The organism is Candidatus Methylomirabilota bacterium (genome assembly GCA_027293415.1).
Taxonomy (GTDB): Bacteria; Methylomirabilota; Methylomirabilia; order Methylomirabilales; family CSP1-5; genus CSP1-5.
In genome coordinates this window covers 55,466-113,136 of the sequence record JAPUFX010000066.1, presented here as the reverse complement: position 1 = coordinate 113,136, position 57,671 = coordinate 55,466, and the positions used below count along the sequence as shown (strand labels likewise).

Sequence of the window (57,671 nt, the reverse complement as noted above, 5' to 3'; positions counted from 1 at the left end):
CGCCCATTGCGCAAGATTCCCCACTGCTGCCTCCCGTAGGAGTCTGGGCCGTATCTCAGTCCCAGTGTGGCCGATCACCCTCTCAGGCCGGCTACCGATCGTCGCCTTGGTGAGCCGTTACCTCACCAACTAGCTAATCGGACGCAAGTTTCTCCTCCAGCGAGAGCCCCTTGCGGGCGCCCCCTTTGCTCTTCATGGGATGCCCCAAGAAGACATCATCCGGTATTAGCCCACCTTTCGGAAGGTTATCCCAGACTAGAGGGTGGATTACTCACGCGTTACTCACCCGTTCGCCGCTTTACTCATCCCGTTGCCGGGACTTTCTCGCTCGACTTGCATGTGTTAGGCACGCCGCCAGCGTTCGCTCTGAGCCAGGATCAAACTCTCAAGAAAGAACGGCTTTGCCCTTACGGGCAAACTCGATCGGTCCGATATGCGGACCACCCGCCCGTAAGTCAGTAACGCGATATTCTGTTGTCAAAGAGCAAAGGGAAAGAAAAATGTACCAAGCCAGGGGTGTTCGTGGCTTGGATGAAATACTCCAAAATATAATATGGGAAGCCTGGTGTCCCTTGTCAAGGGGGGTCCCTGGTGGGATTTCCCGCCCGGATAGACTTTATACCAACCCCTTCCTGCCTTGTCAAGCCCTTTTTTCCATCATTTATACCCTATTTTCTTAAAGCGCCGCTTCCCCACCCGGACCTTATACTTCCGGTCAGGCTCAGGCTTGAGCGCTTGGTTCACGTCGAGGACCCTTTCGTCATCCACCTCGACCGCTCCCTGCTGGATCAGGCGCCGCGCCTCGGAGTTCGAACTGGTCAGACCAGCCGCCGTGAGGACTTGGGGAAGCAGGAAGATCCCGCTTGCAGAGGGAATCTCGAAAGTCTCAATCTCCTCCGGGTCCTGGCGGTCCCGAAAGACCCGATCAAACTCCTGCGCGGCCACCTCCGCCGCCTCTGGCGAGTGGTAGAGACTTACCAACATCCTGCCCAGGTTCGCTTTCGCATCCCGCGGGTGGAGAGTCCCTTGCTCGAGACCCTCTCGGATCTCGCCAATCTCGTCAGAGGACAGGCGAGTGGTCAGCTCGTAGTACCGAAGGAGCAGGCTATCCGGGATCGACATCACCTGGCCGAACATCTCCTTGGGGGGGTCTTCCAGGCCGATTGAGTTCCCTAAGCTTTTGGACATCTTCTGGACCCCGTCCAATCCTTCCAGGATCGGCAGCGTCATAATGACCTGGGGCTCCTGGCCAAAGTCCCTCTGGAGCTCCCGGCCGACCAGCAGATTAAATTTCTGATCGGTTCCACCCAACTCCACGTCCGCCTCGAGCACTACCGAGTCGTACCCTTGGATCAGAGGGTACAGAAATTCATGGATGCTGATGGGAAGCCCCTCGCGATACCGTTTCTGGAAGTCATCCCGTTCGAGCATGCGAGCGACCGTGTACCTCGACGCGAGACTTATCAACGCCTCACCTGACATCGCTCCCAGCCACTTGCTATTGAACTCGATCCGCGTCTTCACCGGGTCCAGGATCTTGAAGATCTGGCTCTTGTAGGTTTCGGCATTGCGCGCAACCTCCTCAGCCGTTAAAGGCTTGCGCGTGTCGGAGCGGCCCGATGGATCCCCGATCATTCCGGTAAAGTCACCGATCAAGAAAATAATCTCGTGGCCCAGCTCCTGGAACTGGCGAAGCTTGTGAAGGACCACGCTGTGGCCTAAGTGCAGATCTGGAGCCGTCGGATCCATCCCCAGTTTTACCCGCAGGGGACGTCCACGCTTCTCTAGCTTTCGGAGCAGCTCCTCCCGGCTGATCACTTCCACGGTACGGGAGGTGAGGATGGCCTGTTGCTCCCCCGGTGTCGCCTTGGCTATCATGACCCGCTCCTCATGGCTTTCCTCTCCCCCCAGGCCCTCGCGCTCTGTTATAATACCTTCGAATCTCCTCCTTTCCAAGGGTGACGATGGCATTGACACGCCGAGGTATGCTGAAAGGGTCCCTGTGGGCAGTTCTCCTGTTCTTCGTCATGGGAGCGGGAGTTGCCGGAGGGGTCGTGGCTGCCTACGTCCGAGACCTCCCACCCCTTGACATCCTCGAGGAGTACCAACCGAGCCTCGTCACCACCCTTTACGACGATCAGGGAAAGCCTTTCGCCTCCTTTTACGAACAGAGGCGCATCCTCGTCACTTTGGACAAGATTCCCCGCTTCCTCCGCGAGGCCATTATTGCGGTGGAAGATAGTCGATTCTATCAGCACTACGGACTCGATCCCGTCGGGATCACCCGGGCGCTCTGGTCCAATCTCAACTGCCTCTGCCTGGCCGAGGGGGGAAGTACAATTACGCAACAACTGGCCAAGGTCCTCTTCTTCACCCCTAAGAAGAGCCTCGGCCGGAAGTTTAAAGAGGCCCTGCTCGTCACGAGGATCGAGCGCGATCTCCCGAAGGACAGAATCTTGGAACTCTATTTCAACCAGATCTATTTCGGGCATGGGGCCTACGGAATAGAGGCAGCGGCGCAAACCCATTTCAATAAGTTGGTCGGTGAATTGAACCTTGCCGAAGCCGCCATGCTGGCCGGCCTCCCCAGGGCACCGAACTCCTACTCCCCCATCCTCCATCCCGAACGGGCTCGGAGGCGGCGCCACCACGTCTTGCAGCGCATGGTCCAAGAAAGATTCATCACGGCCGAGCAGGCCGAGGCCGCCACGAAATTCCCCTTCACCACTGCAACCTTCGCCAAGGGCAACAATCTCGCTCCCTATTTTGTCGAATACGTTCGTCAACATCTCGAGGACAAATTCGGAACCTACGCGGTGTACCACAGTGGGCTCCAGGTCTACACGACCATCAAGTTGAAGACGCAAGAGGCTGCGGCGCTGGCGTTGAGGAACGGACTCCAAAAGCTCCGAAAGCGGAAGCGTGTTCGACTGCAGACCTGGCTCTCCTTCGAAGAAGCACCCACCGAACCGCCGAAGGTGGGAGAAACCTTGCAGGTCACCGTGACGGGTGTGACAGATGTTCTTCTCGAGTTGCAAGTCGGCGATTATCGAGGAGCGATCCTCTTCGAGGAATTCACCAGAACGGGCCTGCCCGCGTATCACACCAGGCTCCAACCGGGAGATCAGATTCCCGTCCGGGTGGTGAAGCGGGAAGAGAATCGGATCGAGGTGGCCCTCGAACTCGATCCTGAAATCGAAGGGGCCTTCCTCGTTCTTGATCCCCGTGATGGAGCGATCAAGGCCATGGTGGGGGGGTACGACTTCCAGCGAAGCAAGTTCAATCGGGCGATCCAGGCCCGGCGGCAGCCCGGCTCAGCCTTTAAGCCCTTTGTCTATGCAACCGCCTTCGACATGGGCCTGACACCGGCCAGCATCTTCGAGGATAGCCCGGTCAGCTACCCCATGGTCATCGAGGATGAGATATTCGAATGGGCCCCCGAAAATTACGATCGGAAATTCCGAGGGCCCGTGACCCTACGTCAGGGCTTGGAGAAATCGATCAACATCGTAGCCGTCAAGCTGATCGAACAGATCGGGGTAGAACCAGTCATCCAGACGGCCAGGCGTCTCGGGATCAAAAGTCACCTCCGCCCAGAGTTCGGCTTAGCGCTGGGCGCCTCTGAAGTGAGTCTTCTTGAGATGGTCTCGGCCTATGGGGTCTTCGCTACCGGTGGCCATCGGGCTGAACCCTATGCTATCAAGAAGGTTCTGGATAGTAAGGGCGTAATATTGGAGGAATGGTTCGCGGAACCTCAGTTGGTTCTCAGGCCGGAGGTTGCTTTTGTCCTAACCCACGTCTTACAGGGGGTTGTGGAACGGGGGACGGGGAAGCGAGTGAAGGCACTGGAGAGGCCAATCGCCGCCAAAACAGGGACGACCGACAAGGCGAGTGATGTCTGGTTCATCGGCTACACCCCGAGTCTGGTGGCAGGGGTGTGGATTGGCTATGACATTAAGCGCTCCCTGGGGCCGTACGCGACCAGCTCCCAGCTGGCCGTTCCTATTTGGATAGACTTCGCGCAGGCAACCCTGCAAGGGGCACCCCTCGAATATTTTCAGGTCCCGGAGGGGGTCGTCCCTACACTCGCAAATTACCGGACAGGAGATCCCACCACTCTTAACGATCCCGATGCGATCCAGGAGTACTTCATCCAAGGGACCGAACCACAGCCCATCCCGATCCCCGTATACCAACCTCTGGAGTTCGAAACTCGGCGCGACAAGCCCTCGCGCCCCACCAAAATTGCCCGGCCCACGAAGCCCTCACGAGAAATGCCATCCCGCACAACGCCCCAGCCTACGACGATCCACCGGTCCCAATAATCCTTCACTGCCGGAACGACAAGAGAAAAATCATCCGGGGGGGATGTCTCGATGATCGGGCTCCGCCTCCAGGATTTCCCTTGCCTGTTCCAGATCGCCCGCCCTTACAAAGATTTGATGTTTCGCGAGCGGTCCAATGGTATACCGTGCATTGACGGCGCACGGGTTCTCACGCTTGACCAGATACAGAATCCCGTAGGCCTCGAGCAGAGAGACGATAAAGTCAGCCTCGATGAAGCCTTCCGCATCGGCCAACAGGGCGAGGTCTTCGGTCACTCTATCACCTTCTGGAGATTACCGGTCTTGACATCGTAAATGAGACCGTGGACGGCAATATCTTGCGGGATGAAGGGTGATTCCCTGATCTTCTGGACCTGACGTTTGACGTTGCTCTCGAGGTCCCGAAAGCCAAAAAACTCCAGACCAACCGTGTCTTTTCCGGTCTCCATGGCGAGCTCCTTGCGGAGCTGGTCATCGTACAGACCTAAGAGACCACACCCCGTGTGGTTGATCACGAAAATCTCCCGTGTACCAAGGAAGCGGCACGAAAGGATCAGCGACCGGATCACGTCGTCAGTGACAATCCCTCCCGCGTTCCGGAGTATGTGCGCATCCCCCGCCTTCAGCCCGAGGATTTCCTTGACGTAGATGCGACAATCCATGCAGGTCACGACGACTAAGTGCTTCGCCGGATGCTTGTCCAGCTGAGGCCGCTCCCCGAAGGTCCCTGCAACCTCTTGATTGGCCCGCATGCAGTCTTCTAAGAGGCCCATTCCCTCTCCACGGTTCACTTCTTTGGGGCATTCCTCGCCTTATAGGCCATCAGGGTGCTCTTGAGAAGCATGGCGACGGTGAGGGGTCCGACGCCGCCGGGGACCGGGGTGATGACAGACGCCTTGGGAGAGACCGAGGCAAAGTCCACATCTCCCACGAGCCTCCCCTCGACCCGGTTGATTCCCACATCAATCACCACGGCTCCTTCCTTGACCATGTCTCCCTTCACGAGGCCAGCCTTCCCCGCGGCCACGACCAGGATATCAGCCTGCCGCGTATGGTGGTCAAGGTTCCGGGTCCATTCTTGGCAGACGGTAACGGTCGCCCGGCGCTCAAGAAGGAGGAAGGCGGTCGGCTTGCCTACGATTGTACTCCAGCCAACGATAACCGCGTGCTTCCCTTCGATGGCGACTCGGAACCGGTCCAGGACCTCTATGATGCCGAGCGGCGTGGACGCGACGAAGAGGGGATTCCCGGTGAGGAGACCACCCAGGTTGGAGGGGTGGAAGCCATCCACATCCTTGGCGGGGTCCACGGCCTCCAAGACTGACCGCTCCCCGATGTGGGCGGGGAGGGGGAGCTGAACCAGGATCCCATCGATCGTTTCATCCTTATTCAAGCCATAAAGGATGTCGAGAAGTTCTTCGCGAGAGACGGTGGCGGGACGTCTGATCTGCACCGATCTGATCCCGACCTCTTCGCACGCCTTCCCCTTGTTCCGCACATAGGTTACCGAGGCCGGATCCTCTCCCACCAGGATTACGGCCAAGCCTGGTCGCCGCCCCCTTTTCGCGGCAAGGGCTTGCGTCTCCGCCTGTACCTCACGGCGGATCGCTCCAGCGATTGCTTTTCCATCCACCACCTGGGCGGCCATCCGTCCCCCTACACCAAGCCGCCACCTTCTTCACGAAGCTGGAGACGGGTGATGGCTTTCGCTCTGCCGCTCTCCTCTTCCAGATCTAGGACAACAGCCGAGAGGACTGGGGTCCCCTTTGCCACCCGGAACTTCGCGGGGATCTGGGTCAGGAAGCGACCGATGACGTCAGAATACTCCATCCCGATAACAGAATCGCTAGGCCCGGTCATCCCCACATCGGAGATAAAGGCGGTTCCACCGGGGAGGATCTGCTCGTCCGCGGTCTGGACGTGAGTGTGGGTTCCAATCACGGCTGAGACCCGACCGTCGACGAAGCGGGCAAAGGCCTGTTTCTCAGACGTGGCCTCGGCGTGAAAATCGATGAGGATCAGGTCAGTGGCCTGCTTGAGAAGGTCAATCTCGTGCTCTGCAACCTTAAAGGGGCAATCAATGGTCGGCATGAAGACCCGGCCCTGCACATTGATTACGCCGACTCGGGTCCCTTCTCGCTCCCAGAGTGTCACTCCAGAACCCGGGGCGTCCCCCGGATAGTTGGCGGGACGCAGGAGTCGCCGTTCGGTGGCGATGTAGTGCTCGGCCTCTTTCTTATCCCAAATATGGTTACCCGAGGTCAAAAGATCGACACCGATCCGAAAGAGCTCCTCCGCCACCGAAGGGGTGATGCCGAAGCCGCCTGCCGCATTTTCGGCATTCGCAATGGTTAGGAAAGTCCCGTACTTCCTCTGAAGGCCCGGCAGGAGGGCGGTCACGACCTGCCGCCCCGGCTTTCCGACGATGTCGCCAATGAACAGGATGCGCATGGAGGCTCCGAGCGCGGAGTGCGGAAGGCTTTCTCTTCCCGCGGTAGTCGTCACCCCACGCTACTTGGCGTACTCGACGGCCCGGGTTTCTCGCATTACCGTGACCTTGATGTGGCCAGGGTAGTCCAACTCCTCCTCGATCCGCTTGGCGATGTCCCGGGCCATCTGCTGGGCATCGGTATCGGAGACCTGGCCGCTTTCCACGATGATGCGAATCTCTCGTCCAGCCTGGATCGCGTAAGATTTGGAGACTCCCTGAAAGGAATCAGCAATCTTCTCCAGCTTTTCCAGCCGCTTCACGTAGGACTCCAGGATCTCCCGGCGGGCCCCAGGTCGGGCAGCGGAAAGGGAATCCGCCGCCTGAAGGATGATGGCTTCGAGGCAGTTTGGCTCTTCATCCTCATGATGGGCGGCGATGGCATTGACGACATGGGCATGTTCGCCGTGCTTTCTTGCGAGCCCCGCGGCGATCTCGGTATGCGTCCCTTCATGGTAGCCATCCACCGACTTGCCGACGTCATGGAGCAGCGCGGCCCGCTTGACCAGCGTAGGATCCACTCCCATCTCGGTGGCGATCATGGCTGACAGCTGAGCCACCTCCTTCGTGTGTTGCAGCTGGTTTTGGGAGTAGCTCGTCCGGAACTGGAGGCGTCCGACCAGTCGGACCAGATCCGGATGAAGCCCCGTCACCCCCAGCTCCAAGGTAGCTTGCTCGCCCGCTTCCCGAATTTTCTCGTCGACTTCCTTTTTCACCTTTTCCACCACTTCTTCAATCCGGGCCGGGTGGATACGGCCATCGATAATGAGTCGCTCCATGGCGACTCGGGCTACTTCTCGACGGACCGAATCGAAACCTGAAAGGATGACCGCCTCCGGCGTATCGTCGACGATCACATCAATTCCGGTGACCTTCTCGAATGCCCGAATGTTTCGTCCCTCCCGGCCGATGATCCTCCCCTTCATGTCATCGCTCGGCAGATCCACCACCGAGACGGTAGCCTCAGCGACAAAGTCGGAAGCACACCGATCGATGGCGATGGCCAAGATCTCTTTCGCCTTTCGGTCTGCCGTCTCCTTCGCATCATCCTCGATGCGCCTGACGGAGACCATCGCTTCCAGTCGGGCCTCGCTCTCCATATGCCGTATTAGAACCCGCTTGGCCTCTTCTGCGGTCATCCCCGAAATGCGTTCGAGGTTCTGTCGCTCTTCCGCCAACAGCGCCTGGTACTTGTTTTCACTTTCCCGCAGCAATTGATCACGAAGACCCAGTTCCGACTCCTTTGAATTGATCTGCTGCTCCCGACGATCCAAGAGCTCGATTTTCCGCTCCTGTGACTCCTCCCGTTGAAGGATACGGCGTTCCAATACCTGCAGTTCGTTACGGCGTTGCCGGGCCTCCTCGTCTAGGTCCGCCTTGGCCCGAAAGATCATATCCTTCGCCTCGAATTCTGCCTCTTTCCGCCTCCGCTCCGCCTCTCTCACCGCATCCGTCACGCTCGCTCGCGCTCGCTCCTCGGCCTGCGCGATCCGGTGGCGTGCCAGGATGTTCCGGGCAACAAAGCCCACGGCGAAGGAGAGGATGGCGACACCGATCAGAACCAGCCAGATTGCTTCCGGTATCTCCACGGTTCTTTCACCTCCTCGGGGGTCCGGCCCTCGGACCCTCTTGGTTTTCCACTCGTATCATCCGGATATCGGTCAGCACCAGATCGATCTGGCCTCTGTGGGAAGAGGTTCGATCCCACGCTCAACCAAGGGGAACGTCTCCCCTTGGCGTCGCAAAAGAGGCCATGGTCCACGGTCAAAGGCTTCAGAGTTCAAGGGCTGCCGTGGAATCCGACGACTTCACTCCTGTCGACCGAGAGAGGCAAGCCCTTGCCTCCGCGCGTTCATCTCTGTCCGCACAGCAACTTTTGAAGTGAGAGGTCGGGCCCTAGCCCGATAGGTGGGTAGAGAGGAGAAAGGGAACGGAACCGGAGACGGCTGCGGGCAAAGGGAATAATAAAAACCCCCCACCTCGGTGCCGTGTGATGGTTTCCTCGTGAACCTGCCCTTGCAGGTGGGGGCCCTGCATGCGCTTTAGGCTTCCCTTCGACGGGCTCAGGGTATACCCCTTTGCCAGGCTCGGGGCGTGCACACCACGCAAGTATAAGGGCTCCCGTTCATTCTCTGTTGGTTCAAGGAAACCAACCCCATCACGGACACGGCAGGGGGTTTCGTATGTCACTGCTCAGCCCTTCCTGTTGAGGGCTTCCGCTCGATCACGCTATCCAGTTCCGTTTCCAGTGCTTGGATCTTCGCCGCCGCCGCGGTCTTCTCCTTTTTCACCCACTCCTCCAACTTCAACAAGGCGTCCGCAATATTTAGGGAGGCAAGGACCGCTACCTGGACCGAAAGGGTGACTGTCCCGCCTGCCACTTCGTGGATCTGTTGATCGACAAAATGGGCGACCCGTTTGGTATACGCCGCGTCTTCCCCGCCGAGCCCCCGCAAGGTGTACCGCTCGCCAAAAATCTCTACCTGTGTAAGATCGCCCTTATCGGTCATCGCCGTTCTTGCAGCGCGGCCTCCACCCGCGAGACCTCTCCGAGCAGCTCATCCACCCGAGTCAGAACCTCCTGCCGTTCGGCTTCGAGCCGCTCCACAGCCTTTTTCAACGTGGTCTTCTCGTCGTGCGCCCGTCTGAGTTCCTCTTCCATACTGCTCACTTGCTTGCCCAAGGTTTCCTTCTCCGATTCGCACTGACGGAGCAAAGAGACCACTTCCCGAAGTTTCTTTTCCAGGTCTTGAAGTTTTTCCAGGATCATCGCAAGATGGCTCCCATTTCCTTCTCTAACGCCTGCAGGATCTCTCCGTGAATCGTCGCCACTTCCTCATCGGTCAGGGTCCGATCCGGCGACCGGTACTGGATCGAAAATGCCAAGCTCTTTTTTCCTTCAGGGACCGGATCCCCCTGATACACATCAAAGAGGCGCACCGCCTCGACGAGGACCTTCCCAGTCCGGCGAATGATGGCCTCCACCTCTCCGGCCGGCATACTTTCCGGCACAAGCACCGCCAAGTCCCGCAAGACCGCGGGATACTTCGGCAGGAGATGGAAGGTTGGGGCCGGCCCCCGGTGCCGATCTATGAGATCCAGATTGATCTCCATTCCGACGACACCCGTGCCGAGACCGAAGCTTCGGAGCACCTCTGGATGCAGCTCGCCGATCCAGCCCAACACCTGTCGGTCCAGCTGAATCTCTGCCTGCCGGCCGGGGTGCAAGAAGGGGATTCTCTTTTCTGCCTTGAGATCAACGGAAAGCCCGAAGAGCCGCCCGATGGCCTCGAGGATCCCCTTTAGATCGTAGAAATCAACTCCACCCCACTCGGTACCCCACCACACGGGGAGCCGCTCACCAGCTGCAACAATCCCTGCTACCCGACCTTCGACGGGTTGCACTGCTCCAGGCTGGTCACGAAAGATCCGAGCGATTTCAAAGAGCCTGACCTCCCGAATCCCCCTGCTTTCGTTCAAAACCAGGTTCTCAAGGAGAGAGGGAAGGAGAAAACTCCGCAAGACTGCCTCCCCTCCCAAGGGATTTCGAATGCGCACGACAAGGCGCCGGAGGTCCGTATCAGGCAAACGCAACTTATCAAAAACCTCTTCGTGTGTAAAGCTAAAATTGACCGCTTCCTGGAAACCCCAAGCAGATAGAATCCGCCGCATCCGCGCCTCAATCCCCAGAAACGCGCTCGCCGCCGCCGATCGGACCTGGCCCAGAGGCAGCGTCGAAGGGATCTGATCGAAACCTCTCAGGCGCGCCACCTCCTCGACCAGGTCAATTTCACGGCTCAGATCCAGCCGGTGACTCGGAGGCGAGACGGAGAGCCCCTTTGCCTTGCGTCGCGTCACCCCACATTGGACTCGCCGAAGTATCTTCGTGACCTCCGCCTGAGAGATGGAGATACCCAAAATCTGACGCATTCGCTCGGCTCGGAGCACGACAGGTGCAGGTCTCGGCCGCTCGAATCGCAGGTCGAAACGACCCCGGGCCACGCGGCCTCCAGCGACCTCCGCAATGAGCCCGGCCACCCGGTCGAGCGCACGGACGATCCCCTCCGGATCTACTCCCCGCTCAAAGCGATAGGAGGAGTCGGTGGCAAGCCCCAATGTCTTTGCGGTCCGACGGACGCTCAATGGCTGAAAGAGGGCACTCTCCAGCAGGAGGTCCCGGGTGTTTTCTGTCACCTCTGTGGCAGCACCTCCCATCACCCCTGCAATGGCGACCGGTCTTACCGCATCGGCAATGACCAGCATCTCCGTGTCGAGGCGGCGCTCCACGCCGTCCAGCGTCACGATCCGCTCGCCTGCCTTCGCCTTTCGTACGACGATCCTTCCCTCTTCAAGCCTCGCATAATCGAAGGCATGAAGGGGCTGGCCCATCTCCAACAGGACATAGTTCGTGGCATCGACCACGTTGTTGATCGGCCTGAGTCCCGAAAGTGCGATCCGTCGCCTTATCCAGAACGGAGAGGGACCGATAGTGACTCCCTGGATCACGCGGGCGGCATATCGGGGGCAAAGATCGCTATCATCCACGGCGACCGAGGTGAGCTCTTGGATCGGTGCTCCGCCTTCTCGCGGCCTCGCCGCTTTGAGACGAAGAGTCGCCCCGGTCACGGCAGCCACTTCCCTCGCGATCCCCCAGTGAGACAGACAGTCTCCTCGATTGGGAGTGACGCCTACCTCGAGGATGTGGTCTCGCAGTTTCAAGGCCTGCGTGAGATTGACCCCAGGAGTTGTCCCGTCGTCCAGAATGAGAACACCGGTCCTATCCTCCCCGAGGCCTAACTCCATTTCCGAGCTGAGCATTCCAACCGATCGCTCGCCATGAATGGTCGCTTCTTGGACATGCCGGCCGTCGGCAAGCCGGGCCCCCGGAAGGGCGACCGGGACCAGATTACCGACAGAGATGTTTTGGGCACCGCACACGATGGGGACGATCGGTCCTCCCAGATCGATCTGACACAGGCTGAGTCCATCCTTCTGCGGGTGAGGACGGATGTCCGCGATGCGGCCGACCACCACCTTTTCAGATTCAAAGGGGGGTTGAATCTCTTCAACCCCTTCGACCTCAAGGCCAGCCATGGTGAGGCGCTCGGCCAGCTCGCGCGGGCCCAAGTCGATCTTTACAAGATCCTGCAGCCAATTGAAGCTTACTTTCACCGCGTCAGACCTCCGTACGGTGCAGAAAATGGCATGTGGCAAGCCACCGTGTCAAGTTGATAGTACCTCATTCATGCTTGCACTTTTGACAAACTTCTCTTATGTTCAAAACGCTCACGAAGTACCTGGGTCAAAAAGTGAAGGGGTGGGTCGACTGGAATCCGGCACGCGAACGCCATGGACCTCGAGGGGAAAAATGTGCCCAGTCCGCAAAGCATCGATACAATACCTTGCCTTGTCTGAGCAAGACACCGCCGGTCCATCCCCAGCGTTTTCCCAGCTCTAACTGCTTGAAAATACTGGCTTTGATAAGCCAGCCACCCTTATCTGACGAGTCAAGGTACGCCCAACTCTAGCCAAGGCTCTGGACCGACTCTTGCAAACCGGGAGGGGGATGATCAGGGCACGGCAGACAAAGTCGCCCTGGGGATGCTCATTCAGACGGAGGTGTCACAGATGAGTGGAGCCAAATGCCGTAAGTGCGGGTTGATGCAGATGCCCCGGCCGACCTGCAAATCCTGCGGCACTCCCCTCAACAGCACCGTGCCGCACTACGCCGCCGCACCGGCTTCCACGGCGACCTCTGCCGCACCGTCCCGAACCGGCCCGATGTACCTGAGGGAGGAACCACCCCCTCCATCTGTGACCGGCGAAGCCCCTCCCCATATAACCCCGCTGGCCGCGGACCCCACCCCATCCATGGCACAGGAGGCCCCCCCATATATACCCCAGGCACCTCCACCATCGATGGCGCAGGAGGCAACCCTGTACCCGGCAGGAAGCGACGGTCACGTCCACGGACTCTTCTTCCATGGCACAGGAGGATCACTCTTCGGCATTCATATCGTCAATATGTTCCTGACCGTCATCACTCTCGGGACCTATTATTTTTGGGGCAAGACCAAGGTTCGGAACTATTTGTGGAGTCAAACGGATTTTGCGGGCGATCGGTTCGCGTACCACGGGACGGGAAAGGAGTTACTGATCGGTTTCCTTAAGGCGGTGGTCGTCTTCGGCGTCCCGTTCGTCGGGTTGATCATCTTACCGGAGTTTCTGGAGTTGGGGGAGGCAGGGAAAGGCGCGGCAACCCTCGTATTCTATTCCATGGTTCTGGTTGTGGTTCCTGTCGCCATGGTGGGCGCACGTCGCTACCGGTACAGCCGAACGTCGTGGCGAGGGATCTTCTTCTCATTCCGGGGCTCGATGAAGGAGTTCATCAAGATCTTTATCAGCGGCTCGCTGCTCAGCGTGATCACGTTTGGGCTGTACTACCCGTTCTTCGAAACCAAGAAACACGGCTTCATGGTGTCCCACTCCTACTTCGGCAATCAGAAATTTGAATTCGATGGACGCGGGCGCGACCTCTTCAGAAGCTATCTGCTGACCCTTCTCCTCATTCTCCCAACCCTGGGCTTTTACTGGTTCTGGTTCCAGGCCAAGATGCAACGCTATTTCTGGGCCAACACGACCATTGGCCGTGCCCGTTTCTGCTCAACGGTCACAGGTGGTGCCCTGCTCATGCTGACAATGGGGAATTTCCTGCTGATGGCTTTCACCTTGGGCCTCGGCCTGCCATGGGTGGCAGTGCGAAACGCGCGGTTTGCCTGCCGATATCTGAGCCTTGAAGGCCCACTGGATCTGACAGCCATCGAGCAAGAAGCCCAGGTCGCCACCGCCACCGGGGAAGGGCTCTCGAGCTTCCTCGACATGGACTCGGGCTTCGACTTCGGCTAGAGCCCCAGGCGTCTCCATGCTGACGCCTGCGTGGCGAGCAACCATTCGCTGTGCCCCAGCCTCCGATTCGGATGCATTCCTGAGAAAACCACACGGGGAAACGAGAGGATGAAGACCGACTGGGAAGGCTACTACCTAGACGGCCGGACCGCTGTGCGCCAGCGTGTAACGATCCGCCTGATGCGGACCGGCCTTGATATCACCACCGAGAGTGGCACGAGGCTCTGGTGGCCCTATGGAGAGGTCCGCCAAACTCAGGGTTTCTACGCCGGGGAAGAGGTGCGCCTCGAGAAGGGTGACGAGATTCCGGAGGCACTCCAGATTTCGGAGTCGGCATTCCTTACTGCACTCCATCGAATCACACCGGAGCTGGCACCCCGGTTCCACGATCCCGCCCGCCGCCGGGTCCGGGCCAAGCTCACCCTCATCGCGGCCATCGCCGTCATTGGAATTACGATCGGCCTTTATTTTTGGGGTATCCCCGCCATGGCGGGCCTCGTGGCGTCCCGCGTCCCTGTCACGTGGGAAGAACACCTCGGTGAGGCCGTGGTCGAACAGCTCGCCCCGCCCCCAAGGCGATGTACCGACCCGATCCGCACACGGACCATCGAAGAGATCATGACCGTCCTCACCCGCACGCTTCCAAATTCCCCCTACACGTTTCGCGTGATGGTGGTCAACAACCCCGCCGTGAACGCCTTCGCGGCTCCCGGAGGATACATCGTGGTGTTCCAAGGGTTACTCGAGCAAACCCAAGCTGCCGAAGAGCTGGCGGCCGTTCTTGCCCACGAGGTCCAGCACGTTGTGAAGCGCCATGCCACACGCATGCTGATTCAGCACGCCTCGACCGGGCTCCTGCTGGCTGCCCTGACTGGAGGCGCAAGCGATCCGTCGGCGTTCGGACTGGAAGCGGCGCGCACCCTTGGCGTACTGCGATATAGCCGTGGTCACGAGGAGGAGGCGGATGCGGAAGGTGTACGAATGCTCATTGCCGCCGGGATCGATGCCAACGGGATGATCACCTTCTTCGAGTCGCTCAGAGGTGAGGGAAAGGGCACACCGGAATTCCTCAAGTATGTGTCCACCCATCCGAGCCCCACGGACCGAATCAAGCGGCTGAAGTCACTGGTGGCACAGCAGGAAGGGAAGCCCGTCAAACTTCTGCCGGACTATGAATGGAAGGACATACATCAGATGTGCCAGGTCACCGACCTGAAAGGCCGCCCGCAACGCCCTTGACCCAATTCAGGTAACGTCAACAATCCGGCCCTGCGTGGCTTGTACGAGGTCATTCACTCGGAGGCGCAACATAACTTCGTTGCTCCCCCCGCCCGCATAGATCTCTTCGAGCGCCAGCACGGTTTGATCAATGAGGACCGGCAGCGGTCGTCGATGGCCGAACGGAGGTGTCCCACCCACAGGAAACCCGGTCATGTCCTCCACCTCCTCACGGGTCGCAATGCGGGCCTTCTTCCCGCCAACCCCATTGAGGAGCTTTTTTGTTTTCACACGAGTGGTCCCTCGGACAACCACCAGATAGGGATCCCCGTCGACGAGAAAGAGGAGCGATTTTACCACTTGTTCGGGCGTCACCCCCAGTGCGGTGGCAGCGGTCTCGACCGTCGGAGTGGGCTCACCCGGACGGATGAGCTCTCCAGCGATCCCTCGCTCGGCCATCCACAGGGCGACGCGCTCCGCGCCCTCGCCTTGGCTCATGGTTGAGGGTTCATGGTTCATGGGTTGACCTCACATGCGCTATTGATGCTTCAGCTCCGGCTCATTCTCTGAACCGTGACCATGAATTCTGAACGAGCTAGAGGACGTCTACCGCCGCCCCGCTCGGCTTGCGACTCCGTCCAATAGCGAGATTCACGATCACGCGAGCCACGGCCGCGGGCCTGAGAAGCTCCTCCCGGGAGGAAACACCGACCCCTTCCCGTGCCATCGGCGTGTCCACCAAGCCGGGACACACGGCCCAGACCCGAATGCCGCTGCCGGCTAACTCCTCAGCTAGCGCCTCGGTAAAGCCGACGAGGCCGAACTTGCTCGCGCAGTAGGCGACATACTCGGCCTCGCCGACCTTTCCCAGCTGCGAGGCCACGTTGATGATTGATCCCGATCGCTGCCGGCGCATGGCAGGAAGCACGGCCCTGGTGAGCAGGAGCGGCCCGCGAAGGTTCACCGCGAGCATGCGGTCTACATCACGGAGGGGCACGTCGGTGAGTGAGCCGACCTTGAGCACTCCTGCATTGTTCACGAGGCAGTCGATCCGTCCGAACCGGCGGAGCACGCTTCGCACCGTCCGACCGACTGACACGGGGTCGGCCACATCGGTGCGGAGGAAAAGGGCCCTGCCCCCTGTCCTTAAAAGCGCCCGCTCCGTACGCCGCCCCAGGGTTGAAGCAACCTCTGCCAGGACCACGGTGTAGCCTAAAGCCGCAAAAGCCTCGGCCGTCGCGCGCCCGATCCCGCGCCCGGCCCCGGTAATTAGCGCGATCGGTTCTCGCCTCCGTCGCCTTGAGTCAGCGCGAGCGCGCATCATCAGGTTGGTTCATGGTTGATGGTTCAGGGTTCATAGCTCGATGACCGATGACCGATCACCGATGACCGTCCTAAGCCAATCGTCTGCCGTTGGCCATTGTTCAGCACTACAGGGCGGGAAACTGCTGGAGGAACCGGAGGTCGTTTTCAAAGAAGAGACGGATATCGTCGATCCCGTACCGCAGCATGGCGATTCGCTCTACCCCCAAGCCAAAGGCGAATCCCGTGATCTCGGGATCATAGCCCACCATCCGGAACACCTCTGGGTCCACCATGCCGGCGCCGAGGATTTCCAGAAAGCCGGACCCTTTGCAGACGCGACACCCGGCACCCTTGCACATCACGCACGCAATATCCACCTCGGCGCTGGGCTCGGTGAAAGGGAAAAAGCTTGGCCGGAAACGGACGCGAGTCCCGGTCCCGAAAAATTGATCGACAAAGGCCTGGAGGGTTCCCTTGAGGTCGGCAAAGCTGACCCCATGATCGACCAGGAGCCCCTCCACCTGATGGAACATCGGGGAATGGGTCGGATCGGTGTCCCGCCGGTAGACCCGTCCGGGTGCCACGATTTTGACCGGCGGCGGCTGCGTTTCCATCACGCGGATCTGGACCGGGGAGGTGTGAGTCCGGAGGAGGACGTCATCAGTCACATAGAAGGTATCCTGCATGTCCCTCGCCGGATGGTCTTTGGGGATATTGAGGGCTTCGAAGTTATAATAATCGAGCTCCACCTCGGGTCCCTCTGCAACAGAGAAACCGAGATGCTGGAACACCTCAATAATTTCGTAGAGGGTCGCGGTCAGGGGATGGAGACTTCCTCGTGCAATCGGCCGCCCGGGTAAGGTGATATCGATCGCCTCGCGGAACGCCAGCCCTTCAAGGAGGGCCGACCGAAGCACCTGCTGCCGTTTCCCAAGTGCCGCTTCGATTCGGACTTTCAGCGCGTTCGCCTGCTGACCGACTTCGCGCCGAATCTCGGGCGGAAAAGCACCAAGCCCTCGCAGGATCTCGGTCAGGTCTCCCTTTCGTCCGAGGACCCGGATCCGGATCTGCTCTACCGCCTCGGGTTCCTCGGCCCCCTCGATCGCCAGCAGGACCCAGGCCTCGAGTGCCTGAAGCTGTTTCTCGACGCGTGCGGTCTCCTCCATTGCCTCCCCAGGGAAGACAAAGCCCCGACGGCGATCGGGGCTCTGGTCGCACATCCTGGCTGTGGGTTAGGCGCCGACCGCCTCCTTGGCCACGGCCGCCAACCGGCCGAAGGCAGCATCATCAGTCACTGCCAAATCGGCAAGGATCTTTCGGTCGAGCACGACCCCGCCCTTCCGAAGTCCCCCCATCAACTGGCTGTACGAGAGCCCGTGCGTACGCGCCGCAGCACCGATGCGGGTCACCCAGAGTCTTCGGAAATCCCGCTTTCGTGTCCGGCGGTCCCGATACGCATATCGCAGGGATCGGTCCACCGCCTCCTGGGCACTGCGGTAATTGGACTTTCGCTTTCCCCAGAACCCCTCAGCCTGCTTCAGCACGCGATTGCGCCGGCGCCGGGTGACGTATCCGCCTTTGACCCTCGCCATGTTTTCTTCTCCTTGTCTCCTCTCGCCGCCGTGCTTTCCTTACAGGTAAGGGACCAGCCGACGAGCCCGCTTGACATTAGTCGGATGGATCAGAGCTCCTTGGCGCAGCCGTCGGAGCCGACGCCTCCCCTTGCCGGTCAGCAGGTGGCTTTTGCCGGCCTTCCGCCGACGGATCTTCCCACTTCCGGTGACCTTGAGTCGCTTCGCCGCCCCTCGGTGGGTCTTGAGTTTCGGCATCCCTTACTCCTTCACGACTTCCTGGACCTGTTTTCCTGTTCCCGTCTTGACGTCCGGCCTCGGGGCGAGCACCATGGTCATGTTTCGCCCCTCGAGTTTCGGCGGCTGCTCCACCTGCCCGACCTCTTTCAGGGCATCGACGAGGCGGTCTAACAGGCGCTTGCCCAATTCCGTGTGCACCATCTCCCGGCCCCGGAACATCATCGTGACCTTCGCCTTATTCCCGGACCGAAGGAACCGCTCCACGTGTCGCGCCTTGAACTGAAAGTCGTGCTCGTCGGTCTTGGGACGCAGTTTAATTTCTTTGAGCTGAATGATCGTCTGTTTCTTTTTGGCCTCCCTGGCCTTCTTCGACTGCTCGTACCGGTACTTGCCGTAGTCCATGATGCGGCAGACCGGCGGCTTCGCCTGGGGGGCAACCTCCACGAGATCCAGATCCAAACTCCGGGCCTTTCCCAGCGCCTCCTCAGGCGACATAATCCCTAGCTGGGCCCCATCAGGGCCGATCACTCGGATCTCCCGGATCCTGATCCGTTCGTTAATACGCAGGCCCTTTTCGATCCCGCCTCACCTCCTCACAATACGGGCCCGGGGATGGGGGGGTAGAGTACCTCTGAAAGCTCACGGATGAGTTCTTCCAGCGGCATCGCCCCTCGTTCCCGGCAACCCCGTTCGCGGACAGAAATCAGTCCTTTTTCCACTTCTCGGTCCCCCACCACTCCGATGTAAGGGACCTTGGTCACCTCCGCATGCCGGATCCGATACCCCACCTTCTCGTTCCGGTCATCGATCTCGACCCGCACCCCGGCGGCATCCAGGCGGTCCGCCACCTCCTGCGCGTATGGCTCGTGACGTTCGGACACGGGAAGGACCGCCACCTGCACAGGCGCCAACCAGAAGGGAAACGCCCCACCGTGGTGCTCGATCAAGATGCCAAAGAATCGTTCCAGGGACCCCAGCAGTGCCCGGTGAATCATCAGGGGCCGATGAGACTTTCCGTCCTCTCCAATGTACCCCAGATCGAACCGCTCTGGCATGTTAAAGTCGACCTGGATGGTTCCGCATTGCCACTGACGACCCAGCACATCGACGAGCGAGACATCGATCTTGGGTCCGTAAAAGGCGGCTTCCCCCTTGACCCGATCGAACGTCATCCCGCTCTTCTCCAGGACCGTCTCGAGTGCCGACTCCGCCCGCTGCCACTGCTCCAGGCTTCCGGCATACTTTTCCATATGGTTCGGATCGCTCACCGAAAGAACCAGGTGGTATTCACTAAATCCGAAAGCCCGCAGCATGGGTATCGCCAGCTCGAGTACGTCGGCCACCTCGGTCTCGAGCTGTTCCGGCCGGCAGAAGATGTGGGCATCATCCTGGGTGAAACCCCGGACCCGGAACAGTCCATGAAGTACCCCCGATCGCTCGTAGCGGTAGACGGTCCCAAGCTCGCCCAAGCGCAGGGGCAGATCCCGGTAGCTCCTGGTCTGGGAGCGGTAGATCAGAATATGAAAGGGACAGTTCATGGGTTTTACCAGGTACTCCTGCCCCTCGACCTCGACCCCTGAAAACATATAGTCCCGGTACCAGCTCAGATGCCCGCTCACCTCCCAGAGATGGGCCCGGGCGACATGGGGGGTGTAGACGAGCTGATATCCCCGGCGGCGGTGTTCTTTTCGCCAGAAGGTCTCGATCACATCTCGGATCAGGGCGCCCTTGGGATGCCACAGGACTAACCCGGGACCAATCTCTTCCTCGATGCTGAACAGTTCGAGTTCCCGGCCCAGCCGCCGGTGATCCCGCCGCTTTGCCTCCTCCAGGCGATACAGGTGCTGCTCGAGCGCCTCCGCTGTGGGAAAGGCCGTCCCATAGATCCGCGTGAGCATAGGACGGTGCTCGTCCCCGCGCCAGTAGGCCCCCGCGATATGGGTCAATTTGAAGGCCCGCAGGAACGAGGTATCGGGGACGTGAGGGCCCCGGCACAGGTCCAGAAAAGCGCCCGTCTGGTACAAGCTGACCGTCCCGCCCGTCTCGGCCTCGCCCTTGAGTTCTTCCAACGCATCCGGCCGCGAGGTGCCATAGCGGCGGATCGTCTCCAAGATCTCCACCTTGTACGTTTCCCCCCGGCCCTCCATTACTCTCATGGCTTCCTCGAGCGGCATCTCCACCCGCTCAAAGGGGAGACTTTCGGCCTGAAGCTCTCGCATTTTGGCTTCAACCGCCGGAAGCTCTTCGGCGGGCAAAGGCTTGGGCAGGTCGATGTCATAATAAAAGCCGTTCTCTACCGGCGGGCCAATGGCGAACTTGGCGTCCGGATATAGCGCTTGGACGGCGGCCGCCATGAGGTGCGCCGTACTATGGCGCAGGATATACAGCCCGTCAGGCGAGTCTGGCGGTAACAACTCCACTCTCGACCCGGGGGGCGGCACCGTAGAGAGCCCCACCGCTTTTCCGTCCAGGCGAGCAGCCACCACTCGCCCTGCCACGTCCGACCCTACCTTGTGGAGTACGTCCGAAAGGGGACAACCCGAATGAAGCTTCTCGGTCCTCCCGTCAGGAAGGATCACGTCCACGTGCGCCATCCGTACCCCACCACAAGAAAAAGAGGCACCACGGAGTCCTCCGTGATACCTCTTCGATGATCAACGAAGGATGAAATCGGGGATGGTAGGCACGGGCGGTCTTGAACCGCCGACCTCTTGCGTGTCAAGCAAGCGCTCTCCCCCTGAGCTACGTGCCTGCGCCGGTTCACCGTTCACTGCACACGGAGCGCCAACCACTGACCGTGGCACCTCCAAAACTTCAACCTCCCCGTTACCGGTGAACCCTCCATAAAATGAAAATAGTGCCGACGCGAGGCCATAAGCCCAGACGGCCCTCAGGCCCAGGGGGCTTTTGATTCCTCAGCTAGTGGCGGCACTATATAACGTCATTGGCAGACATTGTCAAGATATTAGGGACGTAAGCTCTGTGAGGCGGGCTCACCCCTCTGATCGATCTCCCTCGTGGTAGATAGTACTGGCAAAGCTGCGGCAAAGTCAACCCTGCGTATCGCGCCGCCTAAAATGTTACCCGAGGATCTATCATCGCGCCGTTTAAGATGTAACCCTTGCAGCCAGTAGACGAGAGGAGGGTTACATCATGAGCCACCAAGTCAAATGGGAATACCTGCGTGCTATCCATGCTCGCTACCGCCAGGCCTCCCTGGCCCTCAAGCAGCGGATCTTGGACGAGTTCTGCCAGGTCTCCGGTTACCACCGGAAGTATGCCCTCCGGCTCCTCAACGGCCCGCCGCCGGGGCACCCACGGCCCCGGCCCCGCCGGCGCGCGCCGATCTACGGCTCCCAGGCGATCCAGCTGGTGGTGGCGATCTGGGCGGCGGCTGGCTTTCCCTGGTCGGTGCGGCTGAAGGCCCTCCTCCCCCTCTGGCTGCCGTGGGCCCGGACCCGCTTTCGCCTCACCGCCCGGCTCGAGCAGCAACTCCTCGCCATCAGCCCTCGGCAGATAGACCGCCGACTGGCCGCCCACAAACGGCGGCTCACGAGACGGCTCTACGGCCGCACCAAGCCCGGCACGCTCCTGAAGCACCACATCCCGCTCAAGACCGACCACTGGGCGGTCCAGATGCCCGGCTTCACCGAGATCGACCTGGTCTCCCATTCCGGCAACTGCGCGGAGGGGGAGTTCCTCCATTCGCTCACCCTGATCGACATCCACACCACGTGGGTGGAGACCCGGGCGGTCATGGGCAGAGGCCAGGCCGGCGTGCAGCAGGCCTTAGAGGAGATGCGGCTCGCCCTCCCCTTTCCGCTCCAGGGGATTGATTCCGACAATGGCTCCGAGTTCATCAATGCGCACCTCTACCGGTACTGCCGGGGCCACGAGATCCAATTCACCCGCGGGCGGCCCTACAAGAAAGACGACAATGCCCACGTGGAACAGAAGAACTGGACCCACGTCCGCAAGCTCATGGGCTATGTCCGCTACGATTCCCCGGAGACCCTCGCCGCCATGAACGACCTCTACGGGCACGAGCTCCGGCTCTTCCAGAATCTGTTCCTGCCGTCCGTCAAGCTCGTCCGCAAACAGCGGGTGGCCTCCCGGTTGCGACGGGTCTACGACCGCCCCCAGACCCCCCTGGAGCGCGTGCTGGCCTCCCCGGAGGCTGATGGTCAAGGTCGCCCAGCTCATGGCGCTTCGCGAGCGGCTCGATCCGTTTGCCCTCTCCCAGGCCATTGACCAGAAGCTCGCGCGCCTCTATGCCTTGGCTCACCCCCGGCCCCAGGAACAGAGAGGCTCACGCCCCCTCACCGGCGTGGAGAAGAACTCCCTCGGAGCGCTCGCCCAGAGCTTCGGGATCCCGGTCTACGTCGGCAGGCAGACGCTGCGGCGCCAGGAGAAAGTAACATCTTAAATGGCGTGACGATTAACCTCTCGGTAACATTCTTAAATGGCTTGACAGGCCTGTAGGCCAACGAGCTGTCGGCCGTCAGTAGTCCGCTGTCAGCAGGGGTATTTCGAATTTGCAATTGCGGATTTTGATTTTGCACGTGTGCAGGTGGCTTGCAATCCCAAATTGGAAATCGTTCGACTGAGGCGCTCACGACTCGAAGTCCGCAATTCGAAATCCAAACTGCTGATACCTGATTGCTGACGGCTGATAGCTGTTGTCGTCGGTCATCGGTCGTCGGTCATCGCTATCCGCCTGCGGACCACGGGCCCCGCGTCTGGATGATCCCCATGGGTGCCCCCGGCGGAGGATTCGTATCAAAGAGGCTATCGTAGGCCCAGTTCCGGATCGGGGGCACGTAGTAGTTATCCCCATCGTCCCCGCAGCACCGCCATGGCGCCGTGGCTTGCTGGCTGTGCCACAGGGCGATGACCGAGCCGTTGTAGTTGAAACTTTCATTCCTCCAGTAAAAAGCCTGAAATCAAGAGGTTAGTGGCCTTTACGCGCCAGGATGGAGAGGCTCATCTGCGGCATTTAAAGGAGCTTGCTGCTTTACACAAGGCTACGGTTAGGCGAGACGGCCAGGGGGAAGTAGAACGGCAAAAATTGCCGGCACTAGACCAGGGACTTACGCAATGTGGAGGGCACTCCCCGACAGATATCCGAAGACGGTACCTTGTGCAGCCGTACTAGGCTTACGTGAGAGACGGGGGAATGGGGGGCCCAATCCTGCGGTGCTCCGGCCATTGTCCGTGCAATACATTAGGGCACGATGCGAACCGAATCCGAGCCAGTGATTGTCGCCTCCCCAAGCCACGTCTTACCCGTCAGCGTTAGGTAGATCTGGTCGGTCTCCGTGGCAGACGTAGGCTGCTGGAGGTACTCGGTCTCCACGTGGACCATCAGATCTAACCACCCGTCCCCGTTGAAGTCCGAGTAGGAGGCCATCGACACGCCATTCCCCTTCTTCCTCACTTCGCTGCCTTCGAGTTGGACGGTTGTGGGGTTCACGGTCTTGACATCGAAGGTGTCTGTGCCGAAGATCACGACCGGCGTGGTGCCCTTGGAGCCCAGGTTCATGCTGTTGGGCTTGATATCGATGGATACCTTTATCTCCAAGGGTGGATCGGATGAGGGCGCAGGATTGGGCAAGGGAGCCGGGTCGGGCGTCGGCATCGGATCGCCCCCATCCCCCGGATCGGCGAGGAAGACGCCCTGGCGCTCATCCGCCAGGCTCACAAAGAATGCGATCTGGCCCGCTCCATTCAGCCCCTCTCGGGAAAAGGCAAGTCCCGCCACGGTGGAACCGTCGAGGGGGTCCCCGATCGCGATGACCCTGTCCGCTATCGGATCCGGTCCACTAAAGATACCGGCGCCCGTTGAACTGAAGGCCTGAAAGGCGACAACTCCCGCATCGTTGATGGAGGGCGTGCCGAAGAAAGTAAACGGGCCGCTTGTGTCGGCGATGGAGGTAAGAGTGCCCCCGTTACTGGAGAAGATGCCACTGCCCCCCCCGTTGAGGAAACCGAGGAACGTCACTGTCCCACCATTATTGGCAAAGGGGAAGCTCAAAGCGGTAAAGGTGCCACTGGCGACAACGGTAGTAGTCGTGGTCCCGTCGCCCATGAAGATGCCGCTCCCCCCGGCATCGAGGAAAGCCTGAAAGGCCACCGTCCCCGTATTGGTAATCGAGGGGAAACTCAGGGAGCTAAAGCGGCCGCTGGTGTCGGCAATGGTGGTGGTCGACCCGCCGCTGCCGGTGAATACGCCGATGTTAGCCCGGAAGGCCACCGTCCCCGCATCGTTGATGGAGGGATTAGTACCAAAACTGGTAAATGGTCCGGCGATGGTCGTGGCCGTGGCTCCGTCACTCGTGAAGAAGCGATTGCTCCCATCGTTGAGGTGAGCCCAAAACGCGACCATTCCTGTGTTGTTGATGGAGGGAGAGCCCAAGATCGTGAAGGAGAAGCCGAAGTTACTCGAGGGGCCGCTGGTGTCGACGATGGGGTTGGCGGTGGTGGTCCCATCGCCAATGAAGATGCCAATGAGCGTCGAATTGAGCCTCGCCGAAAAGGCCGCTGTCCCATTATCACTGAGGGATGGAATGTTTAGGGCGCTAAAGCCATTCGGGGCGCTGCTCGTCTCGGCAATCTTCGTGTAGGTGTAGGTTGCAGCGTCACCACGGGCCGCGAAACCGAGCACCAGGCCCATTGCCGCAGCACAGATGATCAGACGTGATCGGATGCGACCTTTTCCCTTTTTCACCATCGCTGAACCTCCCGGCCACCCGACAGTGGCTCCCGTTACCAGGGGAGAACGCAACGGCCGTGCCAGGAACGCCGACCGGGTGAGGAGGACGTGGTAACTCGCTGAATTCGATCCCTCGAACGAGCCACCGGGGTTTTTCTTTTGAGGGAAATCTGAGATACAAGGAGTGGCACAAGTCTGCCAAAATGTCAGGGTGAGGCCCATATGGCGCACAGCTCCTCGGACATGAAAAACCCTCTTGACAGCCGCCTGAATCCGAGAAAGAATAAGTGCAAGATTTGACTGCTGCATTGCACAAGTTACTTTGCAGGAGAACGACATGCATACAGAGGTGGGTGCACGCGAGGTTGCCCGCTTGATTGGTATCCCCTACCGGACCCTTATGCACTGGGTGACGACCGGGTTGGTGACCCCCGAGGCGTTGGTCCAATCGAAAGGGCGCCGCCGGGTGCGCTTTCGCCCCCACGATATCCGAGAGGTCCGATTGATCGCCGAGCTACGACGCCACCTGAGCGGTCCCCAACTGCGAGAGGCCCTCAATTACCTGCGGCGCCTGGGGCATAACCCCCTTTCCACAGGTCGGTTCATGGTGGTGGAGCTCTACTCTGGACGGAAGGAGTTCATCAAGGTGGTGGGGAGCCGGGAGGCGATCCGTCTGCTCCGGCAGGAGCCTGCGGACCAGCGTGCCTTGATCCCTTACACAGCGGCGGAGCTTGAGGCTGGACTCAAAACGGGGAAGATCCGCGTCCTCTTCAGGAGCGGCTGACCCCGCGTCGGGAGACAAAAGAATGTCTCCTCGGGGATTCGTCAGGGATGGGAGAGTCAGGACCATGAGGCGGAGGATGGCAGTGGCTGATGCGGCCCGAGAGGTCGGGGGAGAAAAGGGAGGTGTGGGATGAGTGAAGACAGGATTGACGGTAATTCGAAAAAGGTCTGGTTGAAGCGGGCGGCCAACGATCTCGGAGAACTTCCGCGGCGGGCCCTTGTGGGGACTGCATACTGGGCGGGCTACGCCAGCACCCAGTGGCACCGGGGACGGATTCGAGTCCGACGCGCACTGCCCCCCGCACTCGCGGTGATCGATGGGGGTCGAGAAGCCCTCGGCCGGACAGGTTCCGTCGCCTGCGTTACTATTCTCACGGTGCAACCATGGGCCGGAGAGCTGCTGACGGAGCGGTTCCTGAACGGCTATGTTGCCCAGCTGCAATCTCTTGACGGCTTCCGGCAGGCGGTCCTCGCCCGGGACCAGAGTAATCCCGATCTCTACGTGGCGATGACCCTGTGGGACAACCCAGCTCAGGCCCAAGCGGCGCCTGAGCTTCCCGAACACATGCAGCAGTTCATCCTGATCCGTCCCAAGATCGTTGAAATCGTGGGACGAAGGACTCGCCCCGGCTGGGATGGCATCGAGCAGAGACGTACAGAGCGGCGGACGGGAGGGGATCGGCGCCAGGTCGTGGCCCTCAGTTAATGGGCACGCCGTTCTCCTATTATTACACCAAGCTGGGGACCAAACCGACGGCGTCGCCCGAGGAGATCCGACGCGCCTTTCGAGCGGCGGTCAAGAGACTCCCCCCGACGGATGCCTCGGAGCGGTGGCGAGAGATACTTGAAGCCTATGCGGTCCTGCGGGACCCCATCGCCCGACGGAGATACGATGCCCGCCGTCGAGGGCGCGTATGGGGTCGCCAGATCGCCTCGAGACTCCCCAGGCTGCGCGGTTCGCCCTCCCGGCTACGCCTGATGCTGTGGCTTGGCCTGGCGACATCATCCTGGGTAATCCACCGGCTGAGTGCAAGGCGAAACCGGGACGGGAAGACACCGCCAGAGCGACGGCCCCTTGCCCTCCCTGCCTTTGCGCAGAATCACCGGAGCACCGCGGTCGTCCTTATGGATGCTTTTGTCGGTGAGGTCCACCGGCTCATGGCCACGCAGGCACCACCCGAAGAGCTGGCCCACGATTTGTCGGCCTTGCTTGCGAGCTATCGCAGTGCAGCCGCCTGTCACTTGCGGGACCTGGAGCCCGTCACGCTTCGGACGAACGGGCCGTGCGAGGACGGAGACGTCGATGCCCTCGCCCTCATGTTGATATGGGGGGCCCAAAGGGAGGTGTCGCGGACCGACAGACAAGCCAGTCGAGATGAGGATCGAGGCGAGAACCGGTCGAGGGCAAGTTTTTGAATCTTTTTGGTGCCGAGGGCGGGACTCGAACCCGCACGGACTTCAGGCCCGAGGGATTTTAAGTCCCTTGCGTCTGCCTATTCCGCCACCCCGGCACGGGCCTTATCTTCCAACACCTTAGTCTCCGTGTCAAGCCCGCCACCGAGAGGCCCTGTCCCCCCGCTTGATCTCCCTCCCGACCACAAGACGAGGACCATATCGCTTATGTAGGATGCCCCAACTACCGCAATTTCTGACGTACATATTTGCCGGCATTCCGTATTTCAAAAAATAGACTGTGGAGAGGTTCTGCGAGAAACAGGAATCGGCCAACGTCGTCCATATATTCCTGGACGGCTTGACTCCCCTGTTCCATAAGCCATTTCTTTTTTTCTTCATCATTCCCGATAGTCAGAAAGTCTATTGTTCGAATATTGCCGATATAAATATCGATGTTTCTTCGCCACTCGCTCCTTTTGAGTAAACTTTTTCCTTGCGTATCTATCGATCTCGTAATGTGACTGATTAAGTATTCAAGAAAACTTTCTTCACCCTTATCTCCGCTGCCTTCGTCGCCTTGCACATCACCACGCTCACCTTCATTATTTATGTTCCCGTCGCCACTCTGACCAAATCCCTCTGTGAGTGCAAAGCCGACAGTTGGCGGCAGTCCGCCTTTATCCTTTTCTTTATTGAAAATATCAATCGGATATGGATTAATCACACTCCCATCCGTCAGCTCATATACGCGACCGTGACCATCAGCCCATTTAAAGGGTTGATATATGGGTACTAAGCCCGTCGTAGCACGCACTGCCTCGACCACGGAGGCATTCGGCGTCCGTTCCTTCGAGAAAAGCATCTGGTTTTCTCTCGAGTGGTTATAGGCGATCAGTCGAACGTCTTTCGGCAAATCAGCAAAAGTCGCGTAAGCACTAAATCCTTTATTCTTTAGTAAGTCAGAAGTCCAATCCATAATTGTTTGACCGTCATCTAACCCTTTATTTGCGCTTAATCGTGAAAAGACAAAGTGTTCCTTGAACATTCTTGCGCTGCGCGACGTTGTCTTCGTTTTTTTCTTTCTGGCCCGATACAAAACAGGTCCTGCAAATTTTGAAAAGTCCGTCTCAAGAACTAATTGTTTCAATTCAGCTCCCGTATATGTTGCAGCCACGCCAACTGCCACAAAAGAAGCTGCCGAAACGGCCGCAATTTTTCTGATTTCAATATTTCGCCGTTCACACGCTTCCACACCACCAGCGTGTGCGACCGCTCTGATACCACCCCCCTGCAGGACCAGGTCGATTAACCGGTTACCCACACCATCACCATCTTTCGTGAGCAGTTTTCATTTCCCCCCCCTTTTATTCGTATCATGTTGAGCCAGTTTTCGACGGAGGGGTTTTTTCAGAATATTCTTAGGGATCTCATCCACAAAATCAACACATTGGGGAACTTTAAACGGAGCGAGACCCTCCTTGCAAAATGCAATGATGTCTTCAGCGGTGAGTGCCCCCTTTTTCCGCGGAACAATACATGCCTTTATTGCCGAGCCACGGAAGTCATCCGGGACACTGATCACCACCACTTCCGAAACATCGGGATGTCTGTCAATGTGGCATTCCACTTCACTCGGCTGGACTTTTTCGCTACCAACTTTAATCATGTCATCTTTTCGCTCAACATAATAAAAGAAGTGATCGTCATCTCTCCTTACCAAGTCACCCGTAAAGAGCCATTCGCCTTTGAGGACTTCGGCGGTTTTCTTCTGATTCTCCCAGTACCCTTTCATGACTTGCGGGCCCCGGATAACAAGCTCGCCCATTTTTCCACCGGGAAGCTCTTTCCCGTTTTCTAGGTCCACCACGCGTGCATCAGTATCAGCAATCGGGATGCCCATTGTACCCACCTTATCCGTAACGCCACGGGGCGTCAGCAGCGCGACTGGCGATAATTCGGACATCCCAAAGCCCGGCGAGACACGACAGTGGCTCAGGGATTCAAATTTTAGCTGATGTTCTGCTGATAGCTTACTCCCCCCACAGGTGATCACTTTGAGATGTTTGGTCGCCTCCGTGAGCACCGTTTTATATTTGACCAGCGCGTGAAGAAGGGCAGGAATAGCAGGCCATACGGTCACACGATGAGATTTCAACAGTTGCACAACCGTCTTCCCGGAAAATGTGGGGACGAGAACATTATTAGCAGCCAGCATCACCGACAAGTGCATGCCAACAGTGAGACCATACGCATGAAAGAAAGGAATGACACTCAAAACAACTTCTTCGCCTTCCTCCAGTGCGGGGGAAAAGGCCTTACATTGCACCAAATTGACAACAATATTTCGATGCGTGAGCATAACACCTTTTGGCTCCCCTGTTGTTCCACTTGTATAAAGCAGGGTAGCTACATCGTCAGGCTGAGAACGAAAATACGAGCATTCTTGTTTGTCCAAATCGGATGACACGACATCGCGAAAAGATACATGGTTTTCCGGAAACACGGGTTTCTTCCTGAATACCCCTTGGAGGAAAATAGCGGTACTGTATCCAAAGGACGCAAAATCCGAAATATGTGTTACCATGATGGGACATTGGGAAATAAATCGTTTCGTGATGATCGGTAAGAACTGATCAAGCGTGATAATCACCTTGGGTTTGGCATTACGCAGAATCTTCGTGCATTCCGCTTTCGTTAGCAAGGGATTGATCGGTACCGTAATGGCGGCAAGGGATAGCACGGCGTAGTCAGTGATCACTCGTTGCGGACAATTGGGAAGAATAATGGCTACACGATCGTGACGATGAACCCCCATTTTCCGCAGAGCATCTCCACATGAATACACCCATGTCAGTAATTCCCGGTACTTGAGCGCCTTTCCCAAAAAGTGCAGCGCGGGCTTTTCAGGAAAACGAAGTGTGGATAGCAATAACATTTCAAAGAGGGTATGGTCGGGATACGTCAAGCTATGAGGCGCGCCGGGATCATACCATCGCAACCATGGTCTTCCGTCACAAATGCTCATCGACCTTCGGGCTCCCCTCCTCCACTCCTTCAGGGAATGTAGGAAGAATCAACCGACAAATACATCCTTTACATTGGGGCATGGTCCGCGGTCAATGTTTGTACGCGGACAAGACATTTTCAGCCTCTTTAAAAGAGTCACAGGGTTGGAATCGATCTCCATGGTCCGCTGCTAGGCTTTCGAGGTCTGCTCGCGTGTGATCCACCCCTTCGCGTGCCATCTCTTTCAGAAGTCCCCCGCGAAACGCCGGAAATCCAGCTCCATATAGCATAGCAAGATCAACCTGCCACGGTTCCGTTACAATTGCTTCCTCAAGACAGCGAAGCGCTTCGTCTCTCATTGGAAGGATCAAGCGCTTGATCAATGTTTCTGTCGACACTGACCGCTGCGGCCCCGCATATTGCTCTTTGAGCAGTTTTCTCACTTCGTCATTCTCTTTGCCTTGTTTCCAGAACGTCAGAGGTCTTTGCCCTTGGGGAACCATACCTTCTATCAAAGGATGTACCACAATCCGATCTCCCAACTTTTTCAGAGATGAAAGGACATGAACGGCTGTCTCCACACCAACATAATCTATGAGCGCCAGGGGCCCCATGCTGCGCCCAGAATCAATCGCCATGCCAAAGTTTTCAGCCGCCTTGTCGACGTCTGCAATCGAGACGCCCTCGGCCACAAGCAGCACTGCCTCTATCAAATACCGGGACAAGATTCGATTCACCAAGAAACCGGGACCATCCCGAACGACGAGCGGTACTTTCCCCATAATGCTGCCAAGTTCATATGCGTGGGCAAGGGCCTGAGCCGAGGTAGAATCGGATCTCACAATTTCCACCAGTTGCATCTTTCGGACAGGGTTGAAAAAGTGCATCCCCACACAACGTTCTTTATGTCTGGCTTTCTCAGCAACCTCTGAAATCATAAACGAAGAGGTGTTCGTGGCAAAAATTGCATCCGTGGGTGCAGCTTCTTCAAATTCCTCAAGGGCCTTTTGCTTCCATGTGAGAACTTCCTTGATTGCCTCGATCACGAACGGAGTGGACCTAAAATCGTCCCAAGACAGTGAGGGATGTATGCGTAACATGCGGTGTTCACACTCTGGCTTATTGATAATTCTTTTTGCTACGTCCTCCTTTTTCATTCTTATTATTCTATTCATGCCGTCACAGAGAAATTTCGGCTCGAGATCTTTAAGGTGCACTCCAAATCCTTTATCGGAAATCTCTCCAGCAATCTGCGAGCCCATTAACCCAGCACCGAGAACGCCGATGGTATGCTTTGCGGGGTCGAAAAATGATGGCCCCATGTTTTGATTCTTCGTCTTTTGAGTCGACAGGAAAACCTCGATCAGATCCTTGGACAACCGCGAGACAACAAGCTCAAGCAGGTGAGGCATCTCGGCTTCTAGGCATGCCCTCTGAACAGACATGCGAAGTCCGGCCTGGACCGCGTCCAATGCCTTCAAGGGGGCGGGATAACAGTTCTTGACGCGTGCCGTGACCATGCTTCGCGCCTTTTTGAAGGTGATCAGGTCCCGAACTCCCGGCCATCCAAGAATGTTCTGTAGCAGGGGTGTCCTTCGATTCCTTTTAAGACCCCTTTTTGAACAAAGTGTCAGAGCCCTTTCGATAGCAACGCCAACAAACGCCTCTCTGTCGACGGTATCGATCGTTCTTTCGCCCCGTTGATTCGTCACGACATCATCAATAATGCCACGCTTCAGGGCCGGATAGGCGTACACGTTTCTTCCGCTCGTGATAAGGTCGAGGGCATCCGGCAGGCTAATCAGTCGAGGAAGGCGTTGCGTGCCCCCAAAACCAGGGATGATACCCAGTTTGACCTCGGGGAGTCCAAAGACGCCATTATCCGTGGCGACCCGCCAATGACATACGAGTGCGAGTTCGAGCCCACCCCCCAGGCACAACCCATCGATCGCGACCACCCACGGTTTCTTCGAGTTTTCAATCTCACCGAAGACCGTATGTGTCTCCGTCACGAGTTTCTTGCACCCATCAATATCCGTCATTTCATATATTTCATTGATATCCGCACCGGCAATAAACGAATCTTTCAAGCTTACCAGCACCATCCCCTTGACACGTTCATCCGCTGTCACATCATGCACAATCGCCTTAATTTCCTCTAATGCTTCGGACGTCAATACATTGACAGACTTCCCTTGATAATCGAATCCGACAATGCAGATGTCATTATCGAGTAGGCGTGTTTTGAAATGTCGGTACGCCCATTCCATGGTTATTCCCTTTCCACAATCATGGCGACGCCTTGACCACCGCCGATGCATGCGCTCACGAGGCCCCTTGTCTCCTCACGCCTCTTCATCTCTCGAAGCGTGGTGATGATGAGGCGCACGCCCGACACCCCCACTGGATGACCGAGCGCAATTGCCCCCCCATGAGGATTGAGAGCGGTGTCGACAACCTTCCCCAGCGCTTTATCGAAACCGTATGTTCCGAACCATTTGTGCATCAGTGCATCCGATTCCATTGTACGAACACAAGCCAGCACCTGTGCGGCAAAGGCTTCATTTAACTCAATCACGGAAAAGTCATCCAGCGACAATTTGGTTTTCTGCAAGACCTTCGCGATGGCTCCTACCGGGCTTAATCCCATTCGACTGGGATCAAAGCCGATATCTTCATATTCTCCAACGTATCCGAGAACCGGTAGTCCGAGACTCTGGGCCTTCTCCTCTACCATCAGCAGGATACTGGCAGCACCGTCGGTCACTTGAGAGGAATTTCCTATGGTTACCGTGCCGTGCCTTGTATCAAAGAAAGGTTTGAGCTTTCCCAGTGCATCCATGGTTTGATTACTGCGAACGCCGTTATCAACATCAACGAACGCGTACCCGTTTTGCGTCGGGACGAACACGGGAGTGATTTCTTCTGTAAAGATCGTTTCTTGTGCTTGTGATGCGTTTTGGTGCGACCGAAGGGCAAACGTGTCCTGATCGTGACGGGTAATCCCAAAGCTGGGATCTTTTGCTAGATTTTCAGCAGTGATGCCCATGATAAGATCACACGTGGGATCTGTGAGTCCCAGCTTTAAGCCGATGATCGGCTGGTAAGCTTTATGCCAGAAGCGAAACAGTTGTGCATATAACTTAAGGATTGGTTTCAACTTCGCGAAGGGAGTTCTTGCGCCCACCAGATCTTTGAAGGATTGCGTTACCACAGGCTGGTAGAAGAACGGAATCCGACTCATGGATTCCGCGCCCACGACTAGGATCGTATCGGCGGATCCTGATTCAATCCAAAGACGGCCGTAGTGAACTGCAGTTACTCCCGAGCCGCAGTTCTTCCCGAGCGTATCCGCCGGGATAGAGACCGGCAAGCCGCCCTTGACCGCCATGACTCGGGCGATGTTCGGGGCATGGGGCGGAGTGGCAATATTGCTCCCAATGACGCGATCTACAACCGTAGGCTGTACATTCCAGTTTTCGAATCTCTTTACGATTTCCCGCACTGTCAAAGCGCCGAGAAAATCCGCCTCAAGATCCTGAAACTGCGTCCCTTCTTTGCAAAATGGAGTCCGAAAACCATCGACGATCGCTACTTTTCTCATTCGTTCCCCTTAGATAAAATGGCGATCATGCCAGTGCATCTTTTTCCACCGGTATATCGCGTGCCGTCTGCAAGCATGGTCTTCATGACTCGATTGCTCCCACGGGAGATGCTCACCACTGTACAGTGCCATATGAAAAACATCCCGGAAAGCTGCCCTTCACCGCGCGGCAGGAGCAGGGCACCTGGCGGGGTAAATCGTGTGGGGGGCAAGCGGCATCACGCCTGCCCGGGCGACCGTCTTGCATCGGCATCCGGTCCTGCGACTGCTGACCTGCTTGCGGCACGTCTCGGCCCACGGGATCCCGCCGGTAATCCACGGGATGGTGGATGTGGATCAAACCTCCCAGCGCTCCGCCCCTAAAAACACTGTCCCTATGCGGGTTTGTGCAAGAACGAGGCCAAATAAAACAGGACGATTTTGCTCGCCTCCCCCCATCTTCATTCACGTGATCCGTGGTGTGACCCCACTCATCCACAGGACACGTCTCGGCAATAGATCATGGCCCGCTCACACTTTACAGGTGCTTAGTCAACTGAGGGAAAAGACGCAGACGGTTCTGAACCGGTGTGACGGACAGGCCCAACCGGCAAAACCTGACTCCGGTCATGGGTCCATTTCTTGCATACTTTGTATCTCGTGTTGTGACCAAAAATATTAGATATCACTTTGCATAGCTCGGCGCCCTCCTAGCCGAGGGAACGGGGACCAATGGCAAAGAAGTTAACCCTAGATCAATCTCTCGATGTCGCAGAAGCTTCTCGTGAACGGAAGAAGCACGAAGGTTTCCTTGCTGGTCTCTTTGAAGCTGAGGTGAGGTCGACCTCATTTCCTCTCCATTACCCCGAACCCAGCGACCAAGCGCAATCCTTTCTCAATACACTCCAACAGTTTCTCATTGACAAAGTTGATCCGGAGCTGATCGATAAAGAAGGAGAGATCTCAGACGCACTAATCTCTGACTTGAAGAAGATGAAAGCCTTCGGCATCAAAATCCCCGTATCCTACGGCGGACAGGGATTATCCCAGTCCGATTACCACCACATAGGCGTCCTTTTGGGAGGATACGATGCCTCTCTGACCGCCCTTCTTTCCGCCCACAACTCGATCGGGGTTCCCGAACCATTAAAGCAATTCGGCAATCCCGAACAAAAGGAACGATTATTGCCGCGTCTGGCCAATGGCGAAATCTCCGGTTTCGCGTTGACCGAGGAGACAGCAGGGTGCGATATATCTGGAATCCTCACATATGCAGTACGGGTCAAAAAAGATGGAAAGACCGTTGGGTACCGCTTGAATGGGAGAAAACTCTATACGACAAATGCTCCGAAGAATAATGACGAATTCTTAGCTACACTTTTGGTGGTTGTTGCACGAATTGTAGACGATCCAGAGGAACTTCATAATTCTGGTGCTGAAAAGTGCTTCGGTGCTTTTATTGTTGAGACGAAGACGGATGGGTGCAAGGTCCTAGCACGGCTCAGGTTTGAGGGAGTCAGGGCGATTTATAACGGCGCCCTCGATTTCTCGCACGTATACGTGCCTACCGACAATTTACTTGGTCACGAAGGCGATGGATTAAAAATCGCGTTAACTACGCTCACGATCGGACGGCTGACCCTCCCGGCTGCCTGTCTCGGCGCGCTGAAAAGGTGCTTATGGTTCAGCCGCTTGTGGGCAAAAGAGAGAGTGCAGTGGGGAAAGTCGATCGGCGAGCACGGATTAATCTCAGAGAAAATCGTCCGTATGGCTGCTCGTACATTAGCACTTGAAGGAATCGTCAAGATGACCGGAGTGGGGGTCGATTCAAAGCAAGATGTGCGGTTGGAATCAGCCGCCGCAAAGATCCTTGCGACTGAATGGCTTTGGGATTCCGTAAATGATCTTCTTCAAATTCGAGGGGGCCGCGGTTTTGAAACGACGTATTCGCTGATAAGCCATAACGAACTGCCGATGCCGGTCGGACGGATGATGAGAGACGCGCGAATTAATCTTATCTGGGAAGGCACGAGCGAGATAATGAGAATGTGGATTGCGAGGGAATGTCTTGCAGAATACTTTAAGCACGGTATAAATCTGAAATACGGGAGGGTCAGTGAGAAAGCATCCGCTGTTTCCTATTATGCCAAAATGTTAGTACGGGGGGTTAATCCTTTTTCGGGCTCTCAACATACGCAAAAAATGGCCCGGCAATTGACTCGACTCGCTGTATTTGGCACCATGTACTATCAGACGGCCCTGCAGCATAAACAGCTGCTGCTGAAGAAATTTGTGGATGCCAGCATTAATTTGTATGCGGCAGCGGCGGCGTCTGCTTACGCGACATCCGCGCAGGTAACAGAGAAGCCTCTCTCCAGAGAATTGGCCGATTTCTTTTGCCATGATGCCAAGCAAACCATTCAGCCTGCATCGTCACTCAGAAAGAGTATTTTTAATAAGGACGACACACGGGTCTATAAGATTGTAAAGAGAATCTTAAAAGGGGAGGCGGAGTGGCTTGAAGAAGGGATTATTAAGAACGATATATCCGCGATGCAATAGCCCCGCGGTGACCGTGGGTCATGAATAAACCCTGAGCACTCGACCATCTCTTGGATATGCTTTTTTAGTGGCTTTCTCGTTTCAACCGTTCTTTGATCAGCTCCTGGGTGACCTCGCGGGACGAGGTCTTCCCGTGACCAACCGTCCAGTGGACGAGCTCCTTGAGCAGCACCAGGCGCTCTATCATCCCCCTGATCTCGTTGAGCTTAGACTCTAACTCGCGCTCCAGGCGACCGAAGATCTCCGTGGCTTCCCGAGCGATACGCTCCTGGGCCTCGGCAACTTTGCGCCGGAGGTCCTCCGGTGAAGGCTTCTGGTCCCTGCTGACGGCGTCTTCCGAAATGGCCCGGATCTCCTTCGCGAACCGATCCATCAGGTCCGTCAGGCCCGACATGCCCTGCTCAAGATAATCCATGAGTCCCCTCCGTGCGGTTTGGCAGATCCCCGCGTCTTTTTATCAAGCTGTCTTTCTCCCTACCATGTCGTGGTTTCCAACTCGTAGATGACCGTGCCCTTCCGGTTCTCACATACTACGTGTGGTCTTGGAGGTCTCTCGCAAGTAGCTAAAACGCCCTCGCGGGCCGTGCTTCGCCCGAGAAGGCGTCTGAACGCTTGCTGCGCCGTCTACTGTGCCCGGATGTGGCCCGCGGCTGTCCCTACACCCCGGTTCCATCTTCGTCTCCTGGGGGGCGTAAGTATCTCCGACCGGGCTCGGGATGTCAAGCGGTAGGGAGTCCATCCGGTGTCCATGAGGGTTCGAGAATCAGCACGGGGGCAACTTCTGGGAAACCTGCCTACTCGGAAAGAGCATGACGTGGCTGTCTGGGACGGCGCTGAGATATTCGCCAATTAGTGATCTGTTTCGATATGGACTGCGTTGCATGCGAGGAAAGGATATGTCGATGAGGAAGATCGCGCGATTATTTCTTACGGAAACAGTTCTCTCCAGGTGCCGGCCGCCGGCCGGAACTTGCCGGCAGGGATAGAAAGTTTCGCAAGCGCTACATCGTAGTGGACCTCTACGTCATCGTCAATGTCCACTTCCTTCGCGATGATGGAACCATAAAACTTCCAGTTGCTATCATCGATGTCAAACTCGCCATCTAAAAGATAAACGGCCCCATAAAACTCGCCTGTGCCCACATCCAACTCAATTGCGTTGAAACCAGACGCAGAGGAGAAGATAAGCAGATTCGTGGGATTCTTGCTCGTGTTGATCATCCCCCCTCCCACTGCATGTATCGGACCAGTCATGTAAATAATTACAGGGCCAGAGATCTCAAGGGTCGCCCCAGCGTTCAGATCGATTCGATTGAAATAATAGGTGCCGGGGTCAAGCGTCACCGTGTTGGCTACAAAGAGATTACGCGTTCCAGAATCATAAGCGCCGGGTGGCGAGATCCCGGTGTCATTCGAATTGGTAGGTTGATAGCTCGTGTTCACTGCAATGAAGGTAGTAGGCGAGACTCCATCGGTGATCGGGCCCGTTATGTTCGTATCAAACCCGAGCGTGACGTCACCCCCCGCCTGGACACTGCCCTTCACGATGTTATTCGTATCCAGGTTGATGTCGCCATTGCTTTTGATATCTCCCTTCGCTCCGGCGGTCAAAGGATCATAGTCCCCCTGGGCTGAGTCGTAACTGTCCACCACCACGCGATCATCCAAGTTCACGAAGTCTATACCGAGCATGGCGAACTTGAATGGTGAGCCGCGCTGTACGTCGACCTGAACTTGTGCCATCGCCGAATTGAGTACAGCGCTATTCGGGACATACCCCATTGAGACGACCTGCTTCCGATCCACGATGCCGGGAAGGGGAAGAAGGTCAGTCACCGTCGCCTCGTAGGTGCCGAAACCGAGGGCCTGCTCCCCTCCAGTCCCCGCATACGCCCCGTTGACGTTCAACTCGGCGATTGCCCTTTCAGACCCAGCCTCGGCCACGTGGGAGGCCTGGAACCGGTTCCGTTCGTTAATGGAGATGAGGGTTTCCGTAGAAGAGATACTTAAAAAGGCAGTCCCCATCACTAAAAGGAGGGTCATGATCAGCAGGGTGATGACGAACGCGATTCCCTCTTCTTTTTTCAACCCCTTCATTCTCTGAAGACCATCCTTCTCCGAGTCACGAGGTAAACGTTTCCCAGCGGCGGAGGAGCAGGGAGGACGAGACCACCGGAGTTTCATAACAAGGGTGCCCCTTCAGCGTCAATGAATTCTTCAGGGGCCGGGGACACGCTCGACTCATCATGAAAACACCCGCAGGGACACGCTTCGCATCAACCTCTGTGCCCGGAGTGACAGGCCAGCAGCAGGGGACGTGCCAATGCGGGGCAGGACGCCACGGGTGATGGGCTAAGCCTCTGGTTTGAAAAGGACTGCGATGATTTTTTCCGACGTAGAGTGACGTGGCCACCGCGAGAATCGGTCTGAAGAAATATGAATCTTGTGCATCAGGGTCTTTTGAATTTGATCCGGTTAGGTGTAGCAGAACTAAAGATTTATCTCTCCCAATCCCTCGTATGAAATTCTTGCATAGAGTGAAACCGTAGTGACTCCAGGGGACTGCGCTGATGCGGATGACGAGCCCAGCCAAAGCATCTGCGGATAATGGCTCAAGTCCGGACGGCGGTCCACGGGCCCACTAACGCTTTGGAAGCGAGAAGCTGAGGGTTGATAACTCTTTGGAACTGCAAGGGAAAATGCTGGAGGCGGCGCCGGGACTCGAACCCGGGAATAAAGGTTTTGCAGACCTCTGCCTTAGCCACTTGGCTACGCCGCCACGATATTTTTTGGAGCGGGAAAGGGGATTTGAACCCCCGACCCTCGCCTTGGCAAGGCGATGCTCTACCCCTGAGCTATTCCCGCCCGCAAAACACGTTCAAAAGATGAAAACGGCCTGGAAACCAGGCATAATTTAAAATATCGTTCGCCCCCACGAGAGTCAAGCCCTTTCTCTGCTTCCACGCGTGCTCTCGACTTCATAATCCTCGAAAACGAGGGAGGCTCTCACCCACCGCAAGTGGGCCATCCTTCAATTGAGACCCATCGCCTCGACCACCGCCTCAAGATTCGCCTCCACTGGTTGCAACGGTGGTGCACGGGTGAGTGCTACCTCTGGGTCCTTCAGACCATGTCCCGTGAGGATACAGACAACCTGGGCTCCACGGGGGATCTTCCCCTCGCGACACTGCTTCATGAGACCGGCCACCGCGGCTGCCGAGGCTGGCTCACAAAAGATCCCCTCGAGCTCGGCCACCTGTCGGTAGGCGTCGAGGATCTCGGCATCCGACACGAGCCCGATCTCCCCCTGGGACTCTTCGATGGCTGCCCGCGCCATAGACCAGTTGGCGGGGTTGCCGATGCGAATCGCCGACGCGACCGTTTCGGGATGCTTCACCACCGCTCCTCGCACTATCGGCGCGGCCCCCTCAGCCTGCCAGCCAATCATCCGGGGAAGGCCCTGAATCCGTCCCGCCTCTCGGTACTCCCGAAAGCCCTTCCAGTACGCGCTGATATTCCCGGCATTTCCGACCGGGATAAACACACGGTCCGGGCTTCTCTCGAGTTGCTCGCAGACCTCGAAAGCAGCCGTCTTCTGCCCCTCGATGCGGAAGGGATTAATCGAATTGACCAAGGCGACCGGATACTTTTCTGAGATTTCCTTGACGATCTCGAAGGCCTCGTCGAAGTTGCCCTGCAGCGGGATGAGCCTCGCGCCGTGCACCAGGGCCTGCGAGATCTTCCCCATGGCGACGTTGCCCTTGGGGACCACGACATAGGCACGGCACCCGGCCCGGGCGGCGTACGCGGAAGCCGAAGCGGAGGTGTTCCCCGTAGAGGCGCAGACGACCGCGGTCATCTTTTCTTCCAACGCTTTGCTGATGGCAACTGTCATCCCGCGGTCTTTGAAGGAACCGGTGGGATTCGCACCTTCGAACTTCAGAAAGAGCTCAACCCGGGAATCCAGGGCTTCCCCGAGGCGGTCCGCCCGAATCAGGGGGGTGTTTCCCTCCTGGAGGGTGATTACTGGGGTTTTTTCCGTCACCGGTAAATAATCCCGATACCGATGTATAACGCCGTGCCACCTCACGCCAAACTCCATACTTCGTTCAGGGTTCATGGTTCAGGGTTCAGCGCTGAAACAGCAAAAAAAAGGTGTTATCCTTTCCCTGAACTCTGCACTCTGCACTCTCAACTCTGAACTCTGAACCGTGAACTTATCAGGCTTCCTCGACACGGATGCAGATCGTCTTCCCCGTCACCGCATCGAGGGCCTTGATCCCTCCAAGAGCTTTTTGCATCGCTCCCTCCACCGCCTCGTGGGTCATCATGACGACTGGGACACTTGCTTTGGCATGCCGCCCCTTCTGGATCACTGAAGCGATAGAGATGTCGTGCTCTCCAAGGATCCCCGAGACCTTTGAGAGAACTCCCGGCTTGTCGACAGCCATCACCCGCAGGTAGTACCGGGTCCGGACCTGCTCCATGGGTCGAATCCTCAAGCCCTCACCGGCGATCTCACGGACATGCGATGGTCTCGACGGGCGCCCATGGAGGATGTTCTGGGCGATCTCGACAACGTCGCTGACGACGGCGCTGGCCGTCGGCATCTGCCCGGCTCCCCTTCCGGAAAACATCAAGGATCCGGTGGCGTCACCCACGATATAGACGGCGTTATAGACCCCCCCGACTGGGGCAAGCAGGTGGTCTTCGGGGACCAAGGTGGGGTGAACCCGTACCTCGACCTTGCCATCGGCCTCTTTGGCGATGGCTAACAGCTTGATCCGGTATCCCAGCTCCTTTGCATACTGGATATCCGCGGGGTCGACCTCGCGGATCCCCTCGATATGGATGGCATCAAAGTCCACGGTGCCCCCATAGGCTATCGAGGCGAGGATCTGGAGCTTGTGGGCAGTATCAATGCCGTCGATGTCAAGCGACGGATCTGCCTCGGCGTATCCCTTGACCTGGGCCTCTTCGAGGACCTCTGCGAACGGAGCTCCAAGTTCCGTCATTTTCGTGAGGATATAGTTGCAGGTACCGTTCACAATTCCGGTAATGGAGAGGATTCGGTTGGCAACGAGACCCTCTCGGACCGCCCGGATGATCGGGATCCCGCCGCAGACGCTGGCCTCAAATCCTAAATCGACTCGGTGTTCGGCCGCTGCCCTAAACAGCTCGAGGCCGTGGGTGGCGAGGAGGGCTTTGTTGGCCGTGACCAAGTGCTTCCCATTCCTCAGCGCCGCAAGCCCCACGTCGCGAGCCACTGTGGTACCCCCGATGAGCTCGATCACGATGTCGATTGTCTTATCCTCGGTGACCTCTCGCGCATCCGAGGTAAGGACATTAGGATCCACCTCCACGTCTCGCACCCTCGCGAGGTCGATATCGGCGATCCGCTTGACCAGGAGTCGCGCCCCCACACGTCGCTCGAGCAGCACGGCCTGGTCCTGGAACAGCCTCACTACCCCGACTCCGACCGTCCCGAAACCCACGAGGCCGATATTGATGGTCTTCATGCCTCCTCCGTCAACGCTGTCCGAAGTAGGTGGGAACGGCTCCGCGCCAAGCCTGATCGAGAAGGGAGAGCGGCAGGTCCAGATGAAACGTTTGCCCCTTGCAGATGAATCGGGAGCCGCCCGTCCGCCCTATCAGAGTGACCGCCACCCCATAGTGGTCGGCGATCGCCTGGACCCTATTCAAGTCCGCCTCCCGGAGGGAGAGAAGTATCCGGGACTGGCTCTCGCCAAAAAGGAGCGCATCCGGACGGAGGGAATCCGCCAGGTTTACGTCGACGCCGATCGGCTTATCGGGATTGCTGACGCACCCTTCGGCTAAAGTCACCGCGAGCCCCCCGTCTGAGCAGTCATGGGCAGAGCGAACCAGTCCGGCCCGGATCGCTTCCAAACAGCATCCCTGGACCCGGCGCTCTAACTCCAGGTCCACGGTCGGTGGTCGGCCCTGCACCATCCCATGGCAGACCTTCAGATATTCACTCCCCCCCAACTCCTCGCGTGTCTCGCCCAAGAGGACCACTACGTCCCCGGTCTCCTTCCAGGTCTGGGTAGTGGCGTGCGAGATGTGGGCCAAGATGCCCAGCATCCCCACGATCGGTGTAGGGAAGACGGCCTTTCCCATGGTCTCATTGTAAAAGCTCACATTCCCTCCGGTGACCGGTGTCTGCAAGATGCGGCAGGCAGCCGCCATCCCGCGAACCGCCTCGGCGAACTGCCAGGAGATCTCGGGACGCGTCGGGTCACCGAAGTTGAGACAGTTAGTGATGGCGACGGGCTCGCCGCCGCTTGCCACCACGTTCCGGGCCGCTTCGGCCACAGCAATCATCCCCCCCGTGAAGGGATCCAAGAAGGTGTATCGCCCGTTCCCATCAGTGGATACCGCGATGCCTTTCTCTGTCCCTTTGAGTCGGAGCACGACCGCATCAGAGCCTGGTCCAACCACCGTGTTCAAAAAGAGCATGTGATCATACTGCTCCCACACCATGGCCTTCGACGCGATGGTCGGGGAGGCCAACAGTTGCAAGAGCACGTCTCCATAGTCGCGAGGCAGGGGGATATCGTCGACGTTCAGGCGCTGAATGTCATCCTGCCAGGCGGGCCGGGTCAGTGGTCGGTGGTACACAGGGGCATCGTCCACGAGTGCCTTCACCGGGATCGAGGCCACGGTGCGTTTTCCCTCCCGCACCCGCATTACTCCATCGCCCGTCACCCGGCCCACGACCACTGCGTCGAGATCATACTTGGCAAAGATCTCGCGAACGGTCGCCTCGGCCCCCTGGCGGACCACCAGCAGCATCCGTTCCTGCGATTCAGAGAGCATTACCTCGTACGGGCTCATCCCCTCTTCCCGGCGCGGAACGAGCTGGATATCGATTTCGACGCCGGTCCCACCCCGGCTGGCCATTTCGCAACTCGAGCAGGTGAGGCCGGCCGCTCCCATGTCCTGCACACCAACCAGCGTATCAGTCTGCATGAGTTCCAGGCAGGCCTCGATCAAGAGTTTCTCGCGGAACGGATCGCCAACCTGCACGGTGGGGCGGCGCTCCTCACTCTTCTCGTCAAAGGTCTCCGAGGCCATCGTCGCGCCGTGGATCCCGTCCCGACCCGTCTTTGCCCCTACATAGATCACTGGATTCCCGATCCCCCCGGCGTGCGCAAAGAAGAGCTTATCGATGGGAGCGATCCCTAAACAGAGCACGTTCACGAGCGGGTTATGGCTGTAGCAGTCGGCAAAGACCACTTCACCTCCCACGGTGGGAACTCCCACCGCATTCCCGTATCCGGAGATCCCTGCCACCACCCCACCCATGAGATACCGGTTCTTGGCCTCGGTCAGGGGGCCGAAACGAAGGGAGTCTAAGAGCATGATCGGACGCGCCCCCATGGTGAAGATGTCCCGGATGATTCCACCCACCCCTGTCGCCGCTCCTTGGTAGGGCTCGATGTACGAAGGATGATTATGGCTTTCCATCTTAAAGACGGCTGTGAGCCCCTCCCCCAGGTCGACCACCCCGGCATTTTCCCCCGGCCCTTGCAAGATCCTGGGCCCGGAGGTGGGAAAGTGCTGAAGATGGACCTTGGAGCTCTTGTAGCTACAGTGCTCGGACCACATGACCGAGAAGATCCCTAACTCCGTAAAGGTGGGTTCGCGCCCCAGAATTTCGAGGATACGCTGGTACTCCTCGTGCGTCAAACTGTGCGCGGCGATGGTTTCTTGGGTAATCGCGGGTTCTTTCATGCGTCACCGACTGGTGGAAGAGAGGGCTTGACCGGAGCTGATGATCGACTCAAAAAGGATCCGGCCGCTCGCGGATCCAAGCACTGTTTCCGCCGCCCGCTCAGGGTGCGGCATCAGCCCAAGGACGTTTCTCTGTCCGTTACAGACACCGGCGATATGGTCCAACGACCCATTCGGGTTCGCCTCATCCGAAATTTCGCCTGCCGAATTCACATACCGGAACACCACCTGGCCGTTGTCTTTCAGGCGTGCCAGGGTCTCGGCATCCGCATAATACCGTCCCTCATTGTGGTTGATGGGGACGCGCAGGACCTGCCGTGCGGTGCAGGTGGCCGTGAAGGGTGTCTCCGGGGTCTCCACGCGCATGTACACATCCCGACAGATAAAGTTCAGGCTGGTGTTTCTGAGCAGGACGCCGGGGAGGAGTCCGGCCTCGCAGAGAACTTGAAATCCGTTGCAGATCCCGAGCACCAATCCGCCCCCCCGAGCGTGCTGCTCTACCGCTTTCATGATCGGGGAGAAACGCGCGACGGCCCCCGTTCTGAGATAATCCCCATGGGCAAACCCCCCCGGCAAGACCAGGCAATCGTAACCCTTCAGGTCCTTTTCCTTATGCCAGACGAGCTCTGCCTCTTGCCCCAGGACCTTGTGGAGCACCCACTGGCAATCCAGCTCGCAGTTGGATCCGGGAAAGACGATAATCGCGAATCGCACCTACCCTTCCTCCAACTCGAAGCGGTAGTCTTCGATGACCGGGTTGGCCAGGAGCTTCTTGCACATTTCTTCTACACTTTTCGTGGCGTCTTCCCGATTCACCGCATTGAGGGTGATCACCATAAACTTGCCAATCCGAACATCCTGCACCTCCGCAAACCCCAGCGTCTCGAGCGCCCCCCTGACCGTCTCGCCCTGTGGATCAAGCACGCCCCTCTTGAGTGTCACGTATACCTTTGCCCGAATCATTCAGTCTCCCGAGCTGTCAGCGATCAGCTGTCACCAAATTACTCCAATTACTCCAATGCCTCAAGTGGACCGCTGCTAGTACCGCGTCAGCGGTGAGGGGAAGGCCGACCTCGGAGGGAGGAGAGGACGATGAGGAGGCCTTTCCCGAACCGCCCCCTACGCCCCGTCGCCGCAGATACGACGGTACACCTCCTGGTACGCCTCTTCCACCTTGCCGAGATCTCTGCGGAATCGATCCTTGTCCATCTTCTCGAGGGTCTGCTTATCCCAGAGGCGGCACCCATCAGGTGTAATCTCATCGCCGAGCAAGATCTGCCCGTGATGGCGCCCAAACTCGAGCTTGAAGTCCACCAGGATCAAATCACACTTATCAAGGAACTCCCGGAGGTGGTGGTTGACCAGGAGGGCCCGTTTTCGGAGGGCTGTTACCTCTTGCGGGGTAGCAAGGTTCAGAAGCCGAACGTGATCGTCGTTGATCAGGGGGTCGTTGAGGACGTCATTCTTGTAAAAGAACTCAAGGACCGGCTCCGCGAGAGGCATACCCTCCTCGAGGCCCAGGCGCTTGGACAGACTCCCGGCACTCATATTCCTTATCACAACTTCGATCTTGATGATCTCGAGTCGCTTGACCAACATCTCCCGGTCGGATAGCTGCTGCACGAAGTGGGTCCGGACCCGCTGTTTCCCTAAATACTCGAAGAGGACCGACGAGATCCGGTTGTTGTAGATCCCCTTCCGTTCAATGATCCCCCGCTTCTGGGCGTTAAATGCCGTCGCCTCATCCTTGAAGTACTGGATCACCAAATCCGGGTTGTCGGTCTCGTAGAGGATCTTGGCTTTACCCTCATAGATCTTCCCGCGCCGCTCCATGATCCCCCCCTTACAGGGCCAATCGGGAAAAGATGGTGTCCACATGCTCCAGGTACGGTTTGAGATCGAAACAGCTCGCGATCTCGTCTGCCGAAAGGTACTGGGTGACCTCTGCATCCTTCGACAAGAGGGCCTGAAAATCCACTTCCCCCTCCCAGGCCTTCATGGCATTCCGCTGCACGAGGTGGTGGGCAACCTCTCGAGAGACCCTTTTCTCGGTCAGCGCCAAGAGGACTCGCTGGGAGAAGAGGAGTCCATGTGTTCTCTGGAGGTTCCGTTCCATCTGTTGAGGATACACCTGCAGCCCTTCCAACACCTCCCGCATCTTCGTGAGCAGGTAATCGAGCAGGATGGTGGAGTCGGGCAGGATGACCCGCTCCACCGAGGAATGGCTGATGTCCCGTTCGTGCCACAGAGGGATATTCTCCAGGGCTGCGATGGCATTCGCCCGAAGGACCCGGTTCAACCCCGAGATCTGCTCACAGGTCACGGGGTTCTTCTTGTGCGGCATGGCCGAGGATCCCTTCTGGCCTTCCGTGAAGGGCTCTGCGGCCTCTGACACCTCCGTTCGCTGCAAGTGGCGGATCTCGGTGGCGATGTTATCCAACGTAGCTCCGACGATCGCCAGCGTTCCAAGGAACTGGGCATGCCGGTCCCGGGGGACGATCTGGCTCGAAATCGGCTCCGGTTTCAGCCCCAACTTCTCACAGACGTATGCCTCGATGGAGGGGGGGAGATGGGCGTAGGTCCCTACCGCCCCCGAGACTTTGCCGTAGCCAACGGCTTCCTTGGCTTGCTCAAGCCGCTCCCGGTTTCGGAGCATCTCGCTGTACCAGCGAGCCACCTTGAGACCGAAGGTGATCGGCTCGGCATGCACCCCATGGGTCCGGCCGACCATGACCGTCTGCTTGTGGGTCCTGGCCACGCTCTTGAGGGTCCCAAGCAGGGCGTCCAGGTCCTCCAAAATGATCTCCGCTGCCTCTTGGAGCTGGAAGGCCAAGGCAGTATCCATGATGTCGGAAGAGGTCAGGCCAAAATGGATGTAGCAGCTCGGCTGACCGACCCGCTCGCCCACGGCAGTAAGAAACGCCACGACCTCATGACGAACGGTCTGCTCTACTTCCTCGATCCGCCTGATATCAAAGGCAGCCCGGGCCTTGATCTCCTCAAGAGCCTGGCTAGGGATCTTTCCGAGTTGCGCCCACGCCTCACAGGCAAGGACCTCGATCCGTAGCCATACCTGAAACTGGTGCTCGGGCTCCCAGATCGCGGCCATTCGGGGAAGGCTGTAGCGGCGAATCATCGCTGAGTACTTTCCATCCGTGGCAGAACGGAATGTGGGGGCCACCCGCAGGAACGAGGACCCCTCAGGGCGTCAGGATAGATGAGAGGGCTGAAGAATGCGGCCGATGGACGCCAACGTGCACGCCCCCCCATCAAGGAGGGAGTGGGTAAGCTGCTGCAGCCGCTCCGGGGTCACTTCCTCGATCCCCTGGATGATCTCCTCCAACCCGAAGCAGCGGTTGTGATACATGTACATCTTTCCGAGCCTGGTCATCCGGCTACTCGTGCTCTCGAGGCCGAGCAGGAGATTGCCCTTGAGCTGTTCCTTGGCGCGCCTGAACTCCTTGGGATCCACCGGCTCATCCCGGATCTGCCGGAACTTATCTTGGATGAGGTCAACCACCTCCTGATAGTGGTCGTTGCTGGTTCCCGCATAGACCACCAGCAGGCCTCCATCACGATACGAGGCGGTATAGGAGTAGATGGAATACACGAGTCCTCGTTTCTCCCGGATCTCCTGGAAAAGACGGGAGCTCATTCCACCCCCCAGTATCGTATTAAGGATCGAGAAGGTATACCGGTCCCGATGCACATAGGCGAGTCCTTTCACGCCCAGGCAGAGGTGGACCTGGCTAAGATCCCGATCCTCATTGACCGTGGTCACACGCGAGATGGGGGGTGAACTGGGACCCGGATGCGAGCGGCCTTCCCAGTCCCCAAAGGCGGCCACTACGAGATCCACCAAGCTCTGATGGTCCAAACCACCGGCCGCAGAGATGATTGCCTGGTCGGGTCGGTAGGAGTCGTCCATAAACTTTGCCATCTCGTCCCGCCCGATCTGGCTGAGAGTCTCATGTCGGCCAAGGATGGGGCGACCCAACGGATGGTCCGCCCAAATGGTCTGCATGAAGAGATCGTGGATCTGATCGTCGGGATCGTCCTCCACCATCTTGATTTCTTGGAGGATCACCGCCCGCTCCTTCTCAACGTCTGCTGGGTCGAAGCGGGAGTGGAGGACGAGATCTGCGAGGATGTCCACGGCCAGGGGGAGGTGCTCACCTAGAACCTTGGCATAGTAGCAGGTGTACTCCCGGCTAGTGAAGGCGTCCAGGATCCCCCCGACAGAATCAATAGCGGCCGCAATCTCTTCGGCGCTCCGCCTCTCTGTTCCCTTGAAGAGCATGTGCTCGATAAAATGGGAGATCCCCGCCTGCCTCTCCTCCTCCTTCCGAGAGCCCACCGGGATCCAGACCCCGATGGAGATGGACTGCACCTCCGGCATCCTTTCGGTCAGGATGACGAGGCCGTTATCGAGGACCTCCTTCCGATAGACGCCACGGGGAGTCATGGCTACCGTCTCCCCTCGCTCCCGGGCGGCATTTCTCGCTGGCCGCTGGACCCCCATTCCATGCGCGGAGGCGGCCTTTCCTCTTTCTGATCCACCGCCGACGGTTCCCCCTGCGCCTGCAGGACCTCCTTCCGACTGAGACGGATCTTCCCGGATGGGTCGATCTCGATTACCTTGACGCTCAACTCATCTCCCTCGGAGAGGACATCCTGAACCTGCTTGATCCGATGCTCAGCGATCTGGGAGATGTGGAGGAGGCCATCGGTCCCTGGAAGGATCTCCACGAAGGCGCCAAAGTCCATGATCCGCTTCACCTTCCCCGTGTAAATCTTTCCAACCTCCGGCACCTCGACAATCCGGTTCACAATGGCCAGGGCCTTCTCCGCTGCCGCTTCGTCCGTGGACGCGATTTCCACCGTGCCATCGTCCGAGACGTTGATCTTGCACCCGGTCTCCTCGATGATGCCCCGGATGACCTTGCCCCCGGGGCCTATCACCTCGCGGATTTTGTCCACCGGGATCTTCACGGTGATCAAGCGCGGAGCATAGATGGAGAGGCTGGGGCGGGGTTGGGCCAACGTTTTCTCCATCTCATCCAGGACCTGCATCCGCGCCTCTCGGGCGCGTTCTAAGGCCTCACCCATCAAGGCCGCCGTGACTCCCTGGACTTTCATATCCATCTGCAGTGCCGTCACCCCTTTCCGTGTTCCGGCCACCTTGAAGTCCATATCCCCGAGATGGTCTTCCTGCCCCAGGATGTCGGTGAGGATCGCAGATTTTCCCCCTTCCATCACCAATCCCATGGCCACCCCCCCCATGGCCGACTTAATGGGAACCCCGGCGTCCATAAGCGCTAACGTCGCTCCACACACCGAGGCCATGGAGGAGGAGCCATTACTCTCCAGGATGTCAGAGACGATCCGGATGGTGTACGGGAACTCTTCAGGACTGGGGAGGACGGCAAGCAGGGCGCTTTCGGCCAGGGCCCCGTGACCGATCTCCCGACGGCCGGGGCCCCGGAGAAACCGGACCTCCCCGACGCTAAACGGGGGGAAGTTGTAGTGGAGCATGAAACGTTTGAATCCCTCCCCTTCGATGCTGTCCAGACGTTGGACGTCCTCGGATGTCCCTAACGTCGTGGTGACCAGCGCTTGGGTCTGACCCCGGGTAAAGAGGGCGGAGCCGTGCGCCCGGGGCAGGAGCCCGACCTCACAGGTGATCGGCCGGACCTCCTCGGAGCGCCGACCGTCGGCCCGGCGTCCCTCTTCTAGGATCAGCCGCCGCATCTCCTCCCGCTCGATTTTCTCCAAGATCTGCTTTACCTGAAGCTGGACCTCCGGTGGTTCACCGGAGAAAGCCTGCAGAGTTTCCTCAGCGATCTGCTCCCGCCGGGCCTGCTGGGCCTCCTTATCATGGAGGATCGCCAGCCCCCGAATGTGTTCCCGAAAAAGCCCCGACACCCGCTCCAGTAAGGCGGGATCGACCGTGGGTGGAGTGAAAGGGATTTTGGGCTGCCCCACCACTGCGGCCAAGGCTTCTTGCATCCGGACGATCTCGACAATCGCCTCTTGGCCAAAGGCAATCGCTTCGAGGACGACGCTCTCCGGTACCTCCTTGGCCCCGACCTCGACCATGACCACCGTCTCCTTCGTCCCGGCGATCACCATGTCCAAGTCCGACTCCTCCACCTGTTTGTAGGTAGGATTCGGAATGAGCCGGCCGCGCGCGCGCCCGATCCGAACGGCACCGATCGGACCCAAGAAGGGAATGGGCGAGATGGTCAGGGCCGCCGAGGCCCCCACCATGGCGAGCACATCAGGGTCGTTTTCCTGGTCAGCAGAGAGGACGGTCGCGATGATCTGAACATCGCGGCGGAAGCCCTTGGGGAAGAGCGGACGGATGGGCCGATCAATCAGTCGAGCGGCGATGGTCTCCTGATCCCGGGGTCGACCTTCCCGCTTGAAAAATCCCCCGGGGATCATCCCGGCAGCGTAGGCCCGCTCCTGGTAATCCACAGTCAGAGGGAAAAAGTCGATCCCCTCCCGGGGCTGCTTCGCGGCCACTGCCGTGACCAAGACCACCGTATCCCCATAGCGAACCCAGACCGCCCCGTTCGACTGACGGGCCACCCGGCCTGCCTCGAGAGAGAACTGTCGTCCATCGATCTCTATCTGTACGCATTCGACCATCGTTTTGAGTATCTCCTTCCGAATTTATGTGAAAAAGCCCGCGAAAGATGACCTCGACGCTGCCATCTGTCGCGGGCACCACGCCGTGGGAAAACGCCCACGAGAGAATACGGGTTCGCTAGCGACGAATCCCCAGTCGTTGGATGAGCTTCCGATATCGCTCCACATCCTTACTTTTCAGATAATCGAGGAGCTTCCGTCGACGGCCCACCATTCTGAGCAGACCCCGACGGGAATGGTGGTCCTTCTTGTGGAGGGTCAGGTGCTGGCTTAAATATTCGATCCGCGTGGTGAGAAGGGCAACCTGGACTTCTGGCGAGCCGGTATCACGGTCATGAAGGTGATAGTCTTGCACTACCTCCTGTTTTCTGGCCAGATCCTTTGCCACGACCTTAACCCCTCTCCCAACCGAGACGGATGGTAACATAGGACCCTACTCCTGTAAAGCCCAATCTGCCGGATCCTCGATAGCAGGCTGGCTGAGGATCTCTCTGGCCCGCCGAATGTCCCGCGCCACCTGGGCTTTTAACTCCTCAGGAGAGGCGAATCGGACCTCATCTCGGATCCGCTCCCAGAAACTGACAACCACGGCTTGTCCATACGCGGGCGCCCGATCTTCTTGAATGTCCAGGAGATGGGCTTCCACGCGGCGCTCTCGGTCCCCGAATGTGGGGGCCATGCCGACGTTGATTGCCGTATCGCACCCCCGTCCTCCGATGTAGGCCCGACCCGCGTAGACCCCATCAGGGATGAGAAAGTGCTGAGATGGGGCCAAATTGGCCGTCGGAAATCCCAGGTCTTTCCCTCTGCCTACGCCGGGGACGATTTCGCCAAATACGGCGTAAGGTCGGGTGAGATACTGGGCTGCCTCACCCACCTTCCCTCGCTGCAACAGATCCCGGATGACGGCCGATTTCACGACCGTCCCATCGACTGTAATCGGCGGGACCACCTCGACCTGAAACCCGAGGTCCTTTGCCAGCGTGTTGAGAAATTCCGGCGTCCCCTGACGACTCCTGCCGAAGCCGAAATCAAATCCCATGCAGAGAAACTCCACTTGCAGTCTCTTCCGGAGGATGTCCACGACGAAGGCTTCTGCCTCCATGTCTGCCAAGGCTTCCGTAAAGGGGATGGCGACCATCAAGTCCACCCCGAGGGCCCTGAGGACGCGTTCCTTGATCGGGGAGGGGGTAATAAGCTTTGGAGCCCGTCCCGGGTCAAGGATCTCCAGCGGGTGGTTGATGAAGGTGAAGGCGACCCCCGTCCCCCCCACCTCCCGGGATCGTTCAACCACTCGGCGAATGATCCGCTGGTGACCGGCGTGGACCCCGTCAAAGGTGCCAATGGCGGCCGCTACGTGCGGAAAGGATCTCTTCCCCACGTTTGCGATGTCGCGAATGATCTCCATGGTCTTAATGGCTTTGAGGAGAACTGAAAACCCGAACCGGTGTCAGGACTGCCCGGCGTGGGTCCACCCGGGTAAAGTCCGCCGCGTCTACCGTGGCTGTGGCCAGCGACAAGAGTTGCCGCCGGAACCCCAAAACCCGGACCAGCACCCCCCTTTTTATCTCCGAGGGAACACTGACCACTTGCGCAGCGGTGACCGGCGAGCCATGGAGAATAAGGTGGGAAGCTTCAGGTAAGATCCGCACTGCCGGGATGTGGCCGAGAGCCTCCTCGACGGTGATGAGCGGTTCCTCCCCCCGGCCAGCCGCCACCAAGACCGTGAGGTCGCTCAGGCTCAGGGCATCCTTCAGCTCGAAGCGCCCCGCCCGAATCCGGACCAGGCTGTACAGGTGGGCGCCACAGCCCAGCCTCTTTCCCAGATCATCGGAGAGTGTTCGTGCGTAGGTCCCCTTGCTGCAGTGAACCCAGAGCCCCACAAAAGGGGAATTGAAGGAGATGAGACGTATGCCATAGATCTGAATCGTCACGGGTTGCCGCGGAACGTCCTCTCCGCGGCGGGCCAGCTTGTACAGGCGCTCTCCCCGTACCCGTTTCGCTGAGAAGAGGGGGGGGACTTGCTGAATTTCCCCCACAAAACCCGTCAGGGCCCGTTCCACCTCCTCCCGCGTCACTCGGACCTCCGCCTCGCCAATGACCTTGCCATCGGCATCCTGCGTATCGGTGGCCACCCCGAGATGGACCACTATCTCGTACTCCTTGTCGGCGGTGGTGAGGAATTGAGCAATTTTTGTGGCCCGGCCCAGACACAAGGGAAGGACGCCGGTCCCCCGAGGATCCAATGTCCCCGTATGTCCGACCTTTCGGACGTGGTACAGCCGTCGCACGGCATCTACCACGTCATGGGAGGTCATCCCTGCCGATTTATTGATATTGAGAACCCCGTAGATCTCTCGGCCTTCAGCCCTTGCCATCAGCAGATTCGTCTCCCGTCACTGTAACAACCCGACGGATCTCCCCGAAGACACGCTCCCGAACCTCCGGCAGCGGGCCGATCAGGGTACAGCCGGCAGCATTCTTATGCCCGCCTCCCTGGAAGGCTTTGGCCACGGCCGCCACGTCCACGTCCCCTTTCGATCGGAGACTGACCCGCACCGCCTCCTGGGCCTCCTCCTTGAAGAGCAAGGCGACTGCCACTCCCTTGATCGAACGGGGGTAGTTGATCAGACCTTCCAAGGCATCCTTCCCAAGCCCCTCCTGCTCCAGCATTTGCTGAGTCACCTCCATCCACGCCACTACCCCATCGGACGAGAGCTGCATTTTCGTGAGGAGAGTTCCCAGGAGAAGGAGCTCCTCAACCTCGCACTGATCAAAAAGCAGGTCCGCCACCTTTTGGGGAACGACCCCGGCTTCAATCAGCGCTGCCGCCACGCGAAGGGCCCGTGGGGTGGTATTGGCATAGTGAAAGGAGCCGGTATCGGTCAGGATTGCGACATAGAGGTTGGTGGCAATCTCGCGGGAAAGAGGAGTTCCCATCTCCTCGATCAGGTGATAGATCATCTCGCCAGTGGCTGCAGCTTCCGGATCCACCCAGTTATACGTCCCAAAGCGGGTATTGCTGATGTGGTGGTCGATATTGATCACCAGACTTCCGGTTGCCACCCCGCTGAGCAACCCGCCCAGGCGCCCGGGGTCCGTGGCATCCACGGCAAGATAACAGTCAAAGGAACGGAGCAGCCGGTCTGCCTGGATCACCTCACCTGCCCCCGGCAAGCCGCGCAGGTTCTTCGGAACCGGATCTGGGTTAAAGGTGGCCACCTCCTTTCCCAAAGCCTTCAACGTGAGATGGCATCCTAATGCGGAGCCGATAGTATCTCCTTCCGGATGGATGTGCGAGAGGATGGCCACTGAGGCAGTACTCTGCAGGGCTGTCACGATCTTTTGAAGATCACTCCTCATCCAGCTTGACCTCTGTCTCCAAGGACTTGAGGATCTCCCGGATCTTGAAACTGTGATCCAAGGTCTCGTCCACGGTGAAACTCAGATCCGGAGCGTACCGGAGGTGGAGGCGTCGTCCGAGCTCACCCCGGAGGTAGCCGCGAGCACTTTCCAACCCTTCCAGGGTACGCTGTTGCTCCTCACCGCCCTCGTGAGTCACGAAATAGACTCGGGCATGCCGGAGATCGGCACTCACATGCACCTCGGTGATGGTCACGAACCCGATCCGAGGATCCCTGATGTTGCGCAGCAGGAGGTCACTGATCTCCTCTTTCAACAGATCCCCCACTCGTGCTGCCCGCGACATCGCCACAGACCCTTTCGGAAAGTCCCCCCCTCGACTTCAGGCAAACCCGTCACCGTGGACGACGACATCAATGTCGTAATCCACGAGCAGGGCTAACCCGTGTCCTTCAATGAGATCGACCACCTTGTTCAGCACCTCATCTACCCTCTTGGCCTCGTTGCTCACGCAGGCCACGGCTAACGTCGCCCGCTGCCATTCCTCGAGATAGCCCACTTCGGCGATGGAAACGTTGAACCGACTCCGCACCCGATCCTTAATGCTGCGCAGGACCTGCCTCTTCCCCTTCAGCGAAGAGGTGTGAGGGATCCTGAGCTCTAGCCGACAGGTTCCCACAACCATCATTGCCCCCGGTTCAGCATGGCCTGTTCACCAATCTCAGTGAACGGGTCGTCCTCAATTATGGGTCGGTTGCAGCTTGGGGGCTACGGGGACCAGCTCGAACACCTCGATGATGTCTCCCGCCTTGATATCGCTGAAGTTCAGCAAACCGATGCCACACTCATAGCCGCTCTGGACTTCACGGACATCTTCTTTGAAGCGGCGGAGCGAGGCAATCTTCCCTTCATGGATGACCCGGCTATCGCGGATAAGGCGCATGGCGCTATCCCGAAGGATCTTCCCATCGCTGACGTAGCAGCCGGCAACCGTCCCGAGCTTGGGGACGCTGAAAGTAGCCCGGACTTCGGCCCGACCCATGCCCCGCTCGACATAGTGGGGCTCCAGCATCCCTTCCATCGCCTTCCTGATCTCGGCGACCGCATCGTAGATGACCGTGTACAGCCGCATTTCCACCGCCGCCTGTCCCGCCAGCCTTTGGGCCTTCGGATCAGGGCGCACATTGAAACCGAGAATGATCGCATTCGAGGCGGAGGCAAGCATGACATCTGACTCACTCACCCCTCCCACGCCTGAGTGGATCACCCTCAACTTGATTTCTGGGGAGCTCAACCGCTCCAGTGACTCCCTAACCGGCTCGATGGAGCCCTGGACGTCCCCTTTGAGGACCAGCCGGAGCTCCTTCACCTCCCCCTTCCTGATCCGATCATGCAGGTCGTCGAGCGTCAGGCGGCGTTGGGCGGCAAATACATCGTCCCGCTGCTGCTGCTGGCGGATCAAGGCTACCTGCCGGGCCTTCCGCTCGTCAGCGACCGCGCCGAAGGCATCCCCGGCGCCCGGAACACCGGAGAGACCCAAGATCTCCACCGGGGTCGCGGGGCCGACCTCTTGAACTTTTTGCCCTTTGTCGCTGAACAAGGCTCGGACACGCCCATACCGACTGCCGACCACGAACACATCCCCGATCCTGAGCGTCCCCTGTTGAACGAGCACGGTGGCCACCGGACCCCGGCCCCGGTCGAGTTTCGCCTCGACCACCACTCCTCTCGCCGGCTTGAAAGGATTCGCCTTCAGCTCCATGATCTCTGCCTGCAGGAGGAGCATTTCCAAGAGATCCTCGATACCGAGTCGATTTTTGGCAGAGACTTCAACAAAGATGGTTTGTCCCCCCCACTCCTCCGGGATGAGCCCATATTCGGACAGCTGCTGCTTCACCCGGTTGGGGTCCGCGTCCGGCTTGTCGATCTTGTTAATGGCGACCAGAATCGGAACATTCGCATCCTTGGCATGATTTATGGCCTCAACGGTCTGGGGCATCACCCCGTCATCGGCGGCCACGACTAACACCACCACATCGGTCACACGTGCCCCCCGCGCCCGCATCGAGGTGAAGGCTTCATGCCCAGGGGTATCTAGAAAGACCACGCGACCACCGGGAAACTTTTCCGAAGTGTCCGGGGGGAGCTCCACCTCATATGCACCGATATGCTGAGTGATTCCTCCCACCTCTTCAGCAATGACGTCGGTATGCCGGATGGCGTCCAGTAGAGAGGTTTTCCCGTGATCGACATGCCCCATGACCGTCACCACGGGTGGCCTGGAGCGGAGTTGGGTTGGGTCCTCGACTTCGGCGACGACCTCTTCAACCGGGGCCATCTCCACATCAAAACCCATCTTAGCCGCAACCTGCTTCACCAGTTCGGGATTCAGGTTCTGGTTGACGGTGGCCATGATCCCCATCTTCATCAACTTCTTAATGATCTCACTGGGGCTAGTGCCGAGTTTCTCGCTGAACTCCTTCACGGTGATCGTTTCAGGAATCTTGATTACCTTGGCAAGCGGGGGGCTCACCGGTTCCGTGACCTCGGGCGCCTTCGGCGGGGCCGGGACGGTCGGCGCTGCCGGTTCTGCCGTCACTCGGGACGGCGGTTCCGCCACCGGAGCCCTCTTTTCTATTACAGGAGTCCCTGGAGGATGAACCCCAACTGGGGGACGCTTTACCTCCGAAGGAGGTGTGGGTGGTGCGGCCGGCTTGGGCGGCGCCGTGGCAGGTCTGGGCTTCACGGCCACCGTCTCTTTCTCTCGGGCCGGGGGCCGGGGAGAGGCCTTCTCCCTGGGACGCTTCACCGCTGTCGGCGGAGACTTCGGCTTGGTCTCCACCTCTGGGGCCGGACTAGGCGGCGCAGGGATCGGTCTCGCTGCCACTTTTCGCTCAGGGGTAGGCTTTGCCTCAACAGACACCTTTTCCCGCTTGGCTACCTCAGCTTTCGCGGGCGGCTTTCGGGCAAGTTTCTCCTTCGCTATCTTCTTTACCACCTTTTCTTCGCGGACCCCTGGCTTTGATAAGACTACCCGGGCTGCCGCCTCGTCCACCGAGCTACTGTGGCTCTTTACAGAGACTCCCGCCTTTGCCAGGCGCTCGATGACCTCTATGTTGGAGAGGCCAAGCTCCTTGGCCAGCTCGAATACCCGGATCTTACTCACGCCTACCACCTCCCCTTCCTGCTCCTCGTCCGGCCGCCACTCCCCGTCGTTCACGGGATCCAGTACCGCACGGCCTGGAGGATGCCATGGGCAAAGCTCCCATCTAAAATCCCGACCACTTCTCGCGGACCGCCGAGTGGCGCTCCCAGCTCATCCCGGGAGAACAAAGTCACTATAGCAGCCCCACGCCTCTTTGCCTCAACCCGAAATTGTTTTTCCCCTTGCGGCAAGATATCCCGACTTAATAGGAGAAGTCGAATTCTATCTGCCTGCAGCGCTCGCGAAACCGCCCTGGAGCCCGCTACGACTCTTTTGGCTCTTCGAGCCAGGCCGAGGAGCCTTTGGACCTTCTGAAGGACTGCCTGTTGGATCGACTCCCGAAGCTGCTGAACACTCAACGGGCCGAGTTCCGCTCCAAGAGCTCGCTGTAATGCCTTCCGCCTCACCGTCCGTTCCAGGCATCCAGCGTCGGGACAGAGATACGCTCCCCGTCCTTCCCCCCTCTCCAGATACGCGCGCAGCCCAGCCGGACCGCCACTGAACCGAACGAGTTCCTCCTGTTCTCGTCTCCGCCCACAACCCACGCAGGTTCGCTCTGGAGTCGCTCGTGAGACCGCAGTCATTTACGCGATCTCCGGC

General features: G+C 58.5%; 50 protein-coding genes, 4 tRNA genes, 1 rRNA gene and 1 other RNA gene (2 of these 56 running past the window's edge). 9 read left to right on the top strand and 47 right to left on the bottom strand.

What is annotated here, in order from left to right; translation table 11 throughout:
- Positions 1 to 393, bottom strand: a 16S ribosomal RNA gene (locus tag O6929_05435); it reaches 1,170 nt to the left of the window's first position.
- Between the two features lie 264 nt (positions 394 to 657).
- Positions 658 to 1,878, bottom strand: coding sequence for a tyrosine--tRNA ligase (gene tyrS / locus O6929_05430; protein MCZ6479830.1), 1,221 nt, complete (start codon positions 1,876 to 1,878; stop codon positions 658 to 660).
- 86 nt (positions 1,879 to 1,964) lie between these two features.
- Here tyrS and O6929_05425 point away from each other — a divergent pair, with 86 nt between their 5' ends.
- Positions 1,965 to 4,325: a PBP1A family penicillin-binding protein gene (locus tag O6929_05425; GenBank protein ID MCZ6479829.1), complete on the top strand. Its 2,361-nt coding sequence runs from the start codon at positions 1,965 to 1,967 to the stop codon at positions 4,323 to 4,325.
- A gap of 30 nt (positions 4,326 to 4,355) precedes the next feature.
- Here the strand turns inward: O6929_05425 and O6929_05420 are convergent, their stop codons facing one another.
- The 9 genes from O6929_05420 to pheT all read right to left on the bottom strand — a co-directional run bounded on the left by O6929_05420 (position 4,356) and on the right by pheT (position 11,985).
- A complete protein-coding gene (locus tag O6929_05420) occupies positions 4,356 to 4,601 on the bottom strand; it encodes a DUF2007 domain-containing protein (protein ID MCZ6479828.1) in 246 nt (81 codons plus the stop codon).
- Entirely contained in the window at positions 4,598 to 5,098 is a 501-nt protein-coding gene (locus O6929_05415; GenBank protein ID MCZ6479827.1) for a carbonic anhydrase, read from the bottom strand. The genes O6929_05420 and O6929_05415 overlap by 4 nt, the downstream gene beginning before the upstream one ends.
- Before the next feature lie 14 nt (positions 5,099 to 5,112).
- Positions 5,113 to 5,973, bottom strand: coding sequence for a bifunctional methylenetetrahydrofolate dehydrogenase/methenyltetrahydrofolate cyclohydrolase FolD (gene folD / locus O6929_05410; GenBank protein ID MCZ6479826.1), 861 nt, complete (start codon positions 5,971 to 5,973; stop codon positions 5,113 to 5,115).
- Between the two features lie 8 nt (positions 5,974 to 5,981).
- The gene (locus O6929_05405; GenBank protein ID MCZ6479825.1) at positions 5,982 to 6,776 is read right to left on the bottom strand and encodes a TIGR00282 family metallophosphoesterase; all 795 of its coding nucleotides are present in this window, start codon (positions 6,774 to 6,776) and stop codon (positions 5,982 to 5,984) included.
- A gap of 60 nt (positions 6,777 to 6,836) precedes the next feature.
- Entirely contained in the window at positions 6,837 to 8,396 is a 1,560-nt protein-coding gene (gene rny / locus O6929_05400; GenBank protein ID MCZ6479824.1) for a ribonuclease Y, read from the bottom strand.
- A 385-nt stretch (positions 8,397 to 8,781) separates the two neighbouring features.
- Positions 8,782 to 8,992: non-coding RNA, 6S RNA (ssrS, locus tag O6929_05395), on the bottom strand.
- Positions 8,993 to 8,999: 7 nt separating this feature from the next.
- Positions 9,000 to 9,323, bottom strand: coding sequence for a cell division protein ZapA (locus tag O6929_05390; protein ID MCZ6479823.1), 324 nt, complete (start codon positions 9,321 to 9,323; stop codon positions 9,000 to 9,002).
- Positions 9,320 to 9,583, bottom strand: coding sequence for a hypothetical protein (locus O6929_05385; protein MCZ6479822.1), 264 nt, complete (start codon positions 9,581 to 9,583; stop codon positions 9,320 to 9,322). Before O6929_05385 ends, O6929_05390 begins: the two co-directional genes overlap by 4 nt.
- Positions 9,580 to 11,985, bottom strand: a complete 2,406-nt coding sequence (gene pheT, locus O6929_05380) for a phenylalanine--tRNA ligase subunit beta (protein ID MCZ6479821.1) — start codon at positions 11,983 to 11,985, stop codon at positions 9,580 to 9,582. The genes O6929_05385 and pheT overlap by 4 nt, the downstream gene beginning before the upstream one ends.
- Positions 11,986 to 12,441: 456 nt before the next feature.
- On the opposite strand from pheT, the gene O6929_05375 reads away from it, so the two are divergent.
- Together O6929_05375 and O6929_05370 are read left to right on the top strand one after the other, a co-directional pair.
- Positions 12,442 to 13,719, top strand: coding sequence for a YjgN family protein (locus O6929_05375; protein MCZ6479820.1), 1,278 nt, complete (start codon positions 12,442 to 12,444; stop codon positions 13,717 to 13,719).
- 108 nt (positions 13,720 to 13,827) lie between these two features.
- Positions 13,828 to 14,958, top strand: a complete 1,131-nt coding sequence (locus O6929_05370) for a M48 family metallopeptidase (protein ID MCZ6479819.1) — start codon at positions 13,828 to 13,830, stop codon at positions 14,956 to 14,958.
- A 6-nt stretch (positions 14,959 to 14,964) separates the two neighbouring features.
- Here the strand turns inward: O6929_05370 and O6929_05365 are convergent, their stop codons facing one another.
- The 8 genes from O6929_05365 to O6929_05330 all read right to left on the bottom strand — a co-directional run bounded on the left by O6929_05365 (position 14,965) and on the right by O6929_05330 (position 20,805).
- Positions 14,965 to 15,435 carry a YbaK/EbsC family protein gene (locus O6929_05365; protein MCZ6479818.1) on the bottom strand — a complete coding sequence of 157 codons (471 nt, stop codon included), beginning with the start codon at positions 15,433 to 15,435 and terminating at the stop codon, positions 14,965 to 14,967.
- Between the two features lie 97 nt (positions 15,436 to 15,532).
- Positions 15,533 to 16,261 (bottom strand): SDR family NAD(P)-dependent oxidoreductase, encoded by a 729-nt coding sequence (locus O6929_05360; protein ID MCZ6479817.1) that lies wholly within the window; start codon positions 16,259 to 16,261, stop codon positions 15,533 to 15,535.
- Positions 16,262 to 16,367: 106 nt separating this feature from the next.
- Positions 16,368 to 17,408: a phenylalanine--tRNA ligase subunit alpha gene (gene pheS / locus O6929_05355; protein ID MCZ6479816.1), complete on the bottom strand. Its 1,041-nt coding sequence runs from the start codon at positions 17,406 to 17,408 to the stop codon at positions 16,368 to 16,370.
- 66 nt (positions 17,409 to 17,474) lie between these two features.
- Positions 17,475 to 17,834: a 50S ribosomal protein L20 gene (gene rplT / locus O6929_05350; GenBank protein MCZ6479815.1), complete on the bottom strand. Its 360-nt coding sequence runs from the start codon at positions 17,832 to 17,834 to the stop codon at positions 17,475 to 17,477.
- A gap of 39 nt (positions 17,835 to 17,873) precedes the next feature.
- A complete protein-coding gene (rpmI, locus tag O6929_05345) occupies positions 17,874 to 18,071 on the bottom strand; it encodes a 50S ribosomal protein L35 (GenBank protein ID MCZ6479814.1) in 198 nt (65 codons plus the stop codon).
- A 3-nt stretch (positions 18,072 to 18,074) separates the two neighbouring features.
- Entirely contained in the window at positions 18,075 to 18,614 is a 540-nt protein-coding gene (infC, locus tag O6929_05340; protein MCZ6479813.1) for a translation initiation factor IF-3, read from the bottom strand.
- A 32-nt stretch (positions 18,615 to 18,646) separates the two neighbouring features.
- Positions 18,647 to 20,647, bottom strand: a complete 2,001-nt coding sequence (gene thrS / locus O6929_05335) for a threonine--tRNA ligase (protein ID MCZ6479812.1) — start codon at positions 20,645 to 20,647, stop codon at positions 18,647 to 18,649.
- Between the two features lie 83 nt (positions 20,648 to 20,730).
- Positions 20,731 to 20,805: transfer RNA gene (locus tag O6929_05330), tRNA-Val, on the bottom strand.
- Positions 20,806 to 21,206: 401 nt separating this feature from the next.
- Between O6929_05330 and O6929_05325 the strand changes: the two genes are divergently transcribed.
- Both O6929_05325 and O6929_05320 read left to right on the top strand, forming a co-directional pair.
- Positions 21,207 to 22,304, top strand: a complete 1,098-nt coding sequence (locus O6929_05325) for an integrase (GenBank protein ID MCZ6479811.1) — start codon at positions 21,207 to 21,209, stop codon at positions 22,302 to 22,304.
- Positions 22,255 to 22,479, top strand: coding sequence for a hypothetical protein (locus O6929_05320; protein MCZ6479810.1), 225 nt, complete (start codon positions 22,255 to 22,257; stop codon positions 22,477 to 22,479). The genes O6929_05325 and O6929_05320 overlap by 50 nt, the downstream gene beginning before the upstream one ends.
- Positions 22,480 to 23,277: 798 nt before the next feature.
- Here O6929_05320 and O6929_05315 read toward each other — a convergent pair.
- Positions 23,278 to 24,783 carry a hypothetical protein gene (locus tag O6929_05315; GenBank protein ID MCZ6479809.1) on the bottom strand — a complete coding sequence of 502 codons (1,506 nt, stop codon included), beginning with the start codon at positions 24,781 to 24,783 and terminating at the stop codon, positions 23,278 to 23,280.
- A gap of 319 nt (positions 24,784 to 25,102) precedes the next feature.
- Here O6929_05315 and O6929_05310 point away from each other — a divergent pair, with 319 nt between their 5' ends.
- From O6929_05310 to O6929_05300, 3 genes are all read left to right on the top strand, one after another.
- Positions 25,103 to 25,549: a MerR family transcriptional regulator gene (locus tag O6929_05310; GenBank protein MCZ6479808.1), complete on the top strand. Its 447-nt coding sequence runs from the start codon at positions 25,103 to 25,105 to the stop codon at positions 25,547 to 25,549.
- A gap of 129 nt (positions 25,550 to 25,678) precedes the next feature.
- A complete protein-coding gene (locus tag O6929_05305) occupies positions 25,679 to 26,254 on the top strand; it encodes a hypothetical protein (protein MCZ6479807.1) in 576 nt (191 codons plus the stop codon).
- Positions 26,254 to 26,964, top strand: coding sequence for a DnaJ domain-containing protein (locus O6929_05300; protein ID MCZ6479806.1), 711 nt, complete (start codon positions 26,254 to 26,256; stop codon positions 26,962 to 26,964). The genes O6929_05305 and O6929_05300 overlap by 1 nt, the downstream gene beginning before the upstream one ends.
- A 7-nt stretch (positions 26,965 to 26,971) precedes the next feature.
- Here O6929_05300 and O6929_05295 read toward each other — a convergent pair.
- From O6929_05295 to O6929_05275, 5 genes are all read right to left on the bottom strand, one after another.
- A tRNA-Leu gene (locus O6929_05295) sits at positions 26,972 to 27,059 on the bottom strand.
- A gap of 125 nt (positions 27,060 to 27,184) precedes the next feature.
- Positions 27,185 to 28,264, bottom strand: a complete 1,080-nt coding sequence (locus O6929_05290; protein ID MCZ6479805.1) for a patatin-like phospholipase family protein — start codon at positions 28,262 to 28,264, stop codon at positions 27,185 to 27,187.
- 27 nt (positions 28,265 to 28,291) lie between these two features.
- Complete coding sequence (locus tag O6929_05285; GenBank protein ID MCZ6479804.1) at positions 28,292 to 29,941, bottom strand: AMP-binding protein; 1,650 nt, start codon at positions 29,939 to 29,941, stop codon at positions 28,292 to 28,294.
- Between the two features lie 118 nt (positions 29,942 to 30,059).
- Positions 30,060 to 32,219 carry a 3-hydroxyacyl-CoA dehydrogenase NAD-binding domain-containing protein gene (locus O6929_05280; protein ID MCZ6479803.1) on the bottom strand — a complete coding sequence of 720 codons (2,160 nt, stop codon included), beginning with the start codon at positions 32,217 to 32,219 and terminating at the stop codon, positions 30,060 to 30,062.
- 2 nt (positions 32,220 to 32,221) lie between these two features.
- Complete coding sequence (locus tag O6929_05275) at positions 32,222 to 33,553, bottom strand: thiolase family protein (GenBank protein MCZ6479802.1); 1,332 nt, start codon at positions 33,551 to 33,553, stop codon at positions 32,222 to 32,224.
- A 711-nt stretch (positions 33,554 to 34,264) separates the two neighbouring features.
- Between O6929_05275 and O6929_05270 the strand changes: the two genes are divergently transcribed.
- The gene (locus tag O6929_05270) at positions 34,265 to 36,094 is read left to right on the top strand and encodes an acyl-CoA dehydrogenase family protein (protein ID MCZ6479801.1); all 1,830 of its coding nucleotides are present in this window, start codon (positions 34,265 to 34,267) and stop codon (positions 36,092 to 36,094) included.
- Between the two features lie 64 nt (positions 36,095 to 36,158).
- Here the strand turns inward: O6929_05270 and O6929_05265 are convergent, their stop codons facing one another.
- The 22 genes from O6929_05265 to nusA all read right to left on the bottom strand — a co-directional run.
- A complete protein-coding gene (locus O6929_05265; protein MCZ6479800.1) occupies positions 36,159 to 36,509 on the bottom strand; it encodes a hypothetical protein in 351 nt (116 codons plus the stop codon).
- Positions 36,510 to 37,021: 512 nt separating this feature from the next.
- The gene (locus tag O6929_05260; protein MCZ6479799.1) at positions 37,022 to 38,191 is read right to left on the bottom strand and encodes a hypothetical protein; all 1,170 of its coding nucleotides are present in this window, start codon (positions 38,189 to 38,191) and stop codon (positions 37,022 to 37,024) included.
- A gap of 606 nt (positions 38,192 to 38,797) precedes the next feature.
- Positions 38,798 to 38,873: transfer RNA gene (locus O6929_05255), tRNA-Cys, on the bottom strand.
- Between the two features lie 11 nt (positions 38,874 to 38,884).
- Positions 38,885 to 38,959 (bottom strand) — tRNA-Gly (locus tag O6929_05250).
- A gap of 166 nt (positions 38,960 to 39,125) precedes the next feature.
- Positions 39,126 to 40,214 (bottom strand): threonine synthase, encoded by a 1,089-nt coding sequence (gene thrC / locus O6929_05245; protein MCZ6479798.1) that lies wholly within the window; start codon positions 40,212 to 40,214, stop codon positions 39,126 to 39,128.
- Positions 40,215 to 40,314: 100 nt separating this feature from the next.
- Entirely contained in the window at positions 40,315 to 41,613 is a 1,299-nt protein-coding gene (locus tag O6929_05240) for a homoserine dehydrogenase (protein MCZ6479797.1), read from the bottom strand.
- A gap of 10 nt (positions 41,614 to 41,623) precedes the next feature.
- Positions 41,624 to 43,849 carry a phosphoribosylformylglycinamidine synthase subunit PurL gene (gene purL, locus O6929_05235; GenBank protein ID MCZ6479796.1) on the bottom strand — a complete coding sequence of 742 codons (2,226 nt, stop codon included), beginning with the start codon at positions 43,847 to 43,849 and terminating at the stop codon, positions 41,624 to 41,626.
- 3 nt (positions 43,850 to 43,852) lie between these two features.
- Positions 43,853 to 44,563, bottom strand: coding sequence for a phosphoribosylformylglycinamidine synthase subunit PurQ (gene purQ, locus O6929_05230; GenBank protein ID MCZ6479795.1), 711 nt, complete (start codon positions 44,561 to 44,563; stop codon positions 43,853 to 43,855).
- A complete protein-coding gene (purS, locus tag O6929_05225) occupies positions 44,564 to 44,812 on the bottom strand; it encodes a phosphoribosylformylglycinamidine synthase subunit PurS (GenBank protein MCZ6479794.1) in 249 nt (82 codons plus the stop codon). It lies immediately after the preceding gene.
- A 156-nt stretch (positions 44,813 to 44,968) separates the two neighbouring features.
- Positions 44,969 to 45,682 carry a phosphoribosylaminoimidazolesuccinocarboxamide synthase gene (locus O6929_05220; GenBank protein MCZ6479793.1) on the bottom strand — a complete coding sequence of 238 codons (714 nt, stop codon included), beginning with the start codon at positions 45,680 to 45,682 and terminating at the stop codon, positions 44,969 to 44,971.
- A 10-nt stretch (positions 45,683 to 45,692) separates the two neighbouring features.
- Positions 45,693 to 46,985 (bottom strand): adenylosuccinate lyase, encoded by a 1,293-nt coding sequence (purB, locus tag O6929_05215; protein ID MCZ6479792.1) that lies wholly within the window; start codon positions 46,983 to 46,985, stop codon positions 45,693 to 45,695.
- A gap of 72 nt (positions 46,986 to 47,057) precedes the next feature.
- Entirely contained in the window at positions 47,058 to 48,314 is a 1,257-nt protein-coding gene (locus tag O6929_05210; protein MCZ6479791.1) for a pitrilysin family protein, read from the bottom strand.
- A gap of 2 nt (positions 48,315 to 48,316) precedes the next feature.
- Entirely contained in the window at positions 48,317 to 50,503 is a 2,187-nt protein-coding gene (gene pnp, locus O6929_05205) for a polyribonucleotide nucleotidyltransferase (protein ID MCZ6479790.1), read from the bottom strand.
- A 118-nt stretch (positions 50,504 to 50,621) separates the two neighbouring features.
- Positions 50,622 to 50,930 (bottom strand): 30S ribosomal protein S15, encoded by a 309-nt coding sequence (rpsO, locus tag O6929_05200; GenBank protein MCZ6479789.1) that lies wholly within the window; start codon positions 50,928 to 50,930, stop codon positions 50,622 to 50,624.
- A gap of 6 nt (positions 50,931 to 50,936) precedes the next feature.
- A complete protein-coding gene (locus O6929_05195; protein ID MCZ6479788.1) occupies positions 50,937 to 51,911 on the bottom strand; it encodes a bifunctional riboflavin kinase/FAD synthetase in 975 nt (324 codons plus the stop codon).
- Positions 51,912 to 51,915: 4 nt separating this feature from the next.
- On the bottom strand, positions 51,916 to 52,881 hold the full coding sequence (gene truB, locus O6929_05190) for a tRNA pseudouridine(55) synthase TruB (GenBank protein ID MCZ6479787.1): 966 nt from the start codon (positions 52,879 to 52,881) through the stop codon (positions 51,916 to 51,918).
- The gene (locus O6929_05185) at positions 52,868 to 53,866 is read right to left on the bottom strand and encodes a bifunctional oligoribonuclease/PAP phosphatase NrnA (GenBank protein ID MCZ6479786.1); all 999 of its coding nucleotides are present in this window, start codon (positions 53,864 to 53,866) and stop codon (positions 52,868 to 52,870) included. Before O6929_05185 ends, truB begins: the two co-directional genes overlap by 14 nt.
- The gene (gene rbfA, locus O6929_05180; protein MCZ6479785.1) at positions 53,856 to 54,212 is read right to left on the bottom strand and encodes a 30S ribosome-binding factor RbfA; all 357 of its coding nucleotides are present in this window, start codon (positions 54,210 to 54,212) and stop codon (positions 53,856 to 53,858) included. The genes O6929_05185 and rbfA overlap by 11 nt, the downstream gene beginning before the upstream one ends.
- Before the next feature lie 36 nt (positions 54,213 to 54,248).
- Entirely contained in the window at positions 54,249 to 54,554 is a 306-nt protein-coding gene (locus tag O6929_05175; GenBank protein ID MCZ6479784.1) for a DUF503 domain-containing protein, read from the bottom strand.
- Between the two features lie 51 nt (positions 54,555 to 54,605).
- Positions 54,606 to 57,032 carry a translation initiation factor IF-2 gene (gene infB, locus O6929_05170; GenBank protein MCZ6479783.1) on the bottom strand — a complete coding sequence of 809 codons (2,427 nt, stop codon included), beginning with the start codon at positions 57,030 to 57,032 and terminating at the stop codon, positions 54,606 to 54,608.
- A gap of 50 nt (positions 57,033 to 57,082) precedes the next feature.
- Positions 57,083 to 57,655 carry a DUF448 domain-containing protein gene (locus O6929_05165; GenBank protein MCZ6479782.1) on the bottom strand — a complete coding sequence of 191 codons (573 nt, stop codon included), beginning with the start codon at positions 57,653 to 57,655 and terminating at the stop codon, positions 57,083 to 57,085.
- Positions 57,656 to 57,671, bottom strand: the 3' portion of a protein-coding gene (gene nusA / locus O6929_05160; GenBank protein MCZ6479781.1) for a transcription termination factor NusA. Its footprint extends 1,391 nt past the window's final position; the window shows 16 of its 1,407 coding nt (coding positions 1,392-1,407); the start codon falls outside the window, past its right edge; it ends in the stop codon at positions 57,656 to 57,658.

What these genes read in the sequence shown, in the direction of transcription:
- O6929_05300 (MCZ6479806.1), top strand. Translation starts at nt 26,254, where the DNA reads ATGGGCACGCCGTTCTCCTATTATTACACCAAGCTGGGGACCAAACCG.
- O6929_05165 (MCZ6479782.1), bottom strand. Translation starts at nt 57,655, where the DNA reads ATGACTGCGGTCTCACGAGCGACTCCAGAGCGAACCTGCGTGGGTTGT.
- rplT (MCZ6479815.1), bottom strand. Translation starts at nt 17,834, where the DNA reads ATGGCGAGGGTCAAAGGCGGATACGTCACCCGGCGCCGGCGCAATCGC.
- O6929_05360 (MCZ6479817.1), bottom strand. Translation starts at nt 16,261, where the DNA reads ATGATGCGCGCTCGCGCTGACTCAAGGCGACGGAGGCGAGAACCGATC.
- O6929_05385 (MCZ6479822.1), bottom strand. Translation starts at nt 9,583, where the DNA reads ATGATCCTGGAAAAACTTCAAGACCTGGAAAAGAAACTTCGGGAAGTG.
- truB (MCZ6479787.1), bottom strand. Translation starts at nt 52,881, where the DNA reads ATGGCAAGGGCTGAAGGCCGAGAGATCTACGGGGTTCTCAATATCAAT.
- O6929_05185 (MCZ6479786.1), bottom strand. Translation starts at nt 53,866, where the DNA reads ATGAGGAGTGATCTTCAAAAGATCGTGACAGCCCTGCAGAGTACTGCC.
- rbfA (MCZ6479785.1), bottom strand. Translation starts at nt 54,212, where the DNA reads ATGTCGCGGGCAGCACGAGTGGGGGATCTGTTGAAAGAGGAGATCAGT.
- thrS (MCZ6479812.1), bottom strand. Translation starts at nt 20,647, where the DNA reads ATGGCGCACGTGGACGTGATCCTTCCTGACGGGAGGACCGAGAAGCTT.
- O6929_05195 (MCZ6479788.1), bottom strand. Translation starts at nt 51,911, where the DNA reads ATGGAGATCATTCGCGACATCGCAAACGTGGGGAAGAGATCCTTTCCG.
- O6929_05220 (MCZ6479793.1), bottom strand. Translation starts at nt 45,682, where the DNA reads ATGGAGCGGCGCGGGAAGATCTATGAGGGTAAAGCCAAGATCCTCTAC.
- O6929_05240 (MCZ6479797.1), bottom strand. Translation starts at nt 41,613, where the DNA reads ATGAAGACCATCAATATCGGCCTCGTGGGTTTCGGGACGGTCGGAGTC.
- purB (MCZ6479792.1), bottom strand. Translation starts at nt 46,985, where the DNA reads ATGATTCGCCGCTACAGCCTTCCCCGAATGGCCGCGATCTGGGAGCCC.
- O6929_05280 (MCZ6479803.1), bottom strand. Translation starts at nt 32,219, where the DNA reads ATGGAATGGGCGTACCGACATTTCAAAACACGCCTACTCGATAATGAC.
- rpsO (MCZ6479789.1), bottom strand. Translation starts at nt 50,930, where the DNA reads ATGTTACCATCCGTCTCGGTTGGGAGAGGGGTTAAGGTCGTGGCAAAG.
- O6929_05375 (MCZ6479820.1), top strand. Translation starts at nt 12,442, where the DNA reads ATGAGTGGAGCCAAATGCCGTAAGTGCGGGTTGATGCAGATGCCCCGG.
- O6929_05365 (MCZ6479818.1), bottom strand. Translation starts at nt 15,435, where the DNA reads ATGAGCCAAGGCGAGGGCGCGGAGCGCGTCGCCCTGTGGATGGCCGAG.
- purL (MCZ6479796.1), bottom strand. Translation starts at nt 43,849, where the DNA reads ATGAAAGAACCCGCGATTACCCAAGAAACCATCGCCGCGCACAGTTTG.
- purS (MCZ6479794.1), bottom strand. Translation starts at nt 44,812, where the DNA reads ATGATTCGGGCAAAGGTATACGTGACACTCAAGAGGGGCGTGCTTGAT.
- O6929_05370 (MCZ6479819.1), top strand. Translation starts at nt 13,828, where the DNA reads ATGAAGACCGACTGGGAAGGCTACTACCTAGACGGCCGGACCGCTGTG.
- O6929_05175 (MCZ6479784.1), bottom strand. Translation starts at nt 54,554, where the DNA reads ATGATGGTTGTGGGAACCTGTCGGCTAGAGCTCAGGATCCCTCACACC.
- thrC (MCZ6479798.1), bottom strand. Translation starts at nt 40,214, where the DNA reads ATGAACCCTGAACGAAGTATGGAGTTTGGCGTGAGGTGGCACGGCGTT.
- O6929_05315 (MCZ6479809.1), bottom strand. Translation starts at nt 24,783, where the DNA reads ATGGTGAAAAAGGGAAAAGGTCGCATCCGATCACGTCTGATCATCTGT.
- O6929_05270 (MCZ6479801.1), top strand. Translation starts at nt 34,265, where the DNA reads ATGGCAAAGAAGTTAACCCTAGATCAATCTCTCGATGTCGCAGAAGCT.
- pnp (MCZ6479790.1), bottom strand. Translation starts at nt 50,503, where the DNA reads ATGGTCGAATGCGTACAGATAGAGATCGATGGACGACAGTTCTCTCTC.
- tyrS (MCZ6479830.1), bottom strand. Translation starts at nt 1,878, where the DNA reads ATGATAGCCAAGGCGACACCGGGGGAGCAACAGGCCATCCTCACCTCC.
- O6929_05305 (MCZ6479807.1), top strand. Translation starts at nt 25,679, where the DNA reads ATGAGTGAAGACAGGATTGACGGTAATTCGAAAAAGGTCTGGTTGAAG.
- pheS (MCZ6479816.1), bottom strand. Translation starts at nt 17,408, where the DNA reads ATGGAGGAGACCGCACGCGTCGAGAAACAGCTTCAGGCACTCGAGGCC.
- O6929_05415 (MCZ6479827.1), bottom strand. Translation starts at nt 5,098, where the DNA reads ATGGGCCTCTTAGAAGACTGCATGCGGGCCAATCAAGAGGTTGCAGGG.
- O6929_05275 (MCZ6479802.1), bottom strand. Translation starts at nt 33,553, where the DNA reads ATGAGAAAAGTAGCGATCGTCGATGGTTTTCGGACTCCATTTTGCAAA.
- O6929_05425 (MCZ6479829.1), top strand. Translation starts at nt 1,965, where the DNA reads ATGGCATTGACACGCCGAGGTATGCTGAAAGGGTCCCTGTGGGCAGTT.
- O6929_05265 (MCZ6479800.1), bottom strand. Translation starts at nt 36,509, where the DNA reads ATGGATTATCTTGAGCAGGGCATGTCGGGCCTGACGGACCTGATGGAT.
- O6929_05325 (MCZ6479811.1), top strand. Translation starts at nt 21,207, where the DNA reads ATGAGCCACCAAGTCAAATGGGAATACCTGCGTGCTATCCATGCTCGC.
- folD (MCZ6479826.1), bottom strand. Translation starts at nt 5,973, where the DNA reads ATGGCCGCCCAGGTGGTGGATGGAAAAGCAATCGCTGGAGCGATCCGC.
- rpmI (MCZ6479814.1), bottom strand. Translation starts at nt 18,071, where the DNA reads ATGCCGAAACTCAAGACCCACCGAGGGGCGGCGAAGCGACTCAAGGTC.
- O6929_05310 (MCZ6479808.1), top strand. Translation starts at nt 25,103, where the DNA reads ATGCATACAGAGGTGGGTGCACGCGAGGTTGCCCGCTTGATTGGTATC.
- O6929_05210 (MCZ6479791.1), bottom strand. Translation starts at nt 48,314, where the DNA reads ATGACTCCCCGTGGCGTCTATCGGAAGGAGGTCCTCGATAACGGCCTC.
- O6929_05320 (MCZ6479810.1), top strand. Translation starts at nt 22,255, where the DNA reads ATGGCGCTTCGCGAGCGGCTCGATCCGTTTGCCCTCTCCCAGGCCATT.
- O6929_05405 (MCZ6479825.1), bottom strand. Translation starts at nt 6,776, where the DNA reads ATGCGCATCCTGTTCATTGGCGACATCGTCGGAAAGCCGGGGCGGCAG.
- O6929_05260 (MCZ6479799.1), bottom strand. Translation starts at nt 38,191, where the DNA reads ATGAAGGGGTTGAAAAAAGAAGAGGGAATCGCGTTCGTCATCACCCTG.
- O6929_05390 (MCZ6479823.1), bottom strand. Translation starts at nt 9,323, where the DNA reads ATGACCGATAAGGGCGATCTTACACAGGTAGAGATTTTTGGCGAGCGG.